Source organism: Afifella sp. H1R, from assembly GCF_021462425.1.
In the GTDB taxonomy this organism is placed as follows: Bacteria; Pseudomonadota; Alphaproteobacteria; order Rhizobiales; family Afifellaceae; genus Afifella; species Afifella aestuarii.
On record NZ_JAKEDY010000001.1, the window covers coordinates 567,201 to 624,871 of the forward strand.

The 57,671-nt window shown below is 61.7% G+C and carries 49 protein-coding genes and 3 tRNA genes (2 of these 52 cut by a window edge); 44 read left to right on the plus strand and 8 right to left on the minus strand.

Annotated features, from left to right (window positions below; genetic code table 11):
- Positions 1-517, plus strand: partial view of an anhydro-N-acetylmuramic acid kinase gene (locus L0F51_RS02595; RefSeq protein WP_370642295.1) — the final stretch only. Its footprint begins 599 nt before the window's first position; the window shows 517 of its 1,116 coding nt (coding positions 600-1,116); the start codon falls outside the window, past its left edge; it ends in the stop codon at positions 515-517.
- A 192-nt stretch (positions 518-709) separates the two neighbouring features.
- Positions 710-2,881: an EAL domain-containing protein gene (locus L0F51_RS02600; RefSeq protein ID WP_234627821.1), complete on the plus strand. Its 2,172-nt coding sequence runs from the start codon at positions 710-712 to the stop codon at positions 2,879-2,881.
- A 56-nt stretch (positions 2,882-2,937) separates the two neighbouring features.
- Here the strand turns inward: L0F51_RS02600 and L0F51_RS02605 are convergent, their stop codons facing one another.
- The 3 genes from L0F51_RS02605 to L0F51_RS02615 form a co-directional block, all read right to left on the minus strand.
- Entirely contained in the window at positions 2,938-3,156 is a 219-nt protein-coding gene (locus L0F51_RS02605) for a hypothetical protein (RefSeq protein ID WP_234627822.1), read from the minus strand.
- Between the two features lie 158 nt (positions 3,157-3,314).
- A complete protein-coding gene (locus L0F51_RS02610; protein ID WP_234627823.1) occupies positions 3,315-3,920 on the minus strand; it encodes a response regulator transcription factor in 606 nt (201 codons plus the stop codon).
- Positions 3,913-6,198 (minus strand): ATP-binding protein, encoded by a 2,286-nt coding sequence (locus L0F51_RS02615; protein WP_255701264.1) that lies wholly within the window; start codon positions 6,196-6,198, stop codon positions 3,913-3,915. Before L0F51_RS02615 ends, L0F51_RS02610 begins: the two co-directional genes overlap by 8 nt.
- Positions 6,199-6,685: 487 nt before the next feature.
- Between L0F51_RS02615 and ppsR the strand changes: the two genes are divergently transcribed.
- Positions 6,686-8,041, plus strand: coding sequence for a transcriptional regulator PpsR (ppsR, locus tag L0F51_RS02620; RefSeq protein WP_234629314.1), 1,356 nt, complete (start codon positions 6,686-6,688; stop codon positions 8,039-8,041).
- A 28-nt stretch (positions 8,042-8,069) separates the two neighbouring features.
- Here the strand turns inward: ppsR and L0F51_RS02625 are convergent, their stop codons facing one another.
- The gene (locus L0F51_RS02625) at positions 8,070-8,720 is read right to left on the minus strand and encodes an alpha/beta hydrolase (RefSeq protein ID WP_234627825.1); all 651 of its coding nucleotides are present in this window, start codon (positions 8,718-8,720) and stop codon (positions 8,070-8,072) included.
- Between the two features lie 204 nt (positions 8,721-8,924).
- Between L0F51_RS02625 and L0F51_RS02630 the strand changes: the two genes are divergently transcribed.
- The 7 genes from L0F51_RS02630 to sufA all read left to right on the plus strand — a co-directional run bounded on the left by L0F51_RS02630 (position 8,925) and on the right by sufA (position 15,993).
- Entirely contained in the window at positions 8,925-10,058 is a 1,134-nt protein-coding gene (locus tag L0F51_RS02630; protein WP_234627826.1) for a cysteine desulfurase family protein, read from the plus strand.
- A gap of 19 nt (positions 10,059-10,077) precedes the next feature.
- Positions 10,078-11,607, plus strand: coding sequence for a Fe-S cluster assembly protein SufB (gene sufB, locus L0F51_RS02635; protein ID WP_234627827.1), 1,530 nt, complete (start codon positions 10,078-10,080; stop codon positions 11,605-11,607).
- Between the two features lie 84 nt (positions 11,608-11,691).
- Entirely contained in the window at positions 11,692-12,444 is a 753-nt protein-coding gene (gene sufC / locus L0F51_RS02640) for a Fe-S cluster assembly ATPase SufC (RefSeq protein WP_128293919.1), read from the plus strand.
- On the plus strand, positions 12,444-13,766 hold the full coding sequence (gene sufD, locus L0F51_RS02645; RefSeq protein ID WP_234627828.1) for a Fe-S cluster assembly protein SufD: 1,323 nt from the start codon (positions 12,444-12,446) through the stop codon (positions 13,764-13,766). The genes sufC and sufD overlap by 1 nt, the downstream gene beginning before the upstream one ends.
- Before the next feature lie 67 nt (positions 13,767-13,833).
- Complete coding sequence (locus tag L0F51_RS02650) at positions 13,834-15,069, plus strand: cysteine desulfurase (protein ID WP_234627829.1); 1,236 nt, start codon at positions 13,834-13,836, stop codon at positions 15,067-15,069.
- Positions 15,070-15,080: 11 nt separating this feature from the next.
- Positions 15,081-15,500: an SUF system Fe-S cluster assembly protein gene (locus tag L0F51_RS02655; RefSeq protein WP_234627830.1), complete on the plus strand. Its 420-nt coding sequence runs from the start codon at positions 15,081-15,083 to the stop codon at positions 15,498-15,500.
- A gap of 106 nt (positions 15,501-15,606) precedes the next feature.
- Positions 15,607-15,993, plus strand: coding sequence for a Fe-S cluster assembly scaffold SufA (gene sufA / locus L0F51_RS02660; protein WP_234627831.1), 387 nt, complete (start codon positions 15,607-15,609; stop codon positions 15,991-15,993).
- Between the two features lie 120 nt (positions 15,994-16,113).
- Here the strand turns inward: sufA and L0F51_RS02665 are convergent, their stop codons facing one another.
- Positions 16,114-17,631 (minus strand): DEAD/DEAH box helicase, encoded by a 1,518-nt coding sequence (locus tag L0F51_RS02665; protein ID WP_234627832.1) that lies wholly within the window; start codon positions 17,629-17,631, stop codon positions 16,114-16,116.
- Between the two features lie 554 nt (positions 17,632-18,185).
- Here L0F51_RS02665 and L0F51_RS02670 point away from each other — a divergent pair.
- Entirely contained in the window at positions 18,186-18,914 is a 729-nt protein-coding gene (locus L0F51_RS02670; RefSeq protein WP_234627833.1) for an outer membrane protein, read from the plus strand.
- A gap of 238 nt (positions 18,915-19,152) precedes the next feature.
- On the opposite strand, the gene parE is transcribed toward L0F51_RS02670, so the two are convergent.
- From parE to L0F51_RS02685, 3 genes are all read right to left on the minus strand, one after another.
- Positions 19,153-21,192, minus strand: coding sequence for a DNA topoisomerase IV subunit B (gene parE, locus L0F51_RS02675; protein ID WP_234627834.1), 2,040 nt, complete (start codon positions 21,190-21,192; stop codon positions 19,153-19,155).
- A gap of 521 nt (positions 21,193-21,713) precedes the next feature.
- Complete coding sequence (gene glnA, locus L0F51_RS02680) at positions 21,714-23,123, minus strand: type I glutamate--ammonia ligase (protein WP_234627835.1); 1,410 nt, start codon at positions 23,121-23,123, stop codon at positions 21,714-21,716.
- 69 nt (positions 23,124-23,192) lie between these two features.
- Positions 23,193-23,531 (minus strand): P-II family nitrogen regulator, encoded by a 339-nt coding sequence (locus L0F51_RS02685; protein WP_092812670.1) that lies wholly within the window; start codon positions 23,529-23,531, stop codon positions 23,193-23,195.
- 190 nt (positions 23,532-23,721) lie between these two features.
- Between L0F51_RS02685 and L0F51_RS02690 the strand changes: the two genes are divergently transcribed.
- From L0F51_RS02690 to L0F51_RS02850, 33 genes are all read left to right on the plus strand, one after another.
- A complete protein-coding gene (locus L0F51_RS02690; protein ID WP_234627836.1) occupies positions 23,722-25,239 on the plus strand; it encodes an NAD(P)H-hydrate dehydratase in 1,518 nt (505 codons plus the stop codon).
- Positions 25,240-25,476: 237 nt separating this feature from the next.
- Positions 25,477-25,561 (plus strand) — tRNA-Leu (locus L0F51_RS02695).
- A gap of 89 nt (positions 25,562-25,650) precedes the next feature.
- The gene (gene tig, locus L0F51_RS02700) at positions 25,651-27,030 is read left to right on the plus strand and encodes a trigger factor (RefSeq protein WP_234627837.1); all 1,380 of its coding nucleotides are present in this window, start codon (positions 25,651-25,653) and stop codon (positions 27,028-27,030) included.
- Between the two features lie 194 nt (positions 27,031-27,224).
- The gene (locus L0F51_RS02705) at positions 27,225-27,857 is read left to right on the plus strand and encodes an ATP-dependent Clp protease proteolytic subunit (RefSeq protein ID WP_092812661.1); all 633 of its coding nucleotides are present in this window, start codon (positions 27,225-27,227) and stop codon (positions 27,855-27,857) included.
- Positions 27,858-28,005: 148 nt separating this feature from the next.
- Positions 28,006-29,286 (plus strand): ATP-dependent Clp protease ATP-binding subunit ClpX, encoded by a 1,281-nt coding sequence (gene clpX / locus L0F51_RS02710; RefSeq protein ID WP_092812658.1) that lies wholly within the window; start codon positions 28,006-28,008, stop codon positions 29,284-29,286.
- A 196-nt stretch (positions 29,287-29,482) separates the two neighbouring features.
- Positions 29,483-31,912 (plus strand): endopeptidase La, encoded by a 2,430-nt coding sequence (gene lon / locus L0F51_RS02715; RefSeq protein WP_234627838.1) that lies wholly within the window; start codon positions 29,483-29,485, stop codon positions 31,910-31,912.
- A 168-nt stretch (positions 31,913-32,080) separates the two neighbouring features.
- The gene (locus L0F51_RS02720) at positions 32,081-32,356 is read left to right on the plus strand and encodes an HU family DNA-binding protein (RefSeq protein ID WP_092812652.1); all 276 of its coding nucleotides are present in this window, start codon (positions 32,081-32,083) and stop codon (positions 32,354-32,356) included.
- A 119-nt stretch (positions 32,357-32,475) separates the two neighbouring features.
- A tRNA-Val gene (locus L0F51_RS02725) sits at positions 32,476-32,551 on the plus strand.
- 149 nt (positions 32,552-32,700) lie between these two features.
- Positions 32,701-32,777: transfer RNA gene (locus L0F51_RS02730), tRNA-Asp, on the plus strand.
- Positions 32,778-33,504: 727 nt separating this feature from the next.
- The gene (locus L0F51_RS02735) at positions 33,505-34,941 is read left to right on the plus strand and encodes a VWA domain-containing protein (protein WP_234627839.1); all 1,437 of its coding nucleotides are present in this window, start codon (positions 33,505-33,507) and stop codon (positions 34,939-34,941) included.
- Positions 34,942-35,231: 290 nt separating this feature from the next.
- A complete protein-coding gene (locus tag L0F51_RS02740) occupies positions 35,232-35,870 on the plus strand; it encodes a type II CAAX prenyl endopeptidase Rce1 family protein (RefSeq protein WP_234627840.1) in 639 nt (212 codons plus the stop codon).
- A gap of 143 nt (positions 35,871-36,013) precedes the next feature.
- On the plus strand, positions 36,014-36,379 hold the full coding sequence (locus L0F51_RS02745; RefSeq protein ID WP_092812819.1) for an NADH-quinone oxidoreductase subunit A: 366 nt from the start codon (positions 36,014-36,016) through the stop codon (positions 36,377-36,379).
- The gene (locus L0F51_RS02750) at positions 36,370-36,945 is read left to right on the plus strand and encodes an NADH-quinone oxidoreductase subunit B family protein (protein ID WP_370642296.1); all 576 of its coding nucleotides are present in this window, start codon (positions 36,370-36,372) and stop codon (positions 36,943-36,945) included. The genes L0F51_RS02745 and L0F51_RS02750 overlap by 10 nt, the downstream gene beginning before the upstream one ends.
- A gap of 8 nt (positions 36,946-36,953) precedes the next feature.
- Entirely contained in the window at positions 36,954-37,559 is a 606-nt protein-coding gene (locus L0F51_RS02755) for an NADH-quinone oxidoreductase subunit C (RefSeq protein ID WP_234629315.1), read from the plus strand.
- Positions 37,560-37,820: 261 nt separating this feature from the next.
- On the plus strand, positions 37,821-39,014 hold the full coding sequence (locus L0F51_RS02760; protein WP_234627841.1) for an NADH-quinone oxidoreductase subunit D: 1,194 nt from the start codon (positions 37,821-37,823) through the stop codon (positions 39,012-39,014).
- A complete protein-coding gene (nuoE, locus tag L0F51_RS02765; RefSeq protein ID WP_234627842.1) occupies positions 39,014-40,015 on the plus strand; it encodes an NADH-quinone oxidoreductase subunit NuoE in 1,002 nt (333 codons plus the stop codon). The genes L0F51_RS02760 and nuoE overlap by 1 nt, the downstream gene beginning before the upstream one ends.
- A 72-nt stretch (positions 40,016-40,087) precedes the next feature.
- Entirely contained in the window at positions 40,088-41,395 is a 1,308-nt protein-coding gene (nuoF, locus tag L0F51_RS02770; protein WP_128293936.1) for an NADH-quinone oxidoreductase subunit NuoF, read from the plus strand.
- A 38-nt stretch (positions 41,396-41,433) separates the two neighbouring features.
- The gene (locus L0F51_RS02775; RefSeq protein ID WP_234627843.1) at positions 41,434-41,727 is read left to right on the plus strand and encodes a hypothetical protein; all 294 of its coding nucleotides are present in this window, start codon (positions 41,434-41,436) and stop codon (positions 41,725-41,727) included.
- A 25-nt stretch (positions 41,728-41,752) separates the two neighbouring features.
- The gene (gene nuoG, locus L0F51_RS02780; protein ID WP_234627844.1) at positions 41,753-43,858 is read left to right on the plus strand and encodes an NADH-quinone oxidoreductase subunit NuoG; all 2,106 of its coding nucleotides are present in this window, start codon (positions 41,753-41,755) and stop codon (positions 43,856-43,858) included.
- A gap of 5 nt (positions 43,859-43,863) precedes the next feature.
- Positions 43,864-44,925: an NADH-quinone oxidoreductase subunit NuoH gene (gene nuoH, locus L0F51_RS02785; RefSeq protein ID WP_234627845.1), complete on the plus strand. Its 1,062-nt coding sequence runs from the start codon at positions 43,864-43,866 to the stop codon at positions 44,923-44,925.
- Between the two features lie 6 nt (positions 44,926-44,931).
- Entirely contained in the window at positions 44,932-45,147 is a 216-nt protein-coding gene (locus L0F51_RS02790; RefSeq protein ID WP_234627846.1) for a hypothetical protein, read from the plus strand.
- The gene (gene nuoI / locus L0F51_RS02795) at positions 45,147-45,638 is read left to right on the plus strand and encodes an NADH-quinone oxidoreductase subunit NuoI (RefSeq protein WP_092812619.1); all 492 of its coding nucleotides are present in this window, start codon (positions 45,147-45,149) and stop codon (positions 45,636-45,638) included. Before L0F51_RS02790 ends, nuoI begins: the two co-directional genes overlap by 1 nt.
- A 71-nt stretch (positions 45,639-45,709) precedes the next feature.
- Positions 45,710-46,324 carry an NADH-quinone oxidoreductase subunit J gene (locus tag L0F51_RS02800; protein ID WP_092812616.1) on the plus strand — a complete coding sequence of 205 codons (615 nt, stop codon included), beginning with the start codon at positions 45,710-45,712 and terminating at the stop codon, positions 46,322-46,324.
- Positions 46,321-46,629 carry an NADH-quinone oxidoreductase subunit NuoK gene (gene nuoK, locus L0F51_RS02805; protein WP_092812613.1) on the plus strand — a complete coding sequence of 103 codons (309 nt, stop codon included), beginning with the start codon at positions 46,321-46,323 and terminating at the stop codon, positions 46,627-46,629. The genes L0F51_RS02800 and nuoK overlap by 4 nt, the downstream gene beginning before the upstream one ends.
- A gap of 3 nt (positions 46,630-46,632) precedes the next feature.
- Complete coding sequence (gene nuoL, locus L0F51_RS02810; protein ID WP_234627847.1) at positions 46,633-48,681, plus strand: NADH-quinone oxidoreductase subunit L; 2,049 nt, start codon at positions 46,633-46,635, stop codon at positions 48,679-48,681.
- Positions 48,682-48,691: 10 nt separating this feature from the next.
- Entirely contained in the window at positions 48,692-50,206 is a 1,515-nt protein-coding gene (locus L0F51_RS02815) for an NADH-quinone oxidoreductase subunit M (protein WP_234627848.1), read from the plus strand.
- 24 nt (positions 50,207-50,230) lie between these two features.
- Positions 50,231-51,652, plus strand: coding sequence for an NADH-quinone oxidoreductase subunit NuoN (gene nuoN / locus L0F51_RS02820; RefSeq protein ID WP_234629316.1), 1,422 nt, complete (start codon positions 50,231-50,233; stop codon positions 51,650-51,652).
- A 2-nt stretch (positions 51,653-51,654) separates the two neighbouring features.
- The gene (locus L0F51_RS02825) at positions 51,655-52,479 is read left to right on the plus strand and encodes a biotin--[acetyl-CoA-carboxylase] ligase (protein WP_234627849.1); all 825 of its coding nucleotides are present in this window, start codon (positions 51,655-51,657) and stop codon (positions 52,477-52,479) included.
- Complete coding sequence (locus L0F51_RS02830) at positions 52,479-54,164, plus strand: ribonuclease J (RefSeq protein WP_234627850.1); 1,686 nt, start codon at positions 52,479-52,481, stop codon at positions 54,162-54,164. The genes L0F51_RS02825 and L0F51_RS02830 overlap by 1 nt, the downstream gene beginning before the upstream one ends.
- Before the next feature lie 8 nt (positions 54,165-54,172).
- The gene (gene mce / locus L0F51_RS02835) at positions 54,173-54,577 is read left to right on the plus strand and encodes a methylmalonyl-CoA epimerase (protein WP_092812602.1); all 405 of its coding nucleotides are present in this window, start codon (positions 54,173-54,175) and stop codon (positions 54,575-54,577) included.
- Between the two features lie 3 nt (positions 54,578-54,580).
- The gene (locus L0F51_RS02840) at positions 54,581-54,832 is read left to right on the plus strand and encodes a DUF1467 family protein (protein ID WP_234627851.1); all 252 of its coding nucleotides are present in this window, start codon (positions 54,581-54,583) and stop codon (positions 54,830-54,832) included.
- Positions 54,833-55,199: 367 nt separating this feature from the next.
- Positions 55,200-56,525: a proline--tRNA ligase gene (gene proS, locus L0F51_RS02845; protein ID WP_128293947.1), complete on the plus strand. Its 1,326-nt coding sequence runs from the start codon at positions 55,200-55,202 to the stop codon at positions 56,523-56,525.
- 110 nt (positions 56,526-56,635) lie between these two features.
- On the plus strand, positions 56,636-57,671 hold the 5' portion of the coding sequence (locus L0F51_RS02850; protein WP_234629317.1) for a lipoprotein-releasing ABC transporter permease subunit. It continues 194 nt past the right edge of the window; 1,036 of the gene's 1,230 nt are visible here — the first part of the coding sequence; the start codon lies at positions 56,636-56,638; its stop codon lies beyond the right edge, outside the window.

The window sequence follows — 57,671 nt, forward strand, 5'->3', positions numbered from 1 at the left end:
GATCGACGATCTCATCTCTTCGCGCCGAGGCCTGGCATTTGATGCTGACGGTGAAATCACGATGCGTGGGCACCCCGATGTCTCACGGGTTGAGAGGTGGCTCGAGCATCCCTTCTTCGCGCGGCCGGTGCCCAAATCACTCGACAGAGACGCCTTTGCAGCCACCGATGTGACCGGGCTCGACGACGACGATGCGGCCGCCACGCTTGCCGCCTTCACGGCTTCTGCGTTGAATCGAGGTTTTCAGCTTTTGCCGCAAGTCCCTGATCTCGTGGTCGTTTGCGGAGGAGGTCGGCTGAACCGGGGCTTGATGAAGCTGCTTGCAACGGAGCTTGCCCCGGCAGAAGTCGTCGCGGCCGAGCATCTGGGGCTCGATGGAGACGCGATCGAAGCAGAGGCTTTTGCCTATCTGGCCCTCAGGGTGGCGGAAGGGCTGCCGCTCACATTCCCCGGGACTACGGGCGCTCCGCGGCCCTTGCCCGGAGGTCGCTGGAGTCGTCCCAACCGCAACAATTAACCTCGAATCAAGCCTTTCGGATCAAGGTCAAGTTCCGAAGAAGGTATCGGGTCCGAGTTCATGCGTAAAATAGCGGCCTCCTTCGCGGATATGTTCCGAGGCAAGGCGACAAAACACGGCCGAACGGTCGCAGCACCACAGCCCCTCGAAGAAACATCAGCCCGCGAAACCGCGCCCGCAACGACGCCTCAGGTGATCGAAGCCGGCCGCGAGGCAATCAAGAAGGCTTCCCCCGCCAAGGAGAAGAAGGTCAAGGCCGCAAAACGGCAGAAGAAAGCGGCTCGCTCCTTTCCAAGCCGGCGCGGCTCGATTGCTGGCGACCAGACGATTGCGGTCTTCGTCACCTTCGTGGGGCTCGTCACGGCGGCACTGACCGCCGGCGTCGTCTATTATTCTGCCGACGAGCTCTATTCGAAATATGTGCGATCGGAGGCGCTCGAGCGCGCGACCTTTGCGGCGGGACGACTTCAGGAGACAGGTCTGCAGGACAGAGATGGCAGCATCTCTGCCGAAGAGAATGTCGCCCTTAAGACAATCCTGGCGATGCCGGATGTCTTCCGCATCGAGGTGTTCAACCGGGCGGGTGAACGCATCCGCGAATTGAGTGATGCGACGGGCGGCACAGAGATTGCGCCCATTGGTCGCGATGAAGCACGTTCACTCATCGAGTCAGGGAAGGGCGCGCTAAGCTGGCAGGACCGCCATGCTGAGGAAGGCGCCGGGCCGTCCTATTACAGCCGTACCCTGGTGCCGATCGAGGATGCCGACGGAAACGCCGACGGCGCGATCGCGGTCTATCTCGACCACAGCGCCGATGAGGCGGGTTTCTGGCAGTGGCTGACGGGAATCCTCGGGACCATCCTGGTGCTGGCGCTCGTCGCCTTCACGATCCCGGCTGTCAGCCTGCTCCTTCGCACGCGTCAGAAGCGCGAGGTCTATGAGGAGCTCACCTATGTGAGCGGTCACGATACGCTGACGGGCCTCAGCAATCGGGACGAATTCCTGAGGACGCTGGAGGTCGAAATCCGGCGTCAAAGCGAAGAAGGACATCACCTCGCCCTTCACTACATCGACATCGACCGCTTCAAGGAAATCAACGACACGCATGGCCATGCCGCAGGCGATGAATTCCTGAAGCAGGTGGCCGAGCGGTTGCGCGATGTCGTGGAGAAGCCCCAGTACCTTGCGCGGCTCGGTGGCGACGAATTCGCCATCATTCAGCTCGAGGCCGGCGGCACCAAATACGCGGAAATCCACGCAAGGCGCATCGGGTCGGCTCTCAACGGCGTCTACAAGGTCGGTGACGGCGAGAACAACGAAGTCGTCGCGAGCGCGTCGATCGGGATCGCGGTCTCCCCGGAGCACGGCGAAAACGCCAACGAGCTCCTGAAGAATGCCGACCTCGCCTTGAACAAGGTGAAGGCGGGCGGACGCAACGATATTTCCGTGTTCACCACGGAGCTGACCACTTCGATGCAGGGGCGTCTGGAAATGCAGGCGATCCTCCGCAAGGCCTTCCGAGAGAAGTGGTTCGTCCTCTATTTCCAGCCGCAGTACGATCTCGTGACGCGGCGCCTTACGGGCTTCGAGGCGCTGCTGCGGCTGAAACATCCCGAGCGCGGCGTCGTCTCACCCACGGAGTTCATTCCGGTTGCCGAAGAGACCGGGCTCATCGAGCCGATCGGCGAGTGGATTTTGAAGGAATCATGCCGTGCGGCAAGCCTCTGGCCGGAGCATCTGACTCTGGCCGTGAACCTGTCGCCCGCGCAGTTCAAGAAAGGCAACTTGCCCCGTTTGATCGCCAAGACATTGAAGCAGACTGGGCTCAAGGCGGACCGGCTCGAGGTGGAGATCACGGAAGGCCTGCTTTTGGAGACGTCCAATCGTGTGCTGTCGCAGCTTCGCGAGATCAAGAAGATGGGGGCCGCCCTCATCATGGACGATTTCGGCACCGGCTATTCCAGCCTGAGCTATCTCTGGCGGTTCTCCTTCGACGGTATCAAGATCGACCGCTCTTTCGTGCACGGTGTGGGCGTCGGCGGGCAGGTGGAGAAGCTTCTGCGTTCCATCATCAGGCTCGGCATCTCACTTGACCTGAAGGTGACCGCCGAGGGTGTGGAAAGCGCCCAGCAGGCACACTTCCTCGTCGCCAATGACTGCCGCAACGTCCAGGGCTTCCTGTTCGGCTGGCCGGTTCCGAAGGACGAAGTCGCAACGGTGATCGCCAAGGACATTCGCGTAGGAACCCGTGCCGCTCAAAAGCGTCACGACGCGAAGACGATCGAGGCGCAAGCGGCAGGCGATGAGACGCCGAGCGAGCAGGCGCCCGAGAGGAGCGTGCGCAAGAGCCGGAACGCGGCCTGAATTCTTGCGGACTTGCGGTTGTCCCGTCAGCCGGTGTGTCCGGCTGACGGCAGACATCACGCCAGGCGATAGACCCGGCTGATCTCGCTCAAAAGCCCGATACGGATGAGCTCGCCGAGAGCCTCCGAACGTTCCGGGATGCCCTGTGCGGAGCGCCAGCCTTCGGCCGCGGCAAGTTGCTCATCCGTCAACGTCACAACGACCTTGTGAACGGTCTCAGACGTCTGCGACGCCAATTCCTCGCCCACAGCCCAGCAGGATTTTTTTGGTGGCATGACCCATGCCCCTTATTTGGGGCGCCGTCGGGGGCAGGCCCGTAACGCCGCCCATTGCTTATCGACCGCAAAGTAGGCGCAACCGCAAGGCGGCGGTATCTCGGATATTCCGCTACGTAGAAACTGCGTATGCCTAAAATGCCGATCGCAGAGACGCGTCAGCGCATCATCCGGATGAGATCTGCAAGCCCGCGGGCTTCGAGTTTCTCTCGAATGCGGGCGCGGTGGATCTCGACCGTGCGTTGGCTGATGCCGAGCTCGACTGCAATATGCTTGTTGGTCATGCCAAGGACGAGGTGATCGAGAACCTCACGTTCTCGTCCGGTCAATCGCGCCAGCCGCTCTGAGACGATATGCGGTGGCAGCTTCGAAGACGGGCGGTTTGCCAGCTGGTCGGATGCGGCGCGGATCGCGCTGAGCAGCTGCTCTTCCGAACCGGGTTTCTCGATGAAGTCGACCGCACCGTTCTTCATGGCTTCGACCGCGAGCGGGACATCGCCGTGGCCGGTCAGGATCACAACGGGGATCCCGATGCCACGTTCGGCCATCGTCTTCTGCAAGTCCATGCCGCTCAAACCGGGCATTCGCAAATCGATGAAGGCACACAGCCCCTTATCGGCGTCGACGGCCTCCAGAAAACTCTCGGCGGAGGGAAATGCCTCGGTTTCAAATCCGTGCGCGGAGAGAAGGGCGCCGAGCGAATGACGGACGGACATCTCGTCATCGACGATATAAACCACTCTGCCGCGGGCGGCATCACGCATCGTCTGGATCCGTAATTCTCAGCGTGAAGACGAAAGTTGCGCCTTCGCCATTCTCCTGCATCCAGATCCGCCCGCCATGTGCTTCGACGATGGAGCGGCAGAGCGACAGGCCGAGGCCCATTCCGCTTGTGGTCGAGTTGTGAAAAGGCTCGAAGAGCGTGTCTTCCATTTCTTGCGGGACGCCTGTTCCAGTGTCGCAGATGCTGATCTCCACCAGCGGCGAGGCATTGCGGATCGATAACGTCAAGCGCCTCATCTTGCTACCGGCCATCGCCGTGATGCTGTTGCGCGCGAGGTTCAGGATGACCTGAACGATCTGGACAGGGTCGGCGGAGAGAGGAGGGATATCGTCGGCGAAATCAAAGACGATCTCAGGGCGAGGTTCGTTGCTCGCGGCGAGGGCGAGCTCGACCCCTTGCCGGACCACCGCTTTGAGATCGACCCGCTCCATGGTGATCTCTCTTTGACCGATGAAATTGCGCAGGCGGCGGACGAGGTCTGCAGCGCGCGCTGATTCGCTGACGGCGCTCTCCATAAGGCCGCCGATATGGGCGGGTACGGCAATCCCGTGATTGCGCAGCTCTTGCCGGGAGGCGTTCACGTAATTGCTGACGGCTGAAAGGGGCTGGTTGAGTTCATGCGCAAGGGCTGAGGCGAGTTCGCCCATCGAACGGTCCTGCGCCGCATCCATCAGCATCAGCCGCAGCCGCGCCTCTTCGGCCTCCGCCCTGCGCATCGCCGCTGTTGCGGCGCGCTCGCGATCGAGACTGTTGATGGCAAAGAGCGCGCGCCGCGTGATGCGGAGGATCTCGCCATCGGTTTCCGTGAACGGCTTGCTGTGTCCGCGCCGCTCTTCAAGCCACAGCGCGAAGGAACCTCGGGGAGACAGGCGGGTCGAGCCGTCCTCTGTCCGGATCGCGATCTTCTCGGGCTTGCCGGCCCATCGGATCGTCTCGCTAAACGCTTCACGGAAGAGAATGAGCCAGTCGGAGCGATCTTCGGAGAGCTCCATCATCGCGGCGCCGGCGATATCGTTGCCGAGATTGTCGACGCCGAGGAGCTCATGCAGCTGATCGCAGGTCGCGATCCCGCTCGACATTCTTGCAGCCAGCGGGGCGTAGTCGAAATCGCCGACAGGGACCTTTCCGATCGCCAGGACATCGTCAGCGAGCTTCAAAAGCATGCCCTGCGCGCTCAACTGGTTGAGCAGGTCGTCTGCGTGCGCCTCGATGGCGTCACGCAAAGGCTGGCCGCTTATCGCCTCCCGCTCGATCGCAAAAGCGGTCTTTTCGGCCCGGATGCTGTCGCGAAGTTGGCTCGTGTTCTCCAGACTGTGCAATAGAGCGGAGATCGTTCCGCCGATCAGCTCACAGGCCCGCAATCTGCTCCAGGACAGTTCGAGCGGGCTATAATGGTGGCAGGCGACAAGGCCCCACAGCTTGTTCTCGGAAATGAGCGAGATCGAGACGCTGCCCGCCACCCCCATATTGTTGAGGTATTCGACATGCACCGGCGCGACCGCGCGGAGCTTCGAATAGGTGAGGTCGAGAGGGGCCTGCGATTCCGCATCCGCGACAGTGCCGCCGCGCGTCATGATGGGAACGGGCTTCGCGTTGATGTCCGCGATCACGCGGATCACGTTGCGCACGAAATGACGCCGAGCCGGATCGGGGATGTCGGATGCAGGATAGTGGAGGCCGAGAAAGCTGTCCGGACGGACCGTGCTTTCGGCAATGACTTCGCCGTGCTGGTCCGCCGCAAAGCGGTAGATCATCACGCGGTCGAACCCCGTCGCCTCGCGCAGGATCTGCGCGCCCACTTGCGCGAGGTCTTCCAGGGTATCGGGGATGATCAGCTCGGAAATGACCCGCTGGCGCAGGACTTCGTCCTCCCAGACGCTGCCCAAGCGGCTTTCCGGCCGGACGAATTCCAAAACGAGCCAGTCACCGCAACGGTGCGGAAAACACTCGAGTTCGACGGGCTCACCGTCGGCAGACCGGATCTGCAGAAGGGCAGGCCGAAGAAGATCGGGCACTGTCGGAGCGAGGCGCCGCGCCAGAAGCGCCTCGCAGCCGTCCGCGCCAAGCAGCTCCGCCAGCGGCAGTCCCAACAGCGAAGGGTAGTCCCGTCCAAAATAGATGCGCGTGTTGGTGCTGGCGTATTCGATCGTCAATGATCCGGCATCGACCGCGATGAGGCAGCCGATCGGCTGGATCGCACCGATCATATGAATAGGCTCTGTGTCGCAGGCGCTGAGATCAACCGGACTGTTCAGCAAGCGGCCGTACCCCTTCGAAACGGTGTGGCGTCAGCTCTTCCACGCAGGGCGACCAAGCGACGCATCAAGACAGCGAAATTGCGCGGATGGAGGCTCAACGGCAACCCCGCGACGGACAAAAGTGCGACACTGGGGCACATGGTACAAACGAGGGACCAAAGTTCGTTTCTCTCGAATGTGCAGATTTGTCGGGATCTTGAGCCATTGAAGCCAGGCGTTGCATCTGGAAAGCACTGCTCGTTGTGAAGCCCGGGATCCTGGGCACGAATATCTGCCCTGCGATCGCCACGCGTAAATGTTGCACGTGGGCACTGGACAAACCCTTCATAAAGGGAAACGTTCTCAAGAACATGCGTCTTGTCAACGTGCACTGGACGGGGTTTTTATCCAAATCGCCGCAAGCCGCGGTGCTGCCGCTCGACATCCGGCTCTCAATCGTTGAACTCAGATGACCTTGTATCCTCACAGCCTGTCACCCCTTGTGCAGATGGATTCTGTCGCCGTCGCATCCCTGATTTCGGCGATTGCGGATCTCGCTCTAGTTGTGGGAAAAGATGGTACGATTAGCGACATTTCGCACAATCTTGAGTCCGTCTCCGGCGAAGAAATCATGCGGTGGTGCGGCCAGCCCATCGAGAATCTTGTCACGGTCGGTAACCGTACCCGACTGCGCCGGCTGATCGATTCGGCGCGGCGCGGTCGTCTCCTCGAACGTGTGGACGTCAGCCACCCTCTCAAAGCTGGCGGTGAGCTGCCTGTGCGGTATTCCGCTCTGCACATCGATGGCGGCGACCAGGTGGTTCTTATCGGCCGCGACCTGCGTCTCGTCGTCGAGCTGCAGTCGCGTCTTCTGGCCCATGCCCGATCGATCGAGCAGCATGCCCGCAGCCTGCGGCAGGCCGAAGCGCATTACCGGCTTTTGTTCGAGACGGTCTCTGAGGCCATCGTCGTCGTCGATGCGGATAGCGGAAAGGTGCGCGAAGCCAACGCTCAAGCCGCGGTGCTCCTGGGCGTTCCGGGCAAGGCGCTGAGCGGGCGGAAATTCACGGCGCTCTTCCGCAGCAAGCAAAGGCCGGATGTTGACGCCATGCTCCAGGCCGTCGGCGAGACAGGGTCGCCGCTCACGATCGAGGTCGAGGCAGAGGGACGTGTTTCGCTCTCCGCCGAGGCGTTTCGCGCCGGCGACCTCCATTTGGTGATGGTGCGGATTGCAACGGCGGAGGAGGAGACGGCGCCGGAATCCGATCTTGTCGCGCTTGTCCGCAACGCGCCGGAAGCGGTCATTCTCGCCGATGAGGATGGCAAGATCGTCTGGGTGAACGAGACGTTCCTCACGCTTGCAGACGTGCCCTTTGCCGCCAACGCGGCCGGGCGTCATCTCGACGATTTTCTGTCGTGGAGCGGGCTGACCCAGGATGTGCTTTTGCAGAACGTGCGCCGCCACGGACGATTGCAGAATCTCTCCGGCATCATTGGCGGCCGTAACGGTGAGACGGTCGCCGTGCGCTTTTCCGCGCTCACTCTGCCGGAAGGCACGACGCCAGGTTATGGGTTTGTGATGCGGCCACTCAGCCCGGATGAGACACAGACGGGGGTCGAATCCAGCGATCTGGTCCGGGCGGTCGAGAATCTCGTCGAGATGATCGGCTATACGCCGATGAAGGATCTCGTCCGTGATACGACCGACGTGATCGAAAAAATGTGCATCGAGGCGGCTCTAAACCTGACGGGAAACAACCGCACGGTCGCCGCGCGAGTTCTGGGGCTGAGCCGCCAGACCCTTTACCTGAAGATGAACCGCTTTGGCCTCGTCGGCCCCGATGATGAGGCCGGCGAGGACTGAGAGCCCGGCGGGGCTCGTTGCGATCAGCTCAAGCCTCGACCTGGGCGAGCCGCTTTTCCAGATAGTCGCTGCAATTGCCGATGAGCTCGTCGACCTGACCCTCGAAGAAGTGGTTCGCGCCTTTGACGATCTGCTGATCGATGACGATGCCCTTTTGCGATTTCAGCTTGTCGACCAGAGTCTGGACGGCCTCCGGCGGCGCCACGCGATCGTTCTCGCCGTGGATGATGAGCCCCGAAGACGGGCAGGGCGCGAGGAACGAGAAGTCGTAGATGTTCGGCTGCGGCGCGATGGACATGAAGCCTTCTGCTTCTGGCCGGCGCATCAAGAGCTGCATGCCGATCCAGGCGCCGAAGGAGAACCCGGCGATCCACACGCCGCGCGCATCGGGGTGCAGCGTCTGCACCCAATCGAGAGCGGCTGCCGCATCCGACAGTTCACCGACGCCGTGATCAAAGAAGCCTTGACTGCGCCCCACCCCGCGGAAATTGAAGCGCAGAGCGGTGAAGCCGCGCTCCTGGAACATATAGAAAAGGCGATAGACGATTTGATTGTTCATCGTCCCGCCGAATCGCGGATGCGGATGCAGCACGATGCCGATCGGGGCAGTCTTCGTCTTTCCCGGCTGATAACGGCCTTCAAGACGACCGTCGGGGCCGGGGAAAATCACTTCAGGCATGGTTCACTGGGCTCTCAACTCGCTGGGTCGGGAAACTTGCATCTTAGACGGAGGTTTTGTTGACTCCGTTCGAACCCCTCCCTAAAACTTAGTTTGGAATGGTTCAAAAGAAATGCAGCGTCCCCGCTCGTGGCGGGAGCGTATCTAAACACTATGTGTTCGTTCGGTTGCAAGAACAAAGCAGCCGACCGGCCGGGAGCCGTGATGAGTCGGGCTAGAACCTATCTGGACGCAAATGCCACCGAGCCGCTTCGCCCGCAGGCGCGTGAGGCGATGCTTGCGGCTCTCGAACATCCCGGCAACGCGTCCTCGGTGCATGGTGAAGGGCGATGGGCGCGCGATCTGATCGAAGGCGCGCGCGAAGCCGTCGCCGCACTTTTGGGAGCGAAAGCCGCAAACATCGTCTTTACCAGTGGCGCGACCGAAGCCGCCAATTGGGCACTGACCCCGATGGCGCCGGATGAGCGCCTTTATCTCAGTGCGGTCGAACATCCCTGCGTTCTTGCCGGCGGCATGTTCGCTCCGGACAGGACGGCGTCCGTGCCGGTGCGCGGTGACGGCGTTCTGGATATCGAAGCATTGCGCGCACGGCTCGCTGCCGACGCAACCGAATCTCGTCCGGTTCTTGCCTTGATGGCCGTCAACAACGAGACGGGGGTGGTACAGCCCGTCGCCGAAGCGGCGGCTGCCGTGCATGAGTTCGGCGGGCGGGTGATCTGCGATGCCGTCCAGGCGGCCGGCCGCATGCCGCTGTCTCTCGAAGAGCTCGGCGCCGACATTTTGTTTCTCTCCTCGCATAAGCTTGGAGGCCCGCAGGGCGCCGGGGCGCTGGTGGTGCGGAGCGACGAGGCGTTCCCGAAGAATCTGTTGAAGGGCGGAGGCCAGGAGAAGCGCCGTCGTGCTGGCACCGAAAACCTCGCCGCGATCGCCGGTTTCGGCGTTGCAGTGCAAGAGGTGCGCCACCATGTGTCGCACATGGAGAGGCTGCAGGAGCTGCGCCAACGGCTTGAGCAGGGTCTGCGCAAAATTGAGGCGCGCACTTTGATTGCCGGCGAAGCGGCTGAGCGGGTCGCCAATACGGTCTTGTTTGCAACGTCGGGCATGGCCGCGGAAACGCTGGTGATCGCATTCGATTTGGAGGGTGTGAGCGTCTCCTCCGGGTCTGCCTGTTCATCGGGCAAAGTCGGCGACAGGCACGTGCTGCGCGCCATGAATTTTGCTGCTCCAAGCGCTATCAGGGTCAGTCTTCCTTGGAACGCGGACGAGCGGGATATCGATCGTTTTCTTGACGTGTGGCAGACCATCCATCATCGGATGAACCTCGGCCGGGCGGCTTGAACCAATAAAGGAGAACTGAATGCCAGCCGTTCAGGAGACCATTGAGCAAGTTAAGCAGATCGACGTCGACAAGTATAAGTACGGCTTCGAAACGCTGATTGAGTCTGACCGGGCGCCGAAGGGGCTCGATGAGAGCACCGTGCGTTTCATTTCTGCCAAGAAGGGCGAGCCGGAATGGATGACCGAATGGCGTCTTGAGGCTTACCGGCGCTGGCTGACGATGAAGGAGCCTTCCTGGGCGCGGGTGAAGTATCCCAAGATCGATTACCAGGAGCTCTATTACTACGCCGCTCCGAAATCGATGAGCGGACCGAACTCGCTCGATGAGGTCGATCCGGAGATCCTCGCGACTTACGAGAAACTCGGAATTCCTCTGAAAGAGCAGGAGATCCTCGCCGGCGTCCGCAAGGCCGACGAACCCTCCGCGATAGACGAGGATTCCGAGACGCCGCCCGCCGGCGGTGAGGGGCGTCCGGTCGCGGTCGACGCGGTGTTCGATTCCGTCTCCGTTGCGACGACCTTCAAGAAGGAGCTCGCCAAGGCGGGCGTCATCTTCATGCCGATCTCCGAGGCGATCCGCGAATATCCTGACCTCGTCAGAAAATACCTCGGCTCCGTGGTGCCGGTCACAGACAATTTCTTCGCGACGCTGAACTCCGCGGTCTTTTCCGACGGTTCCTTCGTCTACGTGCCGAAGGGCGTGCGCTGCCCGATGGAACTGTCGACCTATTTCCGCATCAACGAGCGCAATACGGGTCAGTTCGAGCGCACGCTGATCATTGCGGACGAGGGAGCCTATGTCTCCTATCTCGAAGGCTGCACGGCGCCGATGCGCGATGAGAACCAGCTCCACGCGGCTGTCGTCGAGCTCGTTGCCCTCGACGATGCCGAGATCAAATATTCCACGGTCCAGAACTGGTATCCGGGTGACAAGGACGGCAAGGGCGGCGTCTACAACTTCGTGACGAAGCGCGGCGATTGCCGGGGCAAGAACTCCAAGATCTCCTGGACTCAGGTCGAGACCGGTTCGGCGATCACCTGGAAATACCCGTCCTGCATTCTGCGCGGTGACAATTCGGAAGGCGAATTCTACTCGATCGCCATTTCCAACGGTCACCAGCAGATCGATTCCGGCACGAAGATGATCCATCTCGGCAAGAACACGAAGAGCCGGATCATTTCCAAGGGCATCTCGGCGGGCAACTCCAACAACACCTATCGCGGCCTGGTGTCGGCGCATCGCAAGGCTTCGGGGGCCCGGAACTTCACGCAGTGCGATTCGCTCCTGATCGGCGAAAACTGTGGGGCTCACACCGTGCCCTACATCGAATCGAAGAACGCCGGGGCGATCTTCGAGCACGAAGCGACGACGTCGAAAATCTCCGACGACCAGATGTTCTACTGCCAGCAGCGCGGCATGAGCGAGGAGGAAGCGGTGGCCCTGATCGTCAACGGCTTCGCCCGTGAGGTCATCCAGAAGCTGCCGATGGAGTTCATGGCCGAGACGCAGCGCCTGATCGGTATCTCGCTGGAAGGCAGCGTTGGCTGATCGCGAGCGGCTCTTTGCGAGCCGAGTTTTCAAGACATATCAGGGCTCTAGCCCTGAAGGCTGAATCAATTCAGGAACAAACGCATGCTTGAGATCAACGACCTGCACGCCAAGGTGGCGGAAGACGACAAGGAAATCCTGCGCGGCCTCTCTTTGAAAGTCGGAGCGGGAGAGGTGCATGCCATCATGGGCCCGAACGGGTCCGGCAAGTCGACGCTGTCTTATATCCTGGCCGGCAAGGAGGATTATGAGGTCACCGGTGGATCCGTCACCTTCAAGGGCGAGGACCTTTTGGAGATGGAGCCCGACGAGCGGGCCGCGGCCGGCGTCTTCCTCGCCTTCCAGTATCCGATCGAGATCCCGGGCGTCGGCACGATGACCTTCTTGAAGACGGCGATGAACGCGCAACGAAAGGCGCGCGGCGAGCCGGAGTTGACGACGCCGGAATTCATGCGTCGCGTGAAGGAAGTGGCTGGCGAGCTCAACGTCACGCCGGAGATGCTGAAGCGCCCGCTCAATGTCGGGTTTTCGGGTGGTGAAAAGAAGCGCAACGAGATCCTGCAGATGGCGCTTCTCGAGCCGTCGCTCTGCCTGATGGACGAGACGGATTCCGGCCTCGACATCGATGCGCTCCGTGTCGTGGCCGATGGCGTCAACAAGCTGCGCTCGCCCGATCGCGCGATCGTCGTCATCACCCACTATCAGCGCCTGCTCGAATACATCGTGCCGGATTACGTGCATGTTCTCTCGCGAGGCCGCATCGTGACGTCCGGTGGGCGCGAGCTGGCGCTCGAGCTGGAGGCGAAGGGCTACGCCGATTACGTGGAGGCCGCGTAATGGCCGAGCCCGAACGCACGCGCACAAAAGCCGAGGAGGCGCTGGCTCACCATTTTGCAGCGCTTTCCGGCGACGACCCGATACGGGACATGCGCACCACGGCCTTCGATGCCTTCATCGAGAAGGGCTTGCCGAACCGCCGCGTGGAAGACTGGAAATATACCGACCTGCGTCGGCTGATGACGGACGCGCCGGCGCCGGCCGAGCCCGTCAATCCGGAGCGCGCGCGTCACCTGGTCGATCAGGCCGATATTTTCGCCGATATCGACCGCGCCCGCATCGTTTTCGTGAACGGATATTTCGTGCCGCCGCTCTCGGATTTGAGCGGGGTCGAAGATGCGCTGGATTTCGCTTCCCTGGGCCGTTTTCTGAACGACGGGGGCGCTCTCCTGGAGCGCAACGAGCAGGTCGATCCAGGTGAAGCGCCGGTCTATGCGCTCAACAGCGCCTTCGTGCGCGATGGCGCCGTGATCCGTATTCGCGAAGGCGCAAAGCTCGCGAGGCCGCTTGAGATCTGCACCGTCTTTGCCGGGAATGAGCCGGGGCTGCAGACGCTCCGCCATCAGGTGACGGTGGGAGACGGAGCGGAAGCTGTCATCCTGCAAAGCTACGTCGGTCCCGACGGCGTCGGCTACCACACCAACGTCGTCTCCGACATTCGCATCGGCAAGGGCGCGAAGGTGAAATGGGTGAAGGCGCAGGAGGAGGGCGACCAGGCGCTCCATCTTGGTCTCATCCTGCCGCGTGTCGAGGCCGACGCGGTGTTCGATCCGTTCTTCTTCGCAGCCGGCAGTGCGGTCGCTCGTTCCGAGATCCGAATGATCTTCGACGGCGAGGGGGCCACCTCCGGCATCCGCGGGGCGACCATTGCGAGGGGCCGCCAGCATCTCGACACCACCTTGATCGTCGATCACGCGGTGCCGGAATGCGTGAGCCAGGAATTCTTCAAGTCGGCGATCGACGACGAGGCGCGTGGCGTTTTCCAGGGCCGCATCAATGTCTGGCCGCACGCGCAGAAGACCGAAGGCAAGATGATGAGCCAGGCTCTGCTTTTGTCGGAGAACGCGGAGTTCTCCAACAAGCCGGAGCTCGAAATCTTCGCCGATGACGTGGTGTGCGGCCACGGCGCAACCTGCGGCCAGATCGACGAAGAAATGCTTTTCTTCATGCGCTCTCGCGGCGTTCCGGCCGATGAGGCAGAACGTCTGCTGGTGCATGCATTCCTCGCCGAGGCGATCGAGGAGATCGCAGACGACGACGTGGTTGCGGCACTTGAGGCGCGCACACGCCGCTGGCTGTCGCTCGGAGGCGAGGTCCGCTGACGAAAGCTGCCGCAACCTGCGGCAGCCATTTTGCGAATAGGCGCTTCGGCGCGAGAGGACGGGGCTGATGCTGACAAAGAACGCCACCTACGACGTGGAGGCTGTGCGGGCCGATTTTCCGGCGCTTGCGCTGGAGGTCTATGGCAAACCGCTCGTCTATCTCGACAACGGCGCTTCGGCTCAGAAACCGCAGGCGATGATCGACGCCGTTTCGCGGGCCTATGCCGAGACCTATTCCAACGTTCACCGCGGCCTTCATTTCCTCTCGAATGCGGCGACCGAGGCCTACGAGGATGCCCGAGAGACTGTGCGCGGCTTTCTCAATGCCACATCGGTGGACGAGGTAATTTTCACGCGCTCGTCGACGGAGGCGATCAACCTGGTCGCGGCGTCTTATGGGAGCATGGCGATCGGAGAGGGGGACGAGATCGTCCTTTCCATTCTCGAGCACCACTCGAACATTGTGCCTTGGAACTATCATCGCGAGCGCGCCGGCGCGGTGATCCGCTGGGCGCCGATTCGCGAGGATGATTCGTTCGATCTGGAAGCCTTTGAGCAGCTTCTCAACGATCGCACCAAAATGGTTGCCGTGACTCATCTTTCCAATGTCACGGGAACGGTCGTGCCGATCCGGGAGATCTGTCGGCTTGCCCATGAGCGCGGCATTCCCGTTCTCGTCGATGGCAGCCAGGCCGCCGTGCACCTGCCAATCGACGTTCAGGATCTCGGCTGCGATTTCTATGTCTTCACCGGCCACAAGACCTATGGACCGACCGGTATCGGAGTCCTCTGGGCGAAACGGGAATGGCTGGAGAAAATGCCGCCGTTCCTCGGTGGTGGAGAGATGATCAAGGATGTGACGCAGGAGGGCGTCACCTATGCGGAACCGCCGCATAAATTCGAGGCCGGGACGCCGCCGATCGTTCAGGCGATCGGGCTGGGCTCTTCGCTCAAGTACATGCGGGAGCTCGGGCGTGAGAAAATTGCGGCCTATGAGCACGTGCTCAAGGAGTATGCGCACGAACGGTTGGGCGAGATCAATTCGCTCACGATCTATGGGCATGCTCCGGATAAGAGCGCCATCATCTCTTTCAATCTCGAAGGCACGCACCCACACGATGTCTCGATGATTATCGACCGGGAAGGGGTAGCGGTGCGTGCGGGCACGCATTGTGCGCAGCCGCTTCTCACCCATTACGGGACGACCGCCACGTGCCGTGCGTCTTTCGGCCTCTATAATACGAAAGCAGAAGTCGATAAATTGGCGGAAGCCCTGATGAAGGCGCAGACCTTCTTCGCGTGAGGATAAGAGCGATGGATGAGACCACGCACAAGGACGAAACCGACGCCGCGGCGGTGCCCTCTGCGCAGGTGGACGAGGCGCCGAACTCTCCGGATATCGACGCTTCGGCTATTCCGCCTGACGAGGTTGAGCGCCTGAGCCAGGATATCGTGGCGGCTCTCAAAACCGTGTACGATCCCGAGATCCCGGCAGACATCTATGAGCTTGGCCTGATCTATAAGGTCGATATCGACGATTCGCGCCATGTGAACATCGACATGACTCTCACGGCGCCGGGCTGTCCGGTGGCCGGCGAGATGCCGATCTGGGTGGAGAACGCTGTTGCCTCCGTCCAGGGCGTTTCCGGCGCGACGGCAACGATGGTCTTCGATCCCCCCTGGACGCCGGAACGGATGTCGGATGAGGCGAAAGTCGCGATCGGTTGGTGGTAGGGTCCGGCGCCGCTTGACGTCGGCTGCCTCGCAGTCTCGCGCGCCGGCTTATCCGCGATGCACTGCGGGACTGGAAACGACGAACCTCAGTGACTAGGTTGGACCTATGGCTTTTCCCGGATTTCAAGTTTTGAGCCTCACGGACGCCGCCACTGCGCGTGTGCGTGAGATTGTTGCAAACGCTGAAGCGCCGGCCGCGGGCATACGGGTCGGCATCAAGAAGGGCGGATGCGCCGGTATGGAATATACCGTCGATCTCGCGCGCGAGGCCGATCCCTCCGATGACAAGGTCGATCTTGGAGAGGGGGTTTCGGTTTTCGTCGATCCCTCCGCCACCTTGTTTTTGCTCGGCACCGAAATGGACTTCGAGGTGACGAAGCTGCGGACGGGCTTCGTGTTTCGCAATCCCAATCAGACCTCGGCCTGCGGTTGCGGCGAATCGGTGGAATTGCAGGCTGCCGATCCCGGCAGCTTCCAGTCGGCTCGTGTGTGAGCGCCGTTTCTGATCTCAAATAAAAAACGCCGGCCCGCGGGCCGGCGTTTTTTTATTGGGAATGAGACGGAGAGGCGAGCGATCGATGCGGCCGCCTTGCGGGCCCGTCCAAGTGCTCGTTCAGCTGTTGCCGACGCGAACCGGCTGCAGAAGGAAGGCCGGCACGTGATCCCCGAAGCCGACGGCTTCCTCTTCGCGTTGCCTGTGCTGCTTGCCTTTCGACCGTCCGCTCTGCTGCGGCTTGTCGTTGCGCTGCGGCCGCGAATCCGGACGAGAACTCGCCTTGCTTTGTTCGGGTTTCCCGTGCTCGGCCTTGCCATGGTCCGGTTTGGTTTGGCCGGATCTGGCTTCGGTCGCTGCAGGACCCGCGCTTGCAGCAACGTCGTCCGCATCTGTCTTGGTCGCAGGCTTTGCGCTGCGCGAACGCTCTCGGCTGCCGCTCTTTCCGCGCCGCGAACTTGAGCGCCGCGGACGTTCATCTTCCTCGTCGGCCTCCGGTTCGGCGGCTTCAAAGTCGGGGAGAGGCGGGATTTCGCGATGAATGAGCTTTTCGATCGCAGAGACGTATTTTTTCTCTTCAGCCGTCATCAGCGTGAAGGAGCGGCCCTTGCGCCCAGCCCGACCCGTCCGGCCGATGCGGTGCACATAATCTTCCGCATGTGTCGGAACGTCGAAATTGAAGATGTGGCTGACGGCCGGGATATCGAGGCCGCGAGCCGCGACGTCCGAGGCGACGAGAAGGCTGATACGATTTTCGCGGAACGATTCCAGCGTCGCAAGCCGCGCATGCTGGTCCATATCACCGTGCAGTGCGCCGGCTGAATAGCCGTGCCGCCTGAGCGAGCGCTCGAGCGTCGCAACATCGCGCTTGCGATTGCAGAAGATGATCGCGTTGGTGAGATCCTTCTCGCGATCGATCAAGGCTCGCAACGCGACGCGCTTCTCATGTGGTTTGCGACCGGTGACCACGGTGTGCTGGCTGACGTTTTCCGCCGTGCTGGACGGTCGGGAAACCTCCACCCGCTCCGGATTGGTCATGAACTTCGCCGCAAGCGTGGCGATTTCCTTCGGCATCGTCGCCGAGAAGAGAAGCGTCTGCGGTTTGCGAGTCGCCGTGATCAGGCTGACGATCCGCTCGATGTCGGGGATAAAGCCCATGTCGAGCATGCGGTCCGCCTCGTCGATGACGAGGACTTCGACACCTGTCAGAAGCAGCCGACCGCGCTCGAAATGATCGAGCAGGCGCCCCGGTGTCGCGATCAGAACGTCGGCACCCCGCGTCAGCTTCTTGTCCTGCTCATCGAAGGAGATGCCGCCGATGAGAAGCGCCACGGTGAGTTTGTGGTTGGCGCCGTAGCCAGAGAAATTGTCTTCCACCTGTGCCGCGAGCTCGCGCGTCGGCTCGAGGATGAGCGTCCGCGGCATACGTGCGCGTGCACGGCCGCGCTCCAGCAGCGTCAGCATAGGAAGAGTGAAGGATGCCGTCTTGCCCGTGCCTGTCTGGGCGAGGCCGAGGACGTCGCGCCCTGCCAGCACATGCGGGATCGCCGCCGCCTGAATGGGCGTCGGTTCGGTGTAGCCTACCGCGTGAACGGCCTGCAAAACCTTGTCGCTTAAACCGAGATTATCAAAGCTCATGGGAAATTTCGCGCCCGGCGGAAAACTTCTCAACGTCGGGCTTGTTTACACGAGGCGCACCATAGGTGCCATGCGACATGTGTCAAGCAAACGGTTGAGCTGGCGTGCTTTCGTCCTCCACGCATTTTCGTTGAGGGCCTCTTGGGGCCGCCGCCCGAGAGCCAAATGCGATGACATCGCCCCGAATTAGGTGTCGAATTTGCCTCTCTTTTGAGAGGCCTGTCGAGGCTTTTGTCTTAATACGTCTTCGCGTGAGAACTTTGTCATAACAAAAATCGCAAGAGAGTATCGAATAAACATTGTAGGACCATCGTTATGCTAAAAATACACTTCGCCAAAATTCCGGTCGGTTTCTGCCACAATGTGGCGGGAAAAGGGTGCATTAACTTATCGTTCACAGTGTGCCGCCGTACATTAACGTTCGTTAACAATAAACAGCTGGTTTGAAACCCTGTCACTGTTGCGTTTCGGCGACAGACAGCTCCGTCGCGCTTTGCTAAATGAACTCTTGGCAAAGGGGAGCCTTATCCAGTTTTCCCGCAATGGAGTAACACATGAAAAAGATCCTTCTCGCGAGCGCCGCGGTTGCCCTGATGGGCGGTTCCGCCCTCGCAGCGGATTTGCCGACCTATGAGCCGGCTCCCGTCGCAACGCCGGTTGCCACGCCGACCTACAACTGGTCGGGCGGCTATGTCGGTCTTCAGACTGGCTGGGCGTGGTCTAACGTCGACACCGACTTCAACTACGGTGGCACGACGGTCGGCGGCTTTGATTTCGACAGCGACGGCTGGACGGCCGGTGTTGCCGCCGGTTGGGACTACCAGTGGAACTGGGCCGTCCTGGGCGTGCGCGGCGACATCAACTGGCTTGACGTCGACGGCGACGGCAGCCGTGACACGGTTGTCAACGGCATGGACGCCAACTGGCTCGCCAGCGTGACGGCCCGCGCCGGTGTCGGCATGGACCGCTTCCATCCGTATGTCCTCGGTGGTGTTGCCTACGTCGATTACGACCACAGCAACTCCTACACCGACGGCACTGTTGTCTATGGCGACAGCGACGACGATGGCGACTTCGGCTGGACGCTCGGCGCCGGCATCGAGGTTGCGGTCACCGACAACATCTCCGTCTCGGGCGAGTATCGCCACTACTGGTTCGACGACAAGTCGATCGGTTATGCGGACGGCTCGAGCGTGAAGTTCGACACCGACATGGACACCTTCATGGTTGGTGTGAACTGGCGCTTTGGCGGCCCGAGCGGCTCGGTGATGGCCAACTACTAATTCTCGCTTCCGAGCGAGTGGGAAACCGGCGGCTTCGGCCGCCGGTTTTTTTTGTGGCTCACGGTGTGTCGTGAGGAGAGGCGTTGCGGGCGCCTCGTGCAGGGCTGAGACCCGTCCTGTCGCATCGATCGAGACGATTGCCCGGCCGCCGCATCGCCCTGAAATGTAACGGCGACACGCCGGATATCGGGCTTGCTCCGAACCCGTCTGAGGGGCGGTGTGTCGCGCTCGGGCGCGCCTAGATGTCGAGATCTGGCGGTGCGAAAGCCGCGCGCTCTTGGATGAAGGCGAAGCGCGCTTCGGGCTTGTTGCCCATGAGCTGTGTCACGGTTGCGCGAACCGCCTGAGCTTCGTCTTCGACGACACCGACGCGCAAAAGCGTGCGGCGGGCAGGGTCCATCGTCGTCTCTTTGAGCTGCGCCGGCATCATTTCGCCGAGGCCTTTGAAGCGGCTCACCTCGACCTTGCCGCGGCTCGAAAATTCAGTTCGCATCAGTTCGTCGCGATGAGCTTCGTCACGGGCGTAGAGAACCTTGCCGCCTTGCGAAAGCCGGAAGAGAGGCGGGACGGCCAGAAACACGCGTCCCTGCCGGATCGCCTCGGGCATTTCACGATAGAAGAACGTGATGAGGAGGGACGCGATATGCGCGCCGTCCACATCGGCGTCGGTCATGATGATGATCTTGCCGTAACGCAGATCCTGTTCGCGGTAACGCGAGCCGGTACCGCATCCGAGCGCCTGGATCAGGTCCGAGAGCTGCTGATTCTGAGAAAGTTTTTCGCGCCCGGCACTCGCCACGTTGAGGATCTTGCCGCGGAGCGGGAGGATTGCCTGCGTGCGCCGGTTGCGGGCCTGTTTGGCGGAGCCTCCGGCCGAATCGCCCTCCACGATGAAGAGCTCGGTGTCGTCGCGGTCGCTCGCCGAGCAATCGGCAAGCTTGCCCGGCAGCCGCAGTTTGCGGGTCGCGGTCTTGCGAGAAATTTCCTTTTCGCGGCGTCGGCGCAGGCGCTCTTCGGCGCGGTCCACCACCCAGTCGAGAAGGTTTGCCGATTGGTTCGGTGATGCGGCGAGCCAATGATCGAACGCATCGCGAATGGCGGCGTCGACGATGCGGGACGCTTCGCCGGTCGCCAGCCGATCCTTGGTCTGGCCAACGAATTCCGGTTCGCGGATGAACACCGAGAGCATGCCGCCCATCGACGTCATGATATCGTCGGAGGTGATCTGGGCCGCGCGCTTGTTGCCGATGAGCTCGCCATAGCCCTTCAGGCTGCGCAGGAGCGCGGTGCGCAATCCGGCTTCGTGCGTGCCGCCTTCGGGCGTCGGCACCGTGTTGCAGTAGGAACTCAGAAAGCCGTCGCCGGCAAACCAGGCCAGGGCCCATTCGACGGCCCCATGCCCGCCCGGGCGTTCCGTGCGGCCGGAGAAAATGTCGCCGACGCGGGTCTCTCCGGCGAGCGTGGCGTCGAGATAATCGCGCAGCCCATCCGGAAAATGGAAGACGGCCTTCTCCGGCACTTCGCTCTTCGGATCGATAAGGGACGAAGGGCAGTTCCAGCGGATTTCGACCCCGCCGAAGAGATAGGCCTTCGATCGCGCCATCTCGTGCAGGCGCTTGGGATCAAACGTGATCTCGGAGCCGAAAATTTCAGGGTCCGGGCGGAAACGGATGCGCGTGCCGCGGCGATTCGGGGCGTCGCCGGCTTCTTCCAGCGGGCCGAGCGGCTTGCCGCGCGAAAAAATCTGTCGGTAGAGCTTGCGATTGAGCGCAACTTCCACCTCGAGTTTTTCCGACAGGGCATTGACGACGGAGACGCCGACCCCGTGCAATCCGCCGGAGGTTTCATAGACCTTCGAATTGAACTTTCCGCCGGCATGCAGCGTCGTCATGATGACTTCGAGCGCTGACCTGTCGGGGAATTTCGGATGCCTGTCGACGGGAATGCCGCGGCCATTATCGGTGACGGTCAGGAAGCCTTCGGTGTCGAGCTCGACCTCGATCCAACTGGCGTGGCCGCCCACGGCCTCGTCCATCGAATTGTCGATCACCTCGGCAAAGAGATGGTGAAAAGCCTTCTCGTCGGTGCCGCCAATATACATGCCCGGCCGGCGCCGGACCGGCTCCAAGCCCTCCAGGACCTCGATGTCGGAGGCAGAGTAGCCCGACGCCGGAGCGCTCGCCTCGCGCGCCTTGCGGCGGCGAGGGGTCCGTTCTGTGGGCGTTTTTGTGCCGGAGGGCTTGCTGCCGCTCGAAAAAAGATCCTCGGCTCGGTCCATGCTTCTGCCTTGATGCGAATCGGATGGCGATGTTGCCATGGTCTCGGCCTGACGGCGACGTGACCCTGCTCCATGCGCAGCCGCAGAGAAGCGACCGCAGAGCGTGCCGCTATCGATGCGCCTTCAAGCGCTTGGTTTCAAGGGCAGCGCGCAGCTCGGCCTGCAACCGGTGGAGAACCGGAGGTGGACGACCGACAGGGCAAAGGAAGCCTTTTCGGATGCGCGCGATGAACCTAGCCGGCCATCCACCTGGACCGCCTAAAGATAGAGCAGATTCGTTAACGGTGCTGTGCCGTTTGCGACACATCTGCCTAGAAACTCGGCCTGCGCCAATTTAGCCGACCATGCCTCATGTCCCGCCGGCAGTCGGGACGAGATCGCAGGGGCTTGCCAAAACCGAGGATGTCACTCTGGCTCTGCCGTTTCGTCGGGAGGTGGCCCACTTCGCGCGCGCAACAAAAAGGGGAGGCGGTGACCGCCTCCCCAAAGTGCTTTCGATGATGGCTCTGAGCCCGAAGGGGTCAGACCGAGTAGTACATCTCGAACTCGATCGGATGCGGGGTCTGCTCGTAGCGGATGTTCTGCTCGCGCAGGAGGTCGAGATAGGCCTCGATCTGATCCTCGTCGAAGACGCCACCGGCCGTCAGGAAGTCGTGATCGGCTTCCAGCGACGAGATCGCTTCACGCAGCGAGCCGCAAACGGTCGGGATGTCCTTCAGCTCCTCCGGCGGCAGATCGTAGAGGTCCTTGTCCATCGGGTCGCCCGGATGGATCCGGTTCTTGATGCCGTCGAGGCCGGCCATCAGCATGGCGGAGAAGGCGAGATACGGGTTCGCCGCCGGATCCGGGAAGCGGATCTCCATGCGCTTCGCCTTCGGCGAATTGGTGTACGGGATACGGCAGGAGGCCGAGCGGTTGCGCGCCGAATAGGCGAGCAGCACCGGAGCCTCGTAGCCCGGGACCAGACGCTTGTAGGAGTTGGTGGTCGGGTTCGTGAAGGCGTTCAGCGCCTTGGCGTGCTTCAGGATGCCGCCGATGTAGAAGAGGCATTCTTCCGAAAGATCGGCGTACTGGTTGCCGGCGAAGACCGGGTTGCCGTCCTTCCAGATCGACTGGTGGCAGTGCATGCCAGTGCCGTTGTCGCCAAAGACCGGCTTCGGCATGAAGGTCGCCGTCTTGCCGTAGGCCGCGGCCGTCTGATGGATGCAGTATTTGTAGATCTGCAGCTTGTCGGCGACGCGCACGAGCGTGTCGAACTTCATGCCGAGCTCATGCTGAGCGGAACCGACCTCGTGATGGTGCTTTTCGACGTCGACGCCCATCTCGGCCATGTACATCAGCATGTCGGAGCGCAGGTCCTGGGCCGAATCGATCGGCGGCACCGGGAAATAACCGCCCTTGGTGCGCACGCGGTGGCCCATATTGCCGCCTTCGTATTCCGTCCACTGATTGGTGGGCAGCTCGATGGAATCAAGCAGGAAGCCGGTGTTGTAAGGCGTGCAGGAGAAGCGCACGTCGTCGAAGATGAAGAATTCCGCTTCCGGACCGAAAAAGGCGGTGTCGCCGACGCCGGTCGACTGCAGATAGGCGAGGGCCTTCTTGGCCGTGGTGCGCGGATCGCGGTTGTAGGGCTCGCCCGTGGACGGCTCCAGGATGTCGCAGAAGATGGCGAGCGTCGGCTGCGCGAAGAACGGGTCGATGACGGCGGTGTCGGGATCCGGCATCAGCGTCATGTCGGACTCGTTGATGGCCTTCCAGCCGGCGATCGAAGAACCGTCGAACATGATGCCGTCGGCGAACATATCCTCGTCGACGATGGATACGTCCATGGTCACGTGCTGCATCTTACCGCGCGGGTCGGTGAAGCGCAGGTCGACATATTTCACATCGTTGTCTTTGATCGATTTCAAGACATCGGAAGCATTGCTCATGAGTGTCACCTTCTAAATGGAATGGGGAAAGGGTGCGGCCATCGGAGAAGTGCCGGCCGCGACCGATCTCTAGATTGCCTCTGCGCCGGTTTCGCCCGTGCGGATGCGAATGGCTTCTTCGACGCTGGAGATGAAGATTTTTCCGTCGCCAATGCGACCGGTCTGCGCTGCGTTTCGGATGGCATCGACGGCCCGCTCGACAAGCTCGTCCGGCAGAACCACTTCGACCTTCACCTTGGGCAGGAAATCGACGACATATTCTGCACCGCGATAGAGCTCGGTATGGCCCTTCTGACGCCCGAAGCCTTTGGCCTCGGTCACTGTGATGCCCTGCAGTCCGACTTCCTGCAACGCCTCCTTCACTTCATCGAGTTTGAACGGTTTTATGATCGCTTCGATCTTCTTCATATCAAGGGAAACTCCAGAGCCCGTGAGCGTCGTCGTCGCTCCGACCGCCCCTCAGCAGGAAGCGTGCCAGCCCGCTCTTGGCCGCGCGCGCATGGAAGACGAGGCGCCTGCCGCTGCCAAGGCTAATTTTGCGGCGACGGATGACCGCTTTTTCCCCATTGGTGTGGCATAATAATGAGGCAACTGCACAATGCGTGATCATTTCTCTGCCCGGGATGCTCTCCTCCTCCTCACTCCGGAGGAAATGGGGCGCGCCGACCGAGCTGCGATGGGCGCCGGAATTTCCGGCCCTTTGCTCATGGAGAACGCCGGCGCGGCGGTCGCAGAACATGCACAGGCCATGTGCCCGCACCGCGGGCATGTCCTCGTTCTGGCCGGGCCCGGCAACAACGGAGGCGACGGCTTCGTCGCCGCACGTTGTCTCGCGGAGCGCGGTTATCGTGTCCGGCTTGCGCTCCTCGGTTCCCGCGAAAAACTGTCAGGTGATGCGGCGAGCGCCGCTTCGCGCTGGCCGGGCGAGATCGAGCCGCTGTCGGCCGGGATCGATCTGTCCACCGACCTCATCGTCGATGCGCTTTTCGGGGCGGGTCTCGGGCGGCCACTCGGCGGGGAGGTGGCCGCTCTCGTCGAGGCGGTCAATGCGAGCGAACGACCGGTTCTGGCCGTCGACCTCCCAAGCGGCATCGATGGTCGTACCGGAGGCGTTCGCGGAGCGGCCTTCAAGGCGGCAAGAACCGTGACCTTCTTCCGCGAGAAGCCCGGACACCTCCTGTTGCCCGGGCGTCTCCATTGCGGGGAGATCCATGTGGCCGACATCGGCATCCCGGGCGCGGTGCTGCCGGGTCTTTCGCTCCGCCTGTGGCGCAATCATCCAGGCCTGTGGCGCACCGTTCTGCCGCTCCCGGGGGTGGAGGGACACAAATACGCCCGCGGCCATGCCGTCGTCGTCTCAGGGCCTGCCCATGCGACGGGAGCCGCGCGCCTGGCGGCGCGGGCCGCTCTGCGGGCGGGGGCGGGTCTCGTCAGTATGGCGGCGGAGGAAGATGCCATTCCGGCGCTTGCGGCCCACCTCATTGCAATCATGATCAAGAAGGCGGACGGCTCTGGAGGTCTGGCCGAGCTTCTTGCGGATACGCGCCTCAACGCCGTGGTGATCGGGCCTGGCGCCGGGGTGGGGAAGGCGACATGCGAACGTGTGATCGCCTGCCTGAAGAGCGAGGCGGCCGTCGTCCTCGACGCCGATGCCGTGACGAGCTTCAAGGAGCATCCCGGCGGGCTTTTCGATGCGATCGCAGGCCGCTCGGCTCCGGTCTTGATGACGCCGCATGCGGGCGAGTTTTCGCGGCTTTTTCCTGATCTCGCGGAGAAGGACGACAAGGTCGAGAAGACACGCGAGGCCGCCGAGCGAGCCGGAGCGATCGTCATTCTCAAGGGCGCGGACACGGTCGTGGCCGCCCCTGACGGTCGGGCTGCGATTTCCGCGCAGGATGCTCCATGGCTCGCGACGGCCGGGACGGGCGACGTTCTCGCTGGCATGATCGCGGGGCTTGCCGCCCAAAGAATGCCGGCCTTCGAAGCCGCATGCGCTGCGGTTTGGATGCATGCCGATGCGGCACACCGTTTTGGGCCGGGCCTGATTTCGGAAGATTTATCGGAGATGCTGCCCGCGGTGTGGTCGCAGCTCGCATCTGAATGCTGCGCTGATTAACCACAGGCGAACCGGGGGATTTCGTTAAACTCCGGTTTACGCTAAGAGAGGACGTGTGGGCAGGTGACGTGATGTGTCGTCGGTTGCCACGGCAAGCTTCAAGACTCACTGCACAATGATTGGACCTCGGCCCTCTTCGGAGGGCTTTTCTTTTGGCGGTTGCGCGCCACCTTGTGCGCGGACAAAGACATGATATAGAGCCCCAACCTTGGCAGGGCGCGCCAGCTCTTGAAGGTGGCGGGCGTGGTGGAACTGGTAGACACGCTTGGTTTAGGTCCAAGTGCCTAACAGCTTGGGGGTTCGAGTCCCTCCGCCCGCACCACGTCACCCGACGCTTGACGGCGCGAACCGCTTACATCTCAACTTCAGGCAATCAAGCGGCGAGTTTCGCCTGTGCATCAGGAAGCGACAATGGATATCAACGAGACCCTCTCCGACGGCCTCAAGCGCGAATTGAAGGTTACCGTTCCGGCCGGCGAATTGAACGATCGGCTGGCTGCGCGCCTGGATCAGCTGCGGGGACAGGTCCGCCTCAAGGGCTTCCGCCCTGGCAAAGTCCCGACCGAGCATCTGCGCCGGCTCTATGGCAAGGCCGCGATGGCGGAAATCGTCGAGAACATCGTTGCCGAGACGACGCGTACGGCCATCAACGAACGCGGTGAGAAGGCTGCCATGCAGCCGGAAATCGCCATGACCGATGACGAGGCGGAAGCCAACGAGATCTTGGCGGCCAATGCCGATCTGACCTTCACGGTGAACTACGAGGTTCTGCCCGAATTCGAGATCGCCGAGATCAAAGGCATCAAGATCGAGCGCCCGATCGCCGAAGTGCCGGATGAAGAGGTCGATGAGCGCCTGAACGCCATCGGCGAAGGAAGCCGCACCTACGAGGCGGTGAAGCGCAAGGCCAAGGACGGCGACCGCATCACGATCGGCTTCGTCGGCAAGATCGATGGCGAAGTCTTCGATGGCGGCAGCGACGACAACACCCAGATCGTCATCGGCTCCGGCCAGTTCATCCCGGGCTTCGAAGAGAAGCTGAAGGGCGTGAAGGAAGGCGACGAGAAGACGATCGAGGTCACCTTCCCGGAGGACTATCCCTCTGAGAAGCTTGCCGGAAAGCCGGCGACGTTCGATGTCACGGTCAAGGAAGTGGCCGCTCCGCAGGAGCTGAAGCTGGACGATGAGTTCGCGCAGAAGCTCGGTGTCGAATCGCTCGACAAGCTGAAGGAAGCCGTCCGCGCCCAGCTCGAAAGCGAATACGGTTCTGCTACCCGCCAGCGTGTGAAGCGTCAGCTCCTCGACGCGCTCGACGAGAAGCACGAATTCCCGCTTCCGGAAAAGCTGGTCGAGCAGGAGTTCGAGAACATCTGGCGGCAGGTGATGCACGATGTGGAGCATCACGGCCGTTCCTTCGAGGATGAAGGCACGACGGAAGAAGAGGCGCGGGCGGAGTACCGCACCATTGCCGAACGCCGTGTGCGTCTCGGTCTCGTCCTGTCGAAGATCGGCGAAGAGGCGAAGGTCGAGGTCGGCGAGGAAGAGCTGCAGCGCGCTCTCTACGAGCAGGTTCGCCGCTTCCCCGGTCAGGAACAGCAGGTGATCGAGCACTACCGCAACAATCCGGAAGCGGTGCAGGCGCTTCGCGCTCCGATTTTTGAGGAGAAGGTCGTCGACTACATGCTCGAGCTCGCTGACGTCACCGACAAGACGGTGTCACGTGAGGAGCTGCTTGCCGATGACGACGAAGATGATCACGAGCATCACCATCATCACGACCACGATCACTGATAGGTGACCAAATGGGCGTGTGGCGCAGTCGACGCTGCGTCACCGCACCACGCAGGCCGCGCATCGCGCGGCCTTTTTTCCGCCAAGTCGGGCGTCATGTTTTACGGGGCTTTGGCAGATTGCTAAGAACCCCCTAAATTAGGACGAATCGTATCCCCGTGCCCGCGTCGCCGCGGGCAGAGCAAAGGCCTCCCATGAAAGATCCCGTTGAAACCTACATGAACCTCGTCCCCATGGTCGTGGAGCAGACCAACCGGGGTGAGCGCGCCTACGATATCTTCTCGCGCCTTCTGAAGGAGCGCATCATTTTCGTGACGGGCATGATCGAGGATCACATGGCGACCCTCGTCTGTGCCCAGCTCCTTTTCCTCGAGGCGGAGAACCCTAAAAAGGAGATCAGCCTCTACATCAATTCGCCGGGCGGTGTCGTGACCTCCGGCTTTGCGATGTACGACACGATGCAGTTCATCAAGCCGGCTGTGTCGACCTTGTGCATCGGGCAGGCTGCCTCGATGGGCTCGCTGCTTCTGTGCGCCGGTGAAAAGGATATGCGCTTTGCCGTTCCCAATGCCCGCATCATGGTGCATCAGCCCTCGGGCGGCTTCCAGGGGCAGGCCTCGGATATCGAGCGCCACGCCGAGGATATTATCAAAATGAAGCGCCGGCTGAACGAAATCTACGTCAAGCACACAGGTCAGAACTATGAGACGGTTGAGCGGACGCTCGATCGTGACTATTTCATGACGGCTGAGCAGGCGCAGGAGTTCGGATTGATCGATCGCGTGATCACGAGCCGGGCGATGACGGAGACCGAGGGGCAAGGTTGACGTTGCAAGCGTCACGCAGGCTAGAAGCTGTTAAGTTTATCTTGAAACCGTACAGCCAAAGATGTTCGATGAAAGGGGCGTGCTGCTTCGCGGCAGCGCCTCGTGCCAGGCGCCGGAATGGCGGGCTGGCCCACCGGAGAGGTGACCGATGAGCAAAATCAGCGGTAACAGCGGGGACAGTAAGAACACGCTCTACTGCTCCTTCTGTGGCAAGAGCCAACACGAGGTGCGGAAGCTCATCGCGGGACCGACCGTGTTTATCTGCGACGAGTGTGTCGAGCTGTGCATGGACATCATCCGGGAGGAGAACAAATCCTCGCTGGTGAAGTCCGGCGACGGCGTGCCTTCGCCGCAAGAGATTTACAACGTCCTCAACGACTACGTGATCGGCCAGACGGGTGCCAAGAAGGTGCTCTCTGTCGCTGTCCACAACCATTACAAGCGCCTCAACCATGCGGCGCGCAACAATGATGTCGAGTTGGCGAAGTCCAACATCCTGCTGATCGGCCCGACGGGTTGCGGCAAGACGCTGCTTGCGCAGACCTTGGCCCGCATTCTCGATGTGCCGTTCACCATGGCGGATGCGACGACGCTGACTGAGGCCGGTTACGTCGGTGAGGATGTCGAGAACATCATCCTGAAGCTGCTTCAGGCCGCCGATTACAATGTGGAGCGTGCCCAGCGCGGCATCGTCTATATCGACGAGGTCGACAAGATTTCCCGCAAGTCCGACAACCCTTCGATCACCCGCGACGTGTCGGGCGAGGGCGTCCAGCAGGCCTTGCTGAAAATCATGGAAGGGACGGTCGCTTCCGTGCCGCCGCAGGGCGGACGCAAGCACCCGCAGCAGGAATTCCTCCAGGTCGACACGACGAACATCCTGTTCGTGTGTGGCGGCGCGTTCGCCGGTCTCGATCGCATCATTTCCGACCGTGGCCGCAAGACCTCGATCGGCTTCTCCGCCACCGTCGCTTCGCCGGACGATCGCAAGATCGGCGAGCTTCTGAGCCAGGTGGAGCCGGAGGATCTTCTGAAATTCGGTCTCATTCCGGAATTCGTCGGGCGTATGCCGGTCGTGGCGACGCTTGAGGACCTCGACGAGCCGGCTCTCGTCTCCATCCTGACGGAGCCGAAGAACGCGCTGGTGAAGCAGTATCAGCGGCTCTTCGAGATGGAGAATGTCGAGCTGACATTCCATGAGGACGCGCTTGCGGCGATTGCCCGTAAGGCGATCGAGCGCAAGACGGGCGCTCGCGGCCTGCGTTCCATCATGGAAGCGATCCTTCTGGAGACGATGTTCGATCTTCCAGGCCTCGACGGGGTGGAGGAGGTCGTCATCTCCGGCGACGTGGTCAACGGCAGCGCACGTCCGCTCTACATTTACTCGGAACGTCATTCCGAGACGCAGAACGCCGGTCGCTCGGCCTAGGAAAGCGGTGAGGGGCCTCAGGTTGACAACCGGGCCTCTCCTATCCACCTAACCGGGTAACGCAACAAGCTCGCTTCGAATGGTCGCGCCAGGTGTGTGGCTTGTCATTTTGTCTGCGCCCAAAAGTGATCCCGTGAGCGAGTACTCTTTACACTGAGATTTCGTCGGATCGACCGGCGAACGCGAAGGAATCCTTATGACAGAACCCACTGGTTTCCTCGGATCTGCTGAAGGGAACGGGGTTTATCCCGTCCTTCCTCTTCGCGACATCGTTGTCTTCCCGCACATGATCGTGCCGCTCTTCGTCGGGCGGGAAAAGTCGATCAATGCCCTGGAAGAGGTGATGCGGGCAGATAAGATGATCCTGCTGGCCACCCAGAAAGACGCCAGCGACGAGGATCCGTCTCCCGAACGTATTTACGAGGTCGGCACGCTCGCCTCGGTTCTGCAGCTTTTGAAATTGCCAGACGGTACCGTGAAGGTGCTGGTCGAGGGGCGCAGCCGTGCGTCCATCAAGCGCTTCAGTGATCGCAAGGACATCTTCGAGGCCGAGGCCGAAGAGATTCCGGAGACGCTGGGCGACGAGGTGGAAGTCGAGGCACTGTCGCGCTCCGTGGTCGCGGAGTTCGAGAACTACGTGAAGCTCAACAAGAAGGTGAGCCCGGAAGTTCTGACCGCCGTCGCCAACATCGAGGATTATGCCAAGCTCGCCGATACGGTGGCGTCGCATCTCGCCATTCGCATTCCGGAGAAGCAGGAAATCCTGGCTCTCACTTCTGCGACCGACCGCCTCGAAAAGGTGCTCGGCCTGATGGAGAGCGAGATCTCCGTCCTGCAGGTGGAGAAGCGCATCCGCTCGCGCGTCAAGCGCCAGATGGAGAAGACGCAGCGCGAGTACTACCTCAACGAGCAGATGAAGGCGATCCAGAAGGAGCTCGGCGATTCGGAAGACGGACGCGACGAGCTGCGCGAGCTGGAAGACCGCATCGGCAAGACAAAACTCTCCAAGGAGGCCCGCGAAAAGGCCGAGGCGGAGATGAAGAAGCTGCGCCAGATGAGCCCGATGTCCGCCGAGGCGACCGTCGTGCGCAATTATCTGGATTGGCTGCTCAGCATTCCGTGGGGCAAGCGCACCAGGGTCAAGAACGATCTCGGTCATGCCGAGGCCGTGCTCGAGACCGATCATTACGGTCTTGAGAAGGTCAAGGAGCGGATCGTCGAGTACCTTGCCGTGCAGAGCCGCGCCAACAAGCTGAAGGGGCCGATTCTGTGCCTCGTCGGACCTCCCGGCGTCGGCAAGACGTCGCTCGGCAAGTCGATCGCAAAAGCGACCGGCCGCAATTTCGTGCGGATGTCGCTGGGCGGCGTTCGTGACGAAGCGGAAATCCGCGGCCACAGGCGCACCTATATCGGCTCGATGCCCGGCAAGGTGATCCAGTCGATGCGCAAGGCGAAGAAGTCCAACCCGCTCTTCCTGCTCGACGAGATCGACAAGATGGGCATGGATTTCCGTGGCGATCCGTCGTCGGCGCTGCTCGAGGTGCTCGATCCTGAGCAGAACGCAACCTTCATGGACCACTATCTGGAGGTCGAGTACGACCTGTCGGACGTGATGTTCGTGACGACCGCGAATACGCTCAACATCCCGCCGGCCTTGATGGACCGGATGGAGATCATTCGCATCGCCGGTTACACCGAGGATGAGAAGGTCGAGATCGCCCGGCGCCATCTCTTGCCGAAGTCGGAAAAGGATCACGGCCTCAGGAAGGGCGAGTTCTCGATCGACGATGAGGCTCTGCGGACGGTGATTCGTCGCTATACGCGGGAAGCTGGCGTCAGAAATCTCGAGCGCGAGCTCGCCACACTCGCCCGCAAGGCGGTGAAGAAGCTCCTGACGAGCGACGAAAAGAAGGTCGCGATCACCTCAGACAATCTCGCCGATTATCTGGGTGTGGCTCGGTACCGATTCGGTGAAGCCGAAAGGGAGGACATGACCGGTGTCGTCACCGGCCTTGCCTGGACCGAAGTCGGTGGCGATCTCCTCACGATCGAGGGTGTCATGATGCCCGGCAAGGGCAAGATGACCGTCACCGGCAACCTTCGCGATGTGATGAAGGAATCGATTTCCGCAGCGGCGTCTTATGTGCGCTCGCGGGCCGTCGATTTCGGCATCGAGCCGCCATTGTTCGATCGGCGCGATATCCACGTGCATGTGCCCGAGGGTGCGACGCCGAAGGATGGACCGTCGGCCGGTATCGCGATGGTGACGGCGATCGTTTCGGTGATGACGGGCATTCCGGTCCGTCGCGATGTGGCTATGACCGGCGAGATCACCTTGCGCGGCCGTGTTCTGCCGATCGGCGGGCTGAAGGAAAAGCTCCTGGCGGCTCTGCGTGGCGGCATCAAGACCGTGCTCATCCCGGAAGACAATGCCAAGGATTTGGCGGAGATTCCGGACAACGTGAAGAGCGGCCTTGAGATCATTCCGGTTGCCCGCATGGACGATGTCCTGCGGCACGCATTGGTCCGGGAGCCGGAGCCGATCGTGTGGAGCGAAGTGGAAAGCGAACCAAAACGCTCTGACGTCGCCGATGATGACAACGCAGCAACGATGATTGCGCACTGAGTGCGCTTGAACTTCAGGCGGCCCGGAACCTTCCGGGCCGTTTTGTCGTTCAAAGTTGCGGAAATGCCCAGTTTTCTTGAAGATTTTGCAGATTTTCCGGGCTCTGGCGCTTGCCCCAGGCGTTAATGTGACGCAGAGAATCGCCATCTCGACAAAGGGAGAATGAGAATGAACAAGGGTGAATTGGCCGCTGCGGTGGCAGAGAAGACGGATCTGTCCAAGGCTCAGGCGACGGACGCTGTGGAAGCCGTTTTCGGCTGCATCACGGATGCCCTTAAGAAGGGCGAAGAGGTGCGCGTGCTTGGTTTCGGCAACTTCGCCATCTCGGAACGCGCCGCCAGCACGGGCCGCAATCCGCAGACCGGCGAAAAGATCGAAATCAAGGCTTCCAAGCAGGCCAAGTTCAAGCCGGGCAAGGGTTTGAAGGACGCCGTCAATAGCTGACGGCTTCGCTGTTTTGTTGAAAGGCCGACTTCTTCGGCCTTTTCGATTCCGTCTTCGCGGAATCCATTCTCTTCCAACAGACTTGTCATGAGCGACCGCCCTTTATACAGGGGGGCGGCGGGCGGTTAGCTCAGTTGGTAGAGCATCTCGTTTACACCGAGAGGGTCGGCAGTTCGAGCCTGTCACCGCCCACCACAATTCCGGAGTCAGCTTGCAACCAACGGCTTGCTGGCGCCGGCTTCAGAAAGCTTCACCAATCGTTCGGTGTTCGCTTGACACAGACGGCGCAGTCACCTATCTCGCCGTCTCGCTGAGGGCCAAACCACTGGCCCGACGCCACCCGCGGGGGTGTAGCTCAGTTGGTTAGAGTGCCGGCCTGTCACGCCGGAGGTCGCGGGTTCGAGCCCCGTCACTCCCGCCATTTTTTCTCAGACCCAACCAACGTCTGAGAGGTCCGCCGGAGAGAGAACACCTCTCTCCCCGAGGGCGGAATTCTCCAAACCTCATCTTTTCCACTGATCGGCCCATAGCGTTCGGATTGATGTCCAGGCGCCATCTCTGATGCCGTCGATTCGCGCGTGCCCGGCGGCCAGGGCGCACGGCACGTCGCCGATTCGGTTCGGTGGCTGGCGACGAGAATCGAATCGCGAAAACTGGATTGCGAATTGCGAGACTGGATTGTTGTGCCTGTTCCGCCCGGTCCTGCACCCCGCCGACCTGCTTTACGCCTTCACCGAGCCCTGCAGGCCGCCAGGAGCGCGCAGGGCGCCGATCTCAATCTCGCGCGGGAAAAGTCATGGTACTGCCCCGCGAGCGCGTCTGTGACGCTCTGTGGGCTCCTCAGCTCGCGTCCCCAATCGAGCGGTACCATCGCAATCGGACCTTGCTCGCGCTGGGCTGCCGTCCTGGCGCGATCGTGATGAGGTTCTGGCCGGAGGCGAATTGCCGGCGGCGCCGCCCCGCGACATGCGTGGCGAATGGCGGGACTGGAGGGGGCTTGTAGGTCCCGGCACCTCGGAATGGCGTCCTACGAAGCCCGATCTTATCGACGCTTGCAGGAAGGTTCCGGAAATTAGAACGTGCCTAGACAAAGCCGATAAAAAATTATTAAAAATAAGAATTATATATTGCGTCTGAGGGAAACAAGCATGGCGACCAGCATTCAGCAGGATATTACCTTTGTGATCGATACCACCGGAAGCATGTGGGACGAAATCGACACCGTAAAAGAAAGCGTCACGTCTGTGATCGACGCGATTTTTGGCTCTGGTACAACTGATGCGCGCGTTGCATTGGTCGCTTACAACGACCCGGATACTGAGGTTGTTCTGAATTTCACCAACGATACGAGCATTTCTGCGAGGGAGACGGCGGCACGTGAGGCGATTGAGAGCCTCTACGCATCCGGCGGGGGCGACCTTCCGGAGCTCGTCAACGCAGGTCTTCTCCATGCGCTCGACGGCGATATTGGCGCCTGGCGCCCGGAAGCTGAAGCGCGGCGCATCATTCTGTTCGGCGACGCGCCTCCCAAAGACACCGATCTTCATGACGAAGTGGTGTCACTCGCCAACGGTCAGGATGTGCAGATCTACGGCGTCATCATCGGCGTTTCCGGCTCTGGCATCGACAGTGGCACCAAAGAGGCCTTCCAGGACCTGGCATCCGCGACCGGAGGGGGCGTGATTGAAGCGGAAACCACCGAGGACGTCGTTGATTCGCTTCTCTCGGTGATCCTGACCGGGACCGAACCTATCACCGGCACTTCTGGGGATGATGCGCTGAACGGCGGTATCGGCTTTGATACTCTGATCGGCGGAGGCGGAGCCGACACGATCTCCGGGGCTGGCGGAAGCGATCAGATTTTCGGTGGACCAGGCGACGACGTGGAGTTCGGCGGGGCCGGTAATGATGTGATGTTCGGAGGCGGAGAAGCAGACAAGATTTGGAGCGGCGACGGGTCCGACCAGGCGTATGGGGCCGCCGGCAACGATGTCATCGGCGGTGGCAAGGGCGACGACATCCTGGGCGGCGGAACTGGCGCGGATTCCCTGTACGGCGGCGATGGCGACGACACGGTCTACGGCGGCTCAGACGCCTCTCGCGATGTGATCTACGGCGGGAGTGGCTCAGATGTGGCCTATATCGGAGCGGGTCACGACGTTCTGGTCGGCGGCGCGGACGACGACATTCTCGGCGCAGGCTCAGGCAATGACGAGGTTGCGGGCGGGGCCGGTGCGGATACGATCTACGGCGCTGCGGGCGATGATACGATTTTTGGTGGTGAGGACGACGACGTCATCTACGGTGGCTCGGGCAATGACGAGATCTACCTGGGATCCGATTCGTACTCGTATGACGTCTATGCCGCCGGACCCAACAATGGTGATGACACCGTCTATGGGTTCGAGGACGGGCGTGACCACATCGATCTCTCCGAGACCTCGATCGGCAGTTCGGCTGAGCTCGATGCAGCTCTTTCGACCGACGCCTCCGGCAATGTCGTCATCGCCTTCGCCGAGGGCGGCAGCATCACGATCGACGGCATCAGTGCTGGAGAGTTCAGCAGCTCGGACGTTTATTTCTGACTTCGCCGGCCTGGCCGCCTGCGGCTGACACAGCCTTTCCCGCCCGCAGATCTTATGCGGGTGGGGAAGGGGGCCTGAGGCCGTTCCTGGGGTCTCCCCGTCATCTCCCGTTTTTGCTCCTCTCATAAGGCGCGCATCTTGCGACGCGCGAACCTTGCTGGAAGCCGCCAACGTCCCGTCCACAATGACCATGGGCGCCGGCAGGTCGCGCCATAAATTCCGGGTTGCGAGAGGGATGTCTGGAAGAGGTCGGGTGAGGGGTGGAGCCGAGGCGAGCATGTTCGGCGCAATTGCGGTTCCGCCTGGCGGGTGAGGCGGCGCTCATCTATCTCGGCGCGCCGCTCGCCATCCATTGGATGGTGATCAACTGGCACATGCCGGTCTTCGCGTTGCTGACAGCGACGCTGCCTGCGATTCTTCTGATTTTCGCGGCGGATCGCTCGTTCCGTTGGCAGGATGCGTTCCGGCTGCATTGGCAGACCGGCGTCCTTCGCCGGATCCTGATTCTGTTCGTCGGAGCAGCCGCCTTTTTGACGGCTGCCACCGCCTGGCTTTTGCCGGACGGACTTTTCGGGTTGCCGCGGATCCACCCGCAGCTCTGGCTTCTGATCCTCGCCCTCTATCCTCTCCTGTCGGCGCTGCCGCAGGAGCTCATCTATCGGGTGTGGTTCTTCCATCGCTATCGTGGCCTCTTCGGGCGCCACGAGACGGTCGCCGTCGCGGCGAATGCTGCGCTCTTTGCCTTCGCCCACATCATTTTCGGCAGCGCGGTTTCCGTTGCCGGGACCTTCCTGTTGGGGCTTCTCCTGGCCTGGCGCTATGCGCAAGTGCGCTCTTTCTGGCCAGTTTGGTTGGAACATGCCCTCTATGGTGACCTCGTCTTCACCATCGGCCTCGGCCGGTACTTTTATCTGAGTGCTGGTGGATGAGACAGGGTTGCGCAGGACGATGCTCCGGTCTAACTCACACAGCGGTGCGATTGGAAAATCCCCTCCGCCGCACCCGGATGAACCATTGACGCTCTGACTTGCGCCAATACATACCGTCTACCGGGGATGGCCCGGTCGTTATGATGAACGAGCTTCTTCTCAGCTATCTGCCCATCGTCATTTTCATTGCGCTTGCGCTGGTTATCGGCCTGGCGCTGCTGGTTTCTCCATTTATCGTTGCCCACAGTGCGCCGGATCCGGAGAAGCTGTCGGCATACGAATGCGGCTTCAACGCCTTCGATGACGCCCGTATGAAATTCGATGTGCGGTTCTACCTGGTCGCCATCTTGTTCATCATCTTCGATCTCGAAGTGGCCTTTCTCTTCCCCTGGGCTGTGGCGTTCCACACCGTCGGTTGGTTCGGCTTCTGGTCGATGATGGTGTTTCTCGCCGTGCTTACGATTGGCTTCGTCTACGAATGGAAAAAGGGAGCTCTGGAATGGGATTGACCGACGCTCGCCCACGCATCGACGACCCGCATCCTCTTGGGCGCGAAGGCTCGTCGACGCTGCCGCGCCAGGGGGATCCCTTCTTCAGCGAGATCAACAATGAGCTCGCCGACAAGGGTTGGCTCGTCACCTCGACCGACGAGCTGATCAACTGGTCGCGCACGGGCTCATTGATGTGGATGACCTTCGGGCTCGCCTGTTGCGCCATCGAGATGATGCAGACGTCCGGCCCGCGCTATGACGTGGAGCGTTTCGGTTTTGCGCCGCGCGCCTCGCCGCGCCAGTCGGACGTGATGATCGTGGCAGGCACGCTGACCAACAAAATGGCCCCGGCGCTCAGGAAGGTTTACGACCAGATGCCTGAGCCGCGCTACGTCATCTCCATGGGCTCATGCGCCAATGGCGGCGGCTACTACCACTATTCCTATTCCGTGGTGCGGGGCTGCGACCGCGTCGTTCCGGTCGACATCTACGTGCCTGGTTGTCCGCCGACGGCGGAAGCGCTTCTGTACGGCGTGCTGCTTCTGCAGAAGAAGATTCGCCGCACTGGCACGATTGAGCGGTGACCGAGACCATGGCCGACACTGAAAGCCTGACGGATATCGCCTCTCACATTGCCGGACATCTCGGCGACCGCGTAGAAGATTCCGTCATCGCCTATGGCGAATTGACGATCACCGTCGACCCTGTCGACATCGTTCAGACCTTGCGCTTCCTGCGCGACGACGCGCGGCTGCAGTTCGTCTGTTTCATCGACGTCTGTGGCGTCGATTATCCTGCGCGCCGGCGCCGCTTCGACGTCGTCTATCATCTCTTGAGCCCACGCCAGAATGCGCGCATCCGCGTAAAAGTGCAGGCGGACGAGAATACGGCTGTACCGTCGGTCACCGAGGTGTTCCCGGGAGCGGATTGGTTTGAGCGCGAGGCTTACGACCTTTACGGCATTCTCTTCTCAGGCCATCCGGACCTTCGCCGCATCCTGACGGATTACGGCTTCCGGGGGCATCCGTTGCGCAAGGATTTTCCTCTGACGGGTTTCGTCGAGGTTCGCTACGACAACGAGCAGGCGCGCGTCGTCTACGAGCCGGTGAAGCTCCAACAGGAATTCCGGAGTTTCGATTTTCTATCCCCGTGGGAAGGGCCGGACTACGTTCTGCCCGGGGACGAGAAGGCGAGTTGAGCGAGGTGTCCCGCGCAGCAGCAGAGCGTGTCGCTGCCGGCGGTACGAGTTTTGCCCGCTGCTACAAGCGCATCCGAGCCGCCTCCAGCGCCGTGTCGACAACGGCAGAGCGGCGCGAAAGTGAAGCGCGCGCGCTTGGCGATCCTCTCGTCTCGAATCGCACCGGTGACAGCGTGCGGCCGAACGCCGGCGGCTCCATAAAGCCCGCGCCATTGCGCTGCCGGGTCATTCATCATCTCTCTTCAGGACCGACGTATCCTCATGCCCTCTGAAGCTGATCTCCGTAATTTCAACATCAACTTTGGACCGCAACATCCTGCTGCGCACGGTGTTTTGCGTCTTGTGCTGGAATTGGACGGCGAGGTCGTCAAGCGCGTCGATCCGCATATCGGCTTGCTGCATCGCGGCACCGAGAAGCTGATCGAATACAAGACCTATCTGCAGGCGGTGCCTTATTTCGATCGCCTCGATTACGTCGCGCCGATGAACCAGGAGCATGCGTTCGCGCTGGCTACGGAGCGCCTCCTGGGGCTGGAGGTTCCGAAGCGCGGTCAGATCATTCGTGTGCTCTATTCGGAGATCGGGCGCATTCTCTCCCATCTCTTGCACGTCGTGACGCATGCCCTTGACGTCGGGGCCCTGACGCCGCCGCTCTGGGGCTTTGAGGCGCGGGAAGTGCTGATGGGCTTCTATGAGCGGGCCTCGGGTGCGCGCATGCATGCGGCCTACTTCCGTCCGGGGGGCGTGCACCAGGATCTGCCGCCGCAGCTCATCGCCGATATCTACAATTACTGCGACCCGCTGTTGAAGGTTTGTGACGACCTTGAGGGGCTTCTCACCGAAAACCGCATTTTCAAGCAGCGCTGTGTCGACATCGGCGTCGTGACGCTCGACGAGGCCTGGCGGCGCGGCTTCTCGGGTGTCGTGCTGAGGAGCGCCGGTGTCGCGTGGGATCTGCGGAAATCTCAGCCTTACGACGGCTACGAGGAATATGATTTCGATATTCCCGTCGGTAAGAACGGCGACGTCTACGACCGGTACATCATCCACATGGACGAGATGCGTCAGGCCGTTCGCATCATGAAGCAATGTTGCGAGAAGCTGAATTCGCCCGAAGGTGCCGGCCCGGTGTCGGCCCAGGACGGCAAGGTGGTGCCGCCGAAGCGCGGACAGATGAAGCGTTCGATGGAAGCGCTCATCCATCACTTCAAGCTCTATACCGAGGGCTACCATGTACCGGCTGGCGAGGTTTACGCGCCGGTCGAGGCTCCAAAGGGTGAGTTCGGGGTCTACCTCGTCTCCGACGGCTCCAACAAACCTTACCGCTGCAAAATTCGAGCGCCGGGCTTCGTACATCTGGCCGGCCTCGATTCGATTTCGCGAGGCCATATGCTTGCCGATATGTCGTCCGTGCTCGGCTCCATCGATGTCGTTTTTGGAGAGGTGGATCGCTGATGGCCGTTCGTCGTCTCGCTGAACAGCAGCCCGATTCCTTTGCGTTCACGCCCGAGAATACGTCTTGGGCGGAGAAGGAGATCGCCAAATATCCCGAAGGTCGGCAGGCTTCGGCCGTCATTTCGCTCCTCTGGCGCGCCCAGGAGCAGGAGGGGTGGGTGACGAAGCCGGCGATCGAGACGATCGCCCATATGCTTGCCATGCCGGAAATCCGCGTGTTGGAGGTCGCGACCTTCTACACGATGTTCCATCTCGCTCCCGTCGGCACCAAGGCGCATGTGCAGGTCTGCGGAACGACGCCGTGCATGTTGCGCGGCTCGGACGAGCTGAAGAAGGTGTGCCAGCGGCGGATCGCCGAGCATCCGCACGAAGTGTCCGCTGACGGCGCGTTTTCGTGGGAGGAGGTGGAATGCCTCGGTGCCTGCGTGAATGCACCGATGGTGCAGATCTTCTCCGATACCTACGAGGATCTGACGCCGGAGAGTTTTGAGGCGATTCTGGATGATTTCGCTGCCGGTCGAACACCACGTCCAGGCACCCAGGTCGATCGCCAGCATTCGGCGCCGCAATCTGGCCTGACGAGCCTCACGGAAATCGATGGCGGTTCGGAGCAGGTTTTGCGCGAGCCGCCGCGCGGTGCTCCGGCTGACGGCAAGGCCCGCGAGCGGGTCGAGGGTCGCAACGGCGCCTCCGTCGCTGCCGGGAAGCCGAACCCCGCCAACGAGGATCTTGCAGGAGGCGTTCCGGAAGAGCCGCAGCAGGCGGTCGGCCGTAACGAAGCCGCCGCCACGCCCAGCGGCAAGCAGGAACTTGCCGGTCGGCCGACGGGCTCTGGCCGTCCCGACGAAGAGGCAGCACGTTCCGAGCCCACGGATACGGGGTCGGAAAATCTTGGCGCGGAGCCCCATAAAGAGACCACCCAAGAGCAGGCCGAAAAAGGCGCAGGCCGGGAGCCAAACAAGGCTTCCCGTGGCGCCTCAGGCGGGACGGACAAAAGTTGATGCGACCGAATGCGCCTTGCCCGATAGCCTCCGGGCTTCCTTGCTGCTGTGTCGGGATGAAGAGGAAATCCGATGCTCGCCGATAAAGACCGCATCTTCACGAACCTCTACGGCCTTTATGACCCTGGTCTGAAGGCAGCCCAGAAGCGCGGCCAATGGGACGGGACGAAAGACCTGATCACCAAAGGCCGTGACTGGATCATCGACGAGATGAAGAAGTCGGGTCTGCGCGGCCGTGGCGGTGCCGGCTTCCCGACGGGTCTCAAATGGTCGTTCATGCCGAAGGAGTCGGATGGACGTCCGCATTATCTCGTCGTCAATGCCGACGAATCGGAGCCCGGCACCTGCAAGGATCGTGAGATTATGCGTCACGATCCCCACACGCTGATCGAGGGATGTCTGATCGCCTCGTTCGCGATGAGCGCCCACACCTGTTACGTCTACGTGCGCGGCGAATATATCCGCGAGCGCGAGGCTCTGCAGCGCGCCATCGACGAGGCCTATGACGCGGGCCTCATCGGCAAGGACAATTCCTGCGGCTGGGATTTCGACATTTTCATCGCCCATGGCGCCGGCGCCTATATCTGCGGCGAAGAGACGGCGCTTCTGGAGAGCCTGGAAGGCAAGAAGGGTCAGCCGCGCCTGAAGCCGCCATTTCCGGCGAATGTGGGCCTCTATGGCTGCCCGACGACCGTCAACAACGTCGAATCGATCGCGGTCGCGCCGACGATTCTGCGGCGCGGCGGTGCGTGGTTTGCCGGCATCGGCAAAGAAAACAACACCGGTACAAAACTCTTCTGCGTGTCTGGCCACGTCAATCAGCCGTGCACTGTGGAAGAGGCGATGTCGGTGCCGTTCCGCGAGCTGATCGAACGGCATTGTGGCGGCATTCGTGGCGGCTGGGACAATCTTCTCGCGGTCATCCCGGGTGGCTCGTCGGTCCCCTGCGTGCCGGCGGACCAGATCATCGATTGCCCGATGGATTTCGATTCGCTGCGCGCTCTGAAATCGGGCCTCGGCACCGCGGCCGTCATCGTCATGGACAAGTCGACCGACATTGTTCGGGCCATCGCGCGGATCGCCTATTTCTACAAGCACGAGAGCTGCGGCCAGTGCACGCCGTGCCGCGAAGGCACGGGCTGGATGTGGCGCGTGCTCGAACGCATGGCGCGCGGCGAGGCGGAAAAGCGCGAGATCGACATGCTTCTGGAAGTGACCTACCAGGTCGAAGGCCATACCATCTGCGCGCTCGGCGACGCGGCGGCGTGGCCGGTTCAGGGCCTGATTCGGCATTTCCGCCCCGAGATCGAAAAGCGCATCGACCAGTACGCGGCCAATCCCAAGACGGAGAACAGGGTCGTCCTGGAGGCGGCGGAGTAGATTTGTTTGAGGTTGCGGCAACGATGAGAGGGATGCGCATGCAGAAGGACGATCAGCGATTCGGCGGTCTGCCTGCTGTCGCCGCGTGCGCGACCCGCAAAACGCTTGTCGATCTGCAAAATCCCGGGACCGACGGGGTAAAAGAGGCCGACGCTATTGGCGTCTCGCTTGAAATCATTCTAAACGAGCCCGGCATCGTTCATTTCCAAAAGATGGCAGATCGGGACGGGGCGGAGATCGCCTGGAACAACGGACATATTGACCGCAAGCGCTACATGGGGTGCAGCCGCTCGCTGCCGCATGCAGCGCCTTTGATGGCCGCCGGTCGGTGAAACGGCGACAGGCGCAGGACGGATCATGGCAGATACGCGAACACTCATAGTCGACGGCACCGAAGTCGAGGTCCCCGTAACGTACACGCTTCTGCAGGCCTGCGAGGCGGCAGGTGCGGAGATCCCGCGCTTCTGTTTCCACGAGCGGCTCTCGATTGCAGGCAATTGCCGCATGTGCCTCGTGGAGCTGAAGGGGGCGCCGAAACCCGTCGCGTCCTGCGCTTACGCGGTGCGCGATTGCCGCCCTGGGCCCAACGGTGAGCCGCCGCAGGTGCTGACGAAGTCGCCTTTGACGAAAAAGGCGCGCGAAGGGGTGATGGAGTTTCTGCTCATCAATCATCCGCTCGATTGCCCGATTTGCGACCAGGGCGGCGAATGCGACCTGCAGGACCAGGCGATGGCCTACGGTGTCGACACCTCTCGCTTTGAGGAAAACAAGCGGGCGGTGGAGAACAAATACATCGGTCCGCTGGTGAAGACGATCATGACGCGCTGCATCCATTGCACGCGCTGCGTCCGCTTCACGACCGAAGTCGCCGGCGTCTCCGAACTCGGCGCCACCGGCCGCGGCGAGGACATGGAGATCACCACCTTCCTCGAGCGGGCCATGACCTCCGAGCTGCAGGGCAATGTCATCGACCTTTGCCCGGTCGGAGCGCTGACCTCGCGGCCTTACGCGTTCAAGGCGCGGCCGTGGGAGCTCAACAAGACCGAATCGATCGATGTCATGGACGCGCTTGGCTCTGCCATTCGCGTCGATTCGCGCAACACCGAAGTGATGCGCATCCTGCCGCGCACCAACGAGCTGGTGAACGAGGAATGGATCTCCGACAAAACCCGATTCGTCTTCGACGGGCTCCGGACTCAGCGCCTCGATCGCCCTTATCTGCGTGAGAATGGCCGCTTGCGGGCCGCCACCTGGCAGGAGGCGTTCTCCGCCATTGCCGACAAGGTGAAGGCCGCCGCGCCGGAAAAACTCGGCGCCATTGCCGGCGATCTCGCCAACGTGGAAGAAATGTTCGCGCTGAAGGAGCTGATGTCCTCGCTCGGCTCCGCGAACATCGATTGCCGGGAACCGTATTCGCCGCTGGATCCGAAGAACGGGCGAGCGAGCTACGTCTTCGGCTCCACGATCGCGGGCATCGAAGACGCCGATGCGATCCTTTTGATCGGCACCAATCCGCGTGTCGAGGCGGCGGTTCTGAATTCGCGCATTCGCAAGGTCTGGCGCGCCGGACAGGCTGAGATCGGCCTGATCGGCGAGCCGGCGGATCTGACCTATTCCTACGCGCATCTGGGGGCCGGACCTTCCTCCCTCGATTCGCTCGTCGCCGGTGAGCTCGACTTCCTCGATGTTCTGAAAAAGGCCGAGCGGCCGATGATCATCGTCGGGCAGGGTGCTCTCAACCGCTCGGACGGTGCCGCCGTTCTCGCTCAAGCCGTGAAGCTTGCCGAGTCGATCGGGGCTCTTGGCGAGGAATGGAACGGCTTCAACGTTCTGCATACGGCGGCCGCGCGCGTCGGCGGCCTCGATCTCGGTTTCGTGCCGGGCGAGGGCGGTCTGGCGACGGCCGAGATGCTCGGGATGGAGGGAGCGGCACCACTCGACGTGCTCTTCCTCTTGGGCGCCGACGAGTACAAGCTCGACACGATCCCCGACACCTTCAAAGTCTATATCGGAAGCCATGGCGATCGTGGCGCCCACGGCGCCGACGTCATTCTTCCGGGCGCGGCCTACACCGAGAAATCGGGCACGTACGTGAATACGGAAGGGCGGGCCCAGATGGCGAACCGTGCGATCTTCCCCCCGGGACAGGCGCGCGAGGATTGGTCGATCCTGAGGGCGCTCTCTGCCGTGCTCGGAAAGACGCTGCCCTTTGATTCGCTCATGGAGCTGCGCAATCGTCTTGCGGAGAGCGATCCGCGCTATCTGGCGCTCGATGAGATCGGCGATGTGGCCATGGACGGCCTCAAGTCGCTCTCAGGCCGCGCCGGCGGAAAGCCGGGCAGCGAGCCGTTCGTCAGCTGCGTTCCGGACTTCTTCCTGACAAACCCGATCGCCCGTGCTTCGGCAGTGATGGCAGAATGTTCTGCGCTGCGGCTCGGCCCGCGCGCTGAAGCCGCGGAGTAGGCCCGATGGATACGTTCCTGCACAGCTACCTCATCCCGGGTGCCATCATCGTTGGGCAGAGCCTTTTGCTTCTGGTGGTCCTGCTCGTCGTCATCGCGTATCTGCTTTACGCCGACCGCAAGATCTGGGCGGCCGTGCAAATGCGGCGCGGTCCGAACGTCGTCGGGCCCTGGGGGCTTTTTCAGTCTTTCGCCGACTTGCTGAAGTTCGTTCTGAAGGAGCCGGTGGTTCCCGCGGCATCCGACAAGACGATTTTCCTTCTGGCCCCGCTGATGTCGACGGTCCTGGCGCTCGCGGCCTGGGCGGTGATTCCGGTCGGATCCGGATGGGTCATTTCCGACATCAATGTCGGCATTCTCTATGTCTTCGCCGTCTCCTCGCTCGAGGTTTATGGCGTGATCATGGGCGGCTGGGCGTCGAATTCGAAATACGCGTTCTTGGGATCACTGCGCTCCGCGGCTCAGATGGTGTCCTACGAGGTCTCGATCGGCTTCATCATCATTGCGGTGCTCTTGTGCGTTGGCTCACTCAATTTCTCGGACATTGTGTTGGCCCAGACCACGGGTCTCGGCACGATGCTGGGCCTTCCGAATTCGTTCCTCGACTGGCACTGGCTGCCCTTGTTTCCGGCGTTCGTGATGTTCTTCATCTCGGGTCTGGCGGAAACCAACAGGCCGCCGTTCGACCTGCCGGAAGGTGAGTCGGAGATCGTCGCCGGCTTCATGGTCGAATATTCCTCGACCCCGTACATGCTGTTCATGCTCGGGGAATATGTGGCGATCACCGTCATCTGCGCCTTGATGACGACGCTGTTCCTCGGCGGCTGGCTTCCGCCCTTCGACTTTGCGCCCTTCACCTGGATCCCCGGGGTCGTCTGGTTCACCTTAAAGCTGTGTTTCATCTTCTTCCTGGTTTCGATGGCGAAAGCGATCGTGCCGCGCTACCGCTATGACCAGTTGATGCGGCTTGGTTGGAAGGTGTTCTTGCCTCTGTCTCTCGCCTTCGTCGTGATCGTCGCGGTCGTGCTTCAGTTCACGGGCTGGGGCGGCGTTCCGGCGGCGGGGTGAGGCGTGATGGATCTCGCATTCATCGGCTTGGGCGTCGGGCTGGTCTTTGCCATTGCCGACTACATGTTGTTCGGCATGGTGCTTGAGCGCGCCAAAAGGCGCGGCGAGGGCGGTTTCGGCGTCACGGCGATCGATCTTGCCCGCAAGGCGCAGCTGGTTCTGTTTCCCGTTCTCGGATGGTTTTTGGGACCGCTGCTTTACAGAAATTTCGGAGGTGGATGATGGCGTCTCTGCGTCAGGCGGCCGGATCCTTGTTGTTGAAGGAATTCGTCTCCGCCACCATGCTGGCCATGCGCTACTTCGTGGCGCCGAAGGCCACACTGAACTACCCGCACGAGAAGGGGGCACTGTCGCCGCGCTTCCGTGGCGAGCACGCGTTGCGGCGTTATCCGAACGGTCAGGAACGGTGCATCGCCTGCAAGCTTTGCGAGGCGATCTGCCCGGCCCAGGCCATCACCATCGAGGCCGGTCCGCGGCGCAACGATGGCACCCGGCGCACCGTCCGCTACGACATCGACATGGTGAAATGCATCTATTGCGGCTTCTGTCAGGAAGCCTGCCCGGTGGATGCCATCGTGGAGGGGCCGAACTTCGAGTTTTCCACGGAGACGCGTGAAGAACTCTACTACGATAAGGAGAGACTCCTCGAGAACGGTGACCGCTGGGAGCGTGAAATCGCTCGCAACATCGCTCTCGACGCGCCTTATCGGTAAATTGAGCCTGGCCCCGCTGGACGCTCCGGCGGGGCTTCGTTAAAGACTTTCAGCACCCGAAGCCCGGACCCATGATCCTGCAGCCGATCTTTTTCTACCTCTTCTCCGCCGTGACGATTGCCGCGGCTTTGATGGTGATATCGTCGCGCAATCCTGTGCATTCGGTGCTCTTTCTGATCCTCGCCTTCTTCAACTCCGCCGGCCTTTTTGTGCTTCTCGGAGCCGAGTTCATCGCCATGATTCTGGTGGTGGTCTATGTGGGGGCGGTGGCCGTGCTCTTCCTCTTCGTCGTCATGATGCTCGACGTCGATTTCGTGGAGCTCCGGCAGGGCTTTCTGCAGTATCTGCCGATCGGCGCACTGATTGGAATCATCCTGCTCGTCGAGCTGGTCGCGGTGCTTGGCGGCACCATCATCGCGCCTGAGGTCGCCCAGCAGGTGGCGCAGCCGATCCCGCCGCTTGCGGAGGCGAGCAACATCGCCGCGATCGGTGAGCTTCTCTACACGAAGTACATTTTCTTCTTCCAGACGGCCGGGCTCGTGCTGCTGGTTGCGATGATCGGGGCCATCGTCTTGACGCTTCGCCACAAGGAGGGCGTCAAGCGCCAGGATATCGGGGCTCAGGTGGGCCGCACGCGCGAAGCCGCCGTCGAGCTGGTAAAAGTCAAATCGGGGCAGGGGATATGATGATCGGTCTCGGCCAGTACCTCACGGTCGCCGCCGTGCTGTTCACGCTCGGCGTCTTTGGCATCTTCCTCAACCGCAAGAACGTGATCATCATCTTGATGTCGATCGAGCTCGTTCTCCTGGCGGTCAACATCAATCTCGTCGCGTTCTCCGCGTTCCTTGGCGACCTCGTCGGCCAGATCTTCGCGCTTCTCGTCCTGACGGTCGCTGCAGCGGAGGCGGCGATCGGCCTCGCCATTCTCGTCGTCTTCTTCCGCAACCGCGGTTCGATCGCGGTCGAAGACATCAACATGATGAAGGGCTGAGCTTTGTATACGGCGATCGTTTTTCTGCCTCTGCTCGGCGCCATCCTCGCCGGCTTGATTACGATGGCAGGCGCGCAGGCGCGCCATCCCGTCGGTCAGACGTCTGAACGCCGTTCGCTGCGTGACCGGCATGCCGAGGGCGATGATCATCATCACGCACCGGCCGCCGCCGGATCCCGCGCCGCGGAAATCATCACCTGTGCGCTGCTGATCCTGTCGGCGATCCTCTCCTGGGTCGGCTTCTTCGATGTCGCGATGGGGGAGCGTCAGGGGTTCACCGTGCCGGTGATGACCTGGGTGCAGTCGGGTGGGATGTCGGCCGATTGGATGCTGCGGATCGATTCCTTGACCGCGGTGATGCTGGTCGTGGTCACGACGGTCTCAGCCGTCGTTCATGTCTATTCGATCGGCTACATGGCGCATGACGCACATCGTCCGCGCTTCTTCGCCTATCTCTCGTTCTTCACCTTCTCGATGCTCGCGCTCGTGACGGCGGACAATCTTCTGCAGATGTTCTTCGGCTGGGAAGGTGTCGGTCTCGCCTCATATCTCCTGATCGGCTTCTGGTATCAGCGGCCTTCGGCCAATGCGGCGTCGATCAAGGCCTTCGTCGTCAACCGTGTCGGCGATTTCGGCTTCATGCTCGGCATCTTTGGCCTCTTCGTTCTCTTCGGCTCGATCAATTTCGACACGATCTTCGCCAATGCTGAGGCTCTCGCGGCCGACCAGGGCGCGACGCTGAACATGTTCGGAACCGTTTGGAGCGGCGAGACGGCGCTCACGGTCGTCTGCCTGCTGCTTTTCATGGGCGCGATGGGCAAGTCTGCTCAGGTGCCGCTGCACACATGGCTGCCGGACGCCATGGAAGGTCCGACGCCTGTTTCCGCGCTGATCCACGCGGCCACGATGGTGACCGCGGGCGTCTTCATGGTGGCCCGTCTTTCGCCGATCTTCGAGTTTTCGATCAGCGCCCTGACGGTGGTGACCTTCATCGGTGCCGTGACGGCCTTTTTCGCGGCAACCGTCGGTCTCGTGCAGAACGACATCAAGCGTGTGATCGCGTATTCGACCTGCTCGCAGCTCGGATACATGTTCGTCGCGCTTGGCGTTGGGGCCTATCCGATCGCGATCTTCCACCTCTTCACCCACGCCTTCTTCAAGGCGCTGCTCTTCCTGGGGGCCGGGTCGGTCATCCATTCCGTCTCCGACGAACAGGATATGCGCAAGATGGGCGGCCTATGGCGGAAGATCCCGGTCACCTACGTCATGATGCTGGTCGGCACGCTCGCGCTCACCGGTTTTCCGATGACGGCCGGATATTTCTCCAAGGACGCCATCATCGAAGCCTCGTTCATGGGCCATAACGGGATGGCGGGCTTTGCCTTCGTCCTCCTGACGGTGGCTGCCGCCTTCACGTCGTTCTATTCCTGGCGGCTCATCTTCATGACCTTCCATGGCCGCCCGCGCGCTTCCACCGAGGTGATGAACCACGTGCATGAGAGCTCGGCTGTCATGCTGGTTCCTCTCTTCGTGCTCGCGGCTGGCGCGCTGTTCGGGGGCATCCTGTGCAGCACCGCCTTCATCGATCCGGAGCAGTCGGCAGAATTCTGGAAGGGCGCGCTCTACACGGCTCAGGACAATCACATCATCGAAGAGATCCACCATGTTCCGGGCTGGGTGAAGCTGGCGCCGTTCGTGGCCATGGTTGGGGGCTTCCTCGTCGCGCTCTTCTTCTACATCGTGCGTCCGGAGACGCCGAAGACGCTGGCGCGGCAGATGGGCAGCCTCTACCGTTTCCTTCTCAACAAGTGGTATTTCGACGAACTCTACAACGCGATGTTCGTACGTCCGGCATTCGCCGTCGGCCGCTTCCTGTGGCATCGCGGCGATGAGGGGACGATCGACAGGCTGGGGCCTGACGGCATCTCAGCGCGTGTCGTGGACATCACCGGGCGCGTTGTCCGGCTCCAATCCGGCTATCTCTATCACTATGCCTTCGTCATGCTGATCGGTGTCGCTTTGCTCGTCACCTGGATGATGTTTGCAGGATGACGGTGCGAAAATGCTGAACTGGCCCATCCTTTCGACGATAACGTTCCTGCCGCTGGTCGGCGCCGGGATCATTTTCTTCTTCATTCACGGTGATGAAGAGGTGCATCGGCGCAATATGCGCCATGTGGCTCTCGGCGTGACCGTCGTGACCTTCCTTGTCTCGCTGCTTTTGTGGATCGGTTTCGATCCACAGAACCCGGGCTTCCAATTCGTCGAAAATGCGGATTGGCTCGGCGGCTTCATGAGCTACCGGATGGGCGTCGACGGCATCTCGATGCTGTTCGTCATCCTGACGACGTTTTTGATGCCGCTCTGCATCCTGGCGAGCTGGGAATCCGTGCAGAGCCGCGTCAAGGAATACATGATCGCGTTTCTCGTCCTCGAAACGCTGATGATCGGCGTCTTCTGCGCGCTCGATCTCGTGCTCTTCTATGTGTTCTTCGAGGGTGGCCTCATTCCGATGTTCCTGATCATCGGTGTCTGGGGTGGCCCGCGGCGCGTCTATTCCGCCTTCAAGTTCTTCCTCTACACGCTGCTCGGCTCGGTTTTGATGCTGCTGGCCTTGATGGCGATGTACTGGGATGCGGGCACGACCTCCATTCCGGAGCTCCTCAATCATCAGTTCCCGGAAAGCATGCAGTTCTGGCTGTGGCTCGCGTTCTTCGCCTCGTTCGCAGTGAAGATGCCGATGTGGCCGGTGCACACCTGGCTGCCGGATGCGCATGTGGAGGCACCCACCGCCGGATCGGTCATCCTGGCCGGCATCCTTCTGAAAATGGGCGGCTACGGATTCCTGCGCTTCTCGCTGCCGATGTTTCCGCTGGCGAGCGCGGACTTCGCGCCTTTCGTTTATACGCTTTCCGTCATCGCCATCATCTACACCTCCCTTGTCGCTCTGGCACAGGAGGACATGAAGAAGCTGATCGCCTATTCGTCCGTCGCGCATATGGGCTTCGTGACGATGGGCATCTTCACGGTGACGGCACAGGGCGTGCAGGGCGGCATCTTCCAGATGCTCTCGCACGGGCTCGTCTCGGGTGCGCTCTTCCTCTGCGTCGGCGTGATTTACGACCGCCTGCACACGCGCAAGATTGACGCCTATGGCGGTCTGGTGAACCGCATGCCCTGGTATGCCTTCGCCTTCCTTCTTTTCACCATGGCCAATATCGGTCTTCCCGGTACGTCGGGCTTCGTCGGCGAATTCCTCACCATGCTCGGTGCATTCCGAGTGAACACCTGGGTCGCCCTGTTTGCGGCGTCAGGCGTGATCTTCTCGGCCTGCTATGCGCTGTGGCTTTATCGCCGCGTCGTGCTCGGCCAGCTGGAGAAGGAAAGCCTCAAGGCGATGCTCGATCTCTCCCGGCGCGAAAAGCTCATATTGGTGCCATTGATGTTGCTCGTTCTCTTCTTCGGCGTTTATCCGCAGCCGGTGATGACCGTCACCGCGGCTTCCGTCGACAATCTCGTGGCCCAGGTGGAGGCCGCCCGCGAGGGCGCCACATCCGCCGCAATGCTCGGCCGCTAGGAGGTCTCCGTGCCGGAAGTCATCATGATGCCGACCCTGACACCGCTTCTGGCGGAACTGGTTCTCGCTCTCGGAGCCTTGGGGCTCTTGATGTTTGGCGTGTTCGCCGGTGAGCGTTCCGCGCCGACCGTGACGGGCATTTCGATCGGGCTCCTGGGCCTTGCCGTGCTTCTCGTCTTGTTTGCGGGCGGCGACGGCACGACCTTCAACGGGGCCTACATTCAGGACAGCTTTGCCCGCTTCATGAAGGTCTTGACGCTGATCGCGTCCGGCTTCGCGATTGCCATGTCGGTTGGCTATGCCCGTCTCGCTGGCTTTCAGCGCTTCGAGTACCCGATCCTCATCGTGCTCGCCACGCTCGGCATGCTCCTGATGATCTCGGCCAACGACCTGATCAGTCTGTATCTGGGTCTCGAGCTGCAATCGCTGGCGATTTATGTGCTCGCCGCCATCCATCGCGATTCCATCCGCTCGACGGAAGCCGGCCTCAAATATTTCGTCCTGGGTGCGCTGTCGTCCGGCATGCTCCTCTACGGCTCGTCGCTCGTTTACGGCTTTACCGGCCATACGAATTTCATCGAGATCGCCAACGTCCTCGCCGATGGGCGCTCGACGGGCCTCGTGATCGGCCTCGTCTTCGTCATGGCCGGCCTTGCTTTCAAGATTTCCGCAGTGCCGTTCCATATGTGGACGCCGGATGTCTATGAAGGCGCGCCGACGCCGGTCACCGCCTTCCTGGCGGCCGCTCCGAAGCTTGCCGCGATGGCCCTCACGATCCGCGTCGTGACGGAAGCGTTCGCTCCCATCTCGATGGACTGGCAGCAGATCGTCGCCTTCATCTCGATCGCCTCAATGGCGCTCGGCGCGTTTGCCGCGATCGGCCAGCGCAACATCAAAAGGCTGATGGCCTATTCGTCGATCGGCCATATGGGCTACGCGCTTGTGGGGCTGGCTGCAGGCAGCGAGCTCGGCGTGCGGTCGGTGATCATCTATCTCGTCATCTACGTTCCGATGACGCTCGGCGCCTTCGCCTGTATTCTGGCGATGCGTCGCCAGGAGCACATGGTGGAGGATATCGATTCTTTGGCGGGGCTTTCGCGTACCCAGCCAATGACGGCCGTCATGCTGGGGGCGATCATGTTCTCGCTCGCAGGCATCCCGCCGCTCGCTGGCTTCTTCGCCAAATACTACGTCTTCCTCGCAGCGATCGAGGCCAATCTCTATTGGCTGGCGGTCATCGGCGTCGTGACGAGCGTCGTCGGTGCCTTCTACTATCTCAGGATCGTCAAACTCATTTACTTTGACGAAGCGGAAGCGAGCTTCGAGCGCATGCCTGGCGAGTTGAAGGCTGTCCTGGTCCTTTCGGGCGTCTTCGTGCTTGGGTTTCTGGTGTTTGCCTCCCCGATCATCAACGCGGCCGGCACTGCGGCAGCAAGCCTCTTTTAGGGATGGGTTTCACCCTAGGCGCCAAGGCTCGTGCCGCAGGCTTCAGGCTTCTGGCGCTTCCGTCCGTCGGGTCCACCAACTCGGAGGCGATGCGGCTCGCGCGTGAAGGCGATGCGGGTCGCCTGTGGGTGGCAACGACACACCAGACGGCCGGGCACGGACGCCGTGGGCGCGCATGGTCTACGGAGCCGGGCAATCTCGCAGCGAGCCTGCTTCTCATGGTGCCGCGAGGTGTGAATGCGGCCAATCTGGGCTTCGTGGCGGGTCTTGCGCTTCACGACGCACTTGGCGCCTGCGCTCCGGCTCTCAAGCTCAACGTCGGTCTCGACGGAACGACGGATGGCAAGAACAACCGGCTGACTCTCAAATGGCCGAACGATGCGCTCATCGACGGTGGTAAGGTTTCGGGTATCCTGCTCGAAGCGTCGAATGTGGGCGACGGGTTGATGGCTGTGGTCATCGGGATTGGCGTCAACGTCGTTCGGACGCCGCCGGATCTGCCTTATGCTGCAACTTCGCTCGTTGACCTCGGCGTTGAGGGGATCTGTGCGGAAGACGTGTTCGCGCGACTTGCCGATGCCTGGGTAGATCAGGAGAATCTATGGGCCGGCGGCCGCGGCTTTGCGGCTGTCCGCGATGCGTGGCTGAAGCGGGCCTCGGGCCTGGGTGCCCCGGTCGCCGTCAAACTGGGTGAAGAGATTATCCGCGGCACCTTCGATTCCATCGACGATGAAGGGCGCCTACTCGTGCGGACAGCAAGCGGAGCGATGAGAGCGGTGACCGCGGGCGAAGTTCATTTCAGCGCCGCTGCGACCGTACGGATTTGATGATGGCTCATAAGAACAAAGAAAAAAGCGAAGGCCTCGTCTTCGTGCCCTTGGGTGGCGTCGGCGAGATCGGCATGAATCTCGCGCTTTACGGGATCGGTCCCGCGCGCCGGCGACGCTACATCGCCGTCGATATGGGCGTGGCTTTCGGCCACGACAATCTGCCCGGGGTCGATGCCGTCCTGCCGGATATCGCTTATCTGGAGGAGCGGGCGGATCGCCTCGAGGGGATATTCATCACCCATGCGCACGAGGATCATTTCGGCGCGCTCTTCGACTTCTGGCCGAAGCTGAAGGCTCCGGTCTACATGACGCCGTTCGCGGCAGGCCTTCTGGCCGCCAAGCGGGCAGGCGAAATCGGCGCGCCCGATATCCCGGTGACGGTGGTCGAGCAGGGCGCCCGGGTCTCAGCCGGCCCGTTCGAGGTCGAGTACGTGCCGGTTTCCCACTCGATCCCAGAACCGAGCGCCCTGGTCATCCGCTCTGAGGCTGGCACCGTGGTCCATTCCGGCGATTGGAAAATAGATCCGACGCCGGGCCTCGGCAGGCCGATCGACGAGGTGCGCCTCGCCGAAATCGGTCGAGAGGGGGTGCGGGCGCTCGTCTGCGATTCGACCAACGCCGTGCGCGACGGCATCAGCCCGAGCGAAGCTGAGGTCGCTGCCGTTTTGAAGGAAATCATCGCCGGCGCCAGGCAGCGCGTTGCGGTCACCACCTTCGCCAGCAATGTCGCGCGGCTGAAGGCGGTCGCGGAGGCGGCCCTGGCGGCCGAGCGAGAGGTGGTCGTCGTTGGACGGTCGCTCGATCGCGCCATCAACGTGGCGCGCGAGCTCGGCTATCTCGACGGCCTTCCTCCGTTCCACAATCAGGAGGCTTATGGCTACCTGCCGCGCGACAAGGTCGTTGCCTTGATGACAGGAAGCCAGGGTGAGCCGCGTGCGGCGCTGGCGCGCATCGCCGCCAACGATCATCCGGCCGTGGCGCTTTCGCCCGGCGATATGGTGATTTTCTCGTCCCGGACGATTCCCGGCAATGAGCGGGCGGTCAACGGCATCATCAATGGCCTGATCGATCTCGGCGCCGAGGTGATTACCGACCGGCTCGGCCTTGTGCATGTCTCTGGGCACCCAAGGCGAGACGAGCTGCGCCGGCTCTATGAGCTTCTTCGCCCGGAATTGCTGGTGCCCGTGCACGGTGAGGCCCTGCATCTCCATGAGCAGGCGAAGCTCGGGCGCGCTGCCGGCATCCCTGAAGTTCTGGAGGTGCGAAACGGCGACCTCGCGCGCCTTGCGCCGGGTCCGGGCGAGGTCATCTCCAAGGTCGGGGGAGGGCAGATGTTCCGCGACGGGCGGCTTCTGTTGGCGCCCGAACAGAGCGGTGTCGTCGAACGGCGCCGCCTGTCGTTCGCAGGCGCCGTTTTCGTCTCCCTGGTCATGAGCGAGAAGGGCGAGCCGCTCGACGACCCGCAGGTCGCGCTGATCGGTCTGCCTTCATGCGACAGCGAGGGCGAGTTGCTGCAGGCCATCGTGGAGGACACGGTGGACGACACGCTCGATTCCCTGCCCAAGGCAAAGCGTCGCGACGAAGCAAGTGTCCAGGAATCGGTTCGACGCGCTATACGCAGCGAGATCGCGGCGATCTGGGGCAAAAAGCCTTCCGTCGCCGTTACCGTCAGTTACGTCTGAGGAATACCATGTTGGGTCGGCTCAATCATATTGCTATCGCCGTCAGTGATCTTGCCGCCGCCACAGCGCTTTATCGCGACACGCTCGGAGCGGAGGTGTCTGAGCCGCAGCCCTTGCCGGAGCATGGCGTGACCGTCGTCTTTGTGGTTTTGCCGAACACCAAGGTGGAGCTTCTGGAGCCGCTCGGCGAAAACTCGCCGATTGCTGCCTTCCTCGAGCGCAGTCCCGCCGGGGGCATCCACCACATTTGCTACGAAGTCTCCGACATTCTCGCGGCCCGTGACCGCCTGAAGGCTGAGGGAAAGCGTGTCCTGGGCGATGGCGAGCCGAAGATCGGAGCGCATGGTAAGCCGGTCCTTTTCCTTCACCCCAAAGACTTCAACGGCACGCTCGTGGAGATCGAGGAGGCCTAGGACGTGTCCTGGATCAGCGCCCTTGCCGTATATTTCGTGATCTGGTGGCTGGTGCTGTTCGCCGTCCTGCCGTTCGGGGTGCGTACCCAGGAGGAGGAGGGGGAGGTGACGCTTGGCACGGACCGTGCCGCGCCGGCAGTTCCGCGCATGTGGTGGAAGCTTCTGGCGACTTCTCTGGTCGCGGCCGTCCTTTTTGGCGTCGTCTATCTCGCCATCGCCGTTTTCGGGGTGACGTTGGAAGATCTCGTGGTCTGAGCGGAGCGCGAGCTGCGCCGAGGCGCGAGAATCGCCAATAAAAAAGGCAAGGCCTCAGCCTTGCCTACTCGTTTAGTTCTTTGTTCTGTGGCCGCTTCTCGTTCGACGCGGGAGCAGCTTGATTCCGTTTCCTTCCTAGACCGGCCGCCGTTTATGCGTTGTTTCACCGCATGAGGCAGAGATGACAGTAACGAAGTGACGCAGGCTTGTCACCTAGCTTCCACAAGAAATGCGTCTTTTTTGGTCGAAGGCTGCTCAAACATGGTGCAGCCGATTGTTGGCTTGGGAAACACCGGCTGCGCGCTTGCCAAGCCGCCCCCGATACGGTTTCAGTGCGCGCGCACAATCTGACCTATGGATCGCTTCAATGCGACTGTCCCGATATTTCCTGCCCATTCTCAAAGAAGACCCCAAGGAAGCGGAGATCGTCTCCCATCGCCTGATGCTCCGCGCGGGTATGATTCGCCAGCAATCTGCTGGAATTTATTCGTGGTTGCCGCTCGGCAAGCGCGTGCTCGATAAAGTGAGCGCCATTGTCCGGGAGGAGCAGAACCGCGCCGGTGCGCTCGAAATCCTGATGCCGACGATCCAGTCGGCGGATCTCTGGATCGAAAGCGGGCGCTACAACGATTATGGGCAGGAGATGCTGCGGATCCGCGACCGTCATGATCGGTCGCTGCTCTATGGTCCGACGGCGGAAGAGATGGTCACCGACATCTTCCGCAGTCATGTGCGCTCCTACCGGGATCTGCCGCTCAATCTCTATCATCTGCAGTGGAAGTTCCGCGACGAGGTGCGGCCCCGCTTCGGCGTCATGCGCTCGCGGGAATTTCTGATGAAGGACGCGTATTCCTTCGATCTCGACTATGAGGGTGCCCGTGCGGCCTACAACCGAATGTTCGTCGCTTATCTGAGGACGTTTTCCCGCTTCGGCCTGCAACCCATTCCGATGCGTGCGGAAACCGGGCCGATCGGCGGCGACCTCAGCCACGAGTTTATTATTCTCGCCGACACCGGCGAAAGCGCTGTCTATTGCGACAAGGCGCTGTTGGATCTGCCGATTCCCGGTGAAGACACAGATTTCACCGCCGATCTGTCGCCGATTTTCGATGCTTGGACGGGGCCTTATGCGGCGACCGACGACATGCATGATCCAGCGGCCTTTGATGCGGTGCCGGAAGAGCGACGGGTTTCCGCACGCGGTATCGAAATCGGCCATATTTTCTACTTCGGCACCAAGTACTCAGAACCGATGAAGGCGATGGTGACGAATCAGGACGGGGAAATGGTGCCGGTGCATATGGGCTCCTATGGCATCGGCCCGTCGCGCGTGGTCGCCGCGATCATCGAGGCGAGCCACGACGATGCCGGCATCATCTGGCCGAAGAGCGTCGCACCGTTCGATCTTGGTCTCGTCAATCTGAAGCCGGGCGACGCAGCGACGGACGAAATCGCCGAGGGGCTGACCGTGCGCCTGGAGAAGGCCGGTCTTGAAGTCCTTTACGATGACGTCGATGCGCGCGCCGGGGCCAAATTCGCGACGATGGACCTGATTGGTCTGCCGACTCAGCTCGTCGTCGGCCCGCGCGGCGCCGCCTCGGGCGAGGTCGAGGTCAAGGATCGCGCCACCGGCGCCAAAGAGACATTGTCGCTCGATGAAGCGGTCAATCGCCTCGTGCACGAAAAGGCCTGAGCTTGGTGGAAAGAGCCGCAAAGGGGGAGGCCGAGGTCGCCGACGAATCGGCAGGCAAACGCCGCAGCACATCGAACGCTGCGACGCGGCCTTTCTCGGCGTATGAATGGATGCTGGCGCTGCGCTATCTTCGGCCGCGGCGCAAAGAAGCTTTCATCTCCGTCATTGCGGGTTTTTCCTTTCTCGGCATTTGCCTAGGCGTCGCGACGCTCGTGATCGTCATGGCCGTGATGAACGGCTTCCGTGCCGAGCTTCTCGACAAGATCCTCGGGATCAACGGCCATCTCATTCTGCAGCCGATCGATACGCCTTTGACCGACTACGATGCGGTCGCCAAGCGCATAACGGCGGTGCCAGGCGTGCGCGCGGCCATTCCGTTGGTGGAGGGTCAGGCGCTCGCCTCGGGCGCAACGAGTGGCGGCTCGGGTGTCCTGGTGCGGGGCATCCGAGGAGCCGACCTCGAAAAAGTCCCCGGCATCGCCGGCAACATTCAAGACGGCGGCGGGATTGCCGACTTCGATACGGCGGGAGGTGTGGCCGTCGGCAGCCGGCTTGCCCAGTCTCTCGGCCTCTTCGTGGGCGACAACATCACCCTGGTCAGTCCGCGCGGTGCCGTCACGCCCATGGGCGTCTCGCCACGCGTCAAAGCCTATCCGATCGTCGCGATCTTCGAGATCGGCATGTCAGAATACGATTCGACCTTCGTCTTCATGCCGCTCGAAGAGGCGCAGGCCTATTTCAACAAGGGCGAGGAAGTCGGGGCGATCGAGGTCTATCTCGACAATCCGGACGATGTCGAGGCGATGCGCGGCAAGGTCGAAGAGGCGGCCGGTCGGCCGATCTATTCGTCCGATTGGCGGCAGCGCAACGTCACGTTCTTCTCCGCTCTCGAGGTCGAGCGCAACGTGATGTTCATCATCCTGACGCTGATCGTGCTCGTTGCGGCCCTCAACATCATCTCCGGCCTGATCATGCTGGTGAAGGACAAGGGGCACGACATCGCGATCCTGCGCACGATGGGGGCGACACGCGGGGCGATTTTGCGGGTCTTCTTCATCACGGGAGCAAGCATCGGTGTCGTTGGCACGCTCGTCGGCGTGGCGCTCGGTGCCCTCGTCTGCGCCAACATCGAAAGCCTGCGCGAAT

What these genes read in the sequence shown, in the direction of transcription:
- L0F51_RS02605 (WP_234627822.1), bottom strand. Translation starts at nt 3,156, where the DNA reads ATGCCACCAAAAAAATCCTGCTGGGCTGTGGGCGAGGAATTGGCGTCG.
- L0F51_RS02610 (WP_234627823.1), bottom strand. Translation starts at nt 3,920, where the DNA reads ATGCGTGATGCCGCCCGCGGCAGAGTGGTTTATATCGTCGATGACGAG.
- ppsR (WP_234629314.1), top strand. Translation starts at nt 6,686, where the DNA reads ATGGATTCTGTCGCCGTCGCATCCCTGATTTCGGCGATTGCGGATCTC.
- L0F51_RS02625 (WP_234627825.1), bottom strand. Translation starts at nt 8,720, where the DNA reads ATGCCTGAAGTGATTTTCCCCGGCCCCGACGGTCGTCTTGAAGGCCGT.
- L0F51_RS02630 (WP_234627826.1), top strand. Translation starts at nt 8,925, where the DNA reads ATGAGTCGGGCTAGAACCTATCTGGACGCAAATGCCACCGAGCCGCTT.
- sufB (WP_234627827.1), top strand. Translation starts at nt 10,078, where the DNA reads ATGCCAGCCGTTCAGGAGACCATTGAGCAAGTTAAGCAGATCGACGTC.
- sufC (WP_128293919.1), top strand. Translation starts at nt 11,692, where the DNA reads ATGCTTGAGATCAACGACCTGCACGCCAAGGTGGCGGAAGACGACAAG.
- sufD (WP_234627828.1), top strand. Translation starts at nt 12,444, where the DNA reads ATGGCCGAGCCCGAACGCACGCGCACAAAAGCCGAGGAGGCGCTGGCT.
- L0F51_RS02650 (WP_234627829.1), top strand. Translation starts at nt 13,834, where the DNA reads ATGCTGACAAAGAACGCCACCTACGACGTGGAGGCTGTGCGGGCCGAT.
- L0F51_RS02655 (WP_234627830.1), top strand. Translation starts at nt 15,081, where the DNA reads ATGGATGAGACCACGCACAAGGACGAAACCGACGCCGCGGCGGTGCCC.
- sufA (WP_234627831.1), top strand. Translation starts at nt 15,607, where the DNA reads ATGGCTTTTCCCGGATTTCAAGTTTTGAGCCTCACGGACGCCGCCACT.
- L0F51_RS02665 (WP_234627832.1), bottom strand. Translation starts at nt 17,631, where the DNA reads ATGAGCTTTGATAATCTCGGTTTAAGCGACAAGGTTTTGCAGGCCGTT.
- L0F51_RS02670 (WP_234627833.1), top strand. Translation starts at nt 18,186, where the DNA reads ATGAAAAAGATCCTTCTCGCGAGCGCCGCGGTTGCCCTGATGGGCGGT.
- parE (WP_234627834.1), bottom strand. Translation starts at nt 21,192, where the DNA reads ATGGACCGAGCCGAGGATCTTTTTTCGAGCGGCAGCAAGCCCTCCGGC.
- glnA (WP_234627835.1), bottom strand. Translation starts at nt 23,123, where the DNA reads ATGAGCAATGCTTCCGATGTCTTGAAATCGATCAAAGACAACGATGTG.
- L0F51_RS02685 (WP_092812670.1), bottom strand. Translation starts at nt 23,531, where the DNA reads ATGAAGAAGATCGAAGCGATCATAAAACCGTTCAAACTCGATGAAGTG.
- L0F51_RS02690 (WP_234627836.1), top strand. Translation starts at nt 23,722, where the DNA reads ATGCGTGATCATTTCTCTGCCCGGGATGCTCTCCTCCTCCTCACTCCG.
- tig (WP_234627837.1), top strand. Translation starts at nt 25,651, where the DNA reads ATGGATATCAACGAGACCCTCTCCGACGGCCTCAAGCGCGAATTGAAG.
- L0F51_RS02705 (WP_092812661.1), top strand. Translation starts at nt 27,225, where the DNA reads ATGAAAGATCCCGTTGAAACCTACATGAACCTCGTCCCCATGGTCGTG.
- clpX (WP_092812658.1), top strand. Translation starts at nt 28,006, where the DNA reads ATGAGCAAAATCAGCGGTAACAGCGGGGACAGTAAGAACACGCTCTAC.
- lon (WP_234627838.1), top strand. Translation starts at nt 29,483, where the DNA reads ATGACAGAACCCACTGGTTTCCTCGGATCTGCTGAAGGGAACGGGGTT.
- L0F51_RS02720 (WP_092812652.1), top strand. Translation starts at nt 32,081, where the DNA reads ATGAACAAGGGTGAATTGGCCGCTGCGGTGGCAGAGAAGACGGATCTG.
- L0F51_RS02735 (WP_234627839.1), top strand. Translation starts at nt 33,505, where the DNA reads ATGGCGACCAGCATTCAGCAGGATATTACCTTTGTGATCGATACCACC.
- L0F51_RS02745 (WP_092812819.1), top strand. Translation starts at nt 36,014, where the DNA reads ATGAACGAGCTTCTTCTCAGCTATCTGCCCATCGTCATTTTCATTGCG.
- L0F51_RS02750 (WP_370642296.1), top strand. Translation starts at nt 36,370, where the DNA reads ATGGGATTGACCGACGCTCGCCCACGCATCGACGACCCGCATCCTCTT.
- L0F51_RS02755 (WP_234629315.1), top strand. Translation starts at nt 36,954, where the DNA reads ATGGCCGACACTGAAAGCCTGACGGATATCGCCTCTCACATTGCCGGA.
- L0F51_RS02760 (WP_234627841.1), top strand. Translation starts at nt 37,821, where the DNA reads ATGCCCTCTGAAGCTGATCTCCGTAATTTCAACATCAACTTTGGACCG.
- nuoE (WP_234627842.1), top strand. Translation starts at nt 39,014, where the DNA reads ATGGCCGTTCGTCGTCTCGCTGAACAGCAGCCCGATTCCTTTGCGTTC.
- nuoF (WP_128293936.1), top strand. Translation starts at nt 40,088, where the DNA reads ATGCTCGCCGATAAAGACCGCATCTTCACGAACCTCTACGGCCTTTAT.
- L0F51_RS02775 (WP_234627843.1), top strand. Translation starts at nt 41,434, where the DNA reads ATGCAGAAGGACGATCAGCGATTCGGCGGTCTGCCTGCTGTCGCCGCG.
- nuoG (WP_234627844.1), top strand. Translation starts at nt 41,753, where the DNA reads ATGGCAGATACGCGAACACTCATAGTCGACGGCACCGAAGTCGAGGTC.
- nuoH (WP_234627845.1), top strand. Translation starts at nt 43,864, where the DNA reads ATGGATACGTTCCTGCACAGCTACCTCATCCCGGGTGCCATCATCGTT.
- L0F51_RS02790 (WP_234627846.1), top strand. Translation starts at nt 44,932, where the DNA reads ATGGATCTCGCATTCATCGGCTTGGGCGTCGGGCTGGTCTTTGCCATT.
- nuoI (WP_092812619.1), top strand. Translation starts at nt 45,147, where the DNA reads ATGGCGTCTCTGCGTCAGGCGGCCGGATCCTTGTTGTTGAAGGAATTC.
- L0F51_RS02800 (WP_092812616.1), top strand. Translation starts at nt 45,710, where the DNA reads ATGATCCTGCAGCCGATCTTTTTCTACCTCTTCTCCGCCGTGACGATT.
- nuoK (WP_092812613.1), top strand. Translation starts at nt 46,321, where the DNA reads ATGATGATCGGTCTCGGCCAGTACCTCACGGTCGCCGCCGTGCTGTTC.
- L0F51_RS02815 (WP_234627848.1), top strand. Translation starts at nt 48,692, where the DNA reads ATGCTGAACTGGCCCATCCTTTCGACGATAACGTTCCTGCCGCTGGTC.
- nuoN (WP_234629316.1), top strand. Translation starts at nt 50,231, where the DNA reads ATGATGCCGACCCTGACACCGCTTCTGGCGGAACTGGTTCTCGCTCTC.
- L0F51_RS02825 (WP_234627849.1), top strand. Translation starts at nt 51,655, where the DNA reads ATGGGTTTCACCCTAGGCGCCAAGGCTCGTGCCGCAGGCTTCAGGCTT.
- L0F51_RS02830 (WP_234627850.1), top strand. Translation starts at nt 52,479, where the DNA reads ATGATGGCTCATAAGAACAAAGAAAAAAGCGAAGGCCTCGTCTTCGTG.
- mce (WP_092812602.1), top strand. Translation starts at nt 54,173, where the DNA reads ATGTTGGGTCGGCTCAATCATATTGCTATCGCCGTCAGTGATCTTGCC.
- proS (WP_128293947.1), top strand. Translation starts at nt 55,200, where the DNA reads ATGCGACTGTCCCGATATTTCCTGCCCATTCTCAAAGAAGACCCCAAG.